This window comes from Bacillus sp. SIMBA_008 (assembly GCF_046535495.1).
Taxonomy (GTDB): Bacteria; Bacillota; Bacilli; order Bacillales; family Bacillaceae; genus Bacillus; species Bacillus subtilis.
Genome location: NZ_JAWRWL010000001.1, coordinates 1 through 57029, shown reverse-complemented (window position 1 = coordinate 57029; position 57029 = coordinate 1). Strand labels below are relative to the sequence as shown.

The following is a 57029-nucleotide window of genomic DNA, read 5'->3' as shown; positions in this document are numbered from 1 at the left end:
ATAATCGAAGGATTTAAAATCAACGCTCGAGCAATACTGACACGCTGCTGCTGGCCGCCTGACAGTTCATTCGGATAATGAGCGGCGTGGTTTTCCAGACCGACGCGTTTCAGCATGTCCTGCACCTTTTGCTTCCGCTCAGAGGGCTTGATTCCTTTTAACGCCAGCGGCATTTCCACATTCTCATACGTCGTTAAGCCCGGAATGAGCTGAAAGCTTTGGAAAATAAACCCGAAATGATCAAGCCGAAATTGCGCCCATTCCTTTTCATTAAACCCCGTAACATCAGTGCCATTAATGACAATCCGCCCTTTTGTCGGCGATATGTAGCCGGAAATCAAATTCAAAAGCGTTGATTTCCCTGAGCCACTTCGCCCGACAATACAGGCGATCTCACCTTTCGCCACACGTAATGAAACATCCTTCAATACTGGAACTTCATTCTCACGGCCCTTTTTTCCGATCGTGAAAGAATGGTCGATATGCTGAACATCTATCATATGTTCTCTCTCCCTTACAAAAGTTTCATTTTTTTATAAATCGCAAAATAACTAATCAAGAAACCGATTACCGCGCCGGCAGCCATGCCAATGAGATAGCCTGCAAAGCTTTCGCTGGCAGAAAATCCAAAGTAGCCGAAGCCCATGATTCCTATGATAATCACGATCATCTGCACCGGACGGTCAAGCGGCTTCCATAAGAAGAAGTACCCGTTTCTTTCATTAGATAGTTTGACAAAACTAATATAGCCGATGATGTAGAAGATGATAGTCATGATAGCCGGAATCACTAAATAATATGGTGAATTCTCAGCCCATTTCGAGTCTATATAAATTATCGGAATGAAATACTGCACCCATTTGGGTACTGGACCATGGATAAAATCGATTGATCCGCCAAAAAGGATCTCCAGGTTGATCGCAGGCAGGCTGATGAGTAAAAACGGCGAAATCGCTACGGTAAATGAGACTAGAAGCTGTGCGAAACTATTGCCTGTCAAAGCTCCTCCGGCCATAACCAAAGAATAAGCCAGCATGCTAACAATAATCATTCCCAAGCTGTAATTGTGAAAATAAACGGCCTGATCAGGCTTCAAAAACAAAATCAGTAAAACAGATAAAACATAACCGATGAGCTGCGGGATCACAATCACCATTCCGCTAGTAAAGAACTTCGCGTTAAATATCTGCCCTCGTGTATAAGGAAGGCTTAATGTAAAATCAAAAAAGCCCTTGCTTCGTTCAATCCCTAGCTGGCTGACCGCCAAAACGACTCCCCAAATCCAAAACAATGAGATAAATGAGCTGTTTAAATAATCAACGCTGAATACGCAGGGGCCGACCCAATTTTCTTTTCCAGTGACACAGCCTTGATAGATGAGATACATATTTAAAATTGATAATGGATTACCTAATATAAAAACCAAAATGGTGATAACTAAGGCGACTTTATTCTGCCGCCACTCTTTGTAAAGCAGTCCGGAATCCGGCAACTCACTTCCCTCCAAACCTAAGGCATTTCTTACACTTTTGTTTTCTTATAAATAGAGAAGTAGCTCACAAAGAATCCAGCCACTGCCCCAATGATCATACCCAAAATATAACCAATAATGGAATGTCCGGTATAGTATCCAAATAAACCAAATCCAAGGATGCCGAAAGCCATAACCAGAATTTGCACCGGACGGTCTAATCTGTTCCATAAGAAAAAGTGTCCGTTTCGTTCACTTGGATGCTTTTTGAAGCTTATCAAACCAATCAAGTAAAATAGAATGCTCATTACGGCTGGAATCAATAAAAGATATTTACTGTTAGTCATCCATTCATTTACAACGTAACTAATCGGTACTAGGTTCGATAAATTGCTTGCCAGAGAGAAATAACTCTCAGGGGAAGGGAACATTTCCCATATACTCACACCAAAAACAACTTCAAGGTTTCCAACCGGCAATGCAATAATTAAATACGGCAATATAGCTGCAGAAAACGCCGTTAACAGCTGGGCAAAAGCATTTCCAGTTAACGCTCCGGCGGCCATCACCAGTGAAAAAGCCATAAAACTAATCACAATTACTCCAACGCTGCTGTGCTCAAAAAAGTAGACGTGTTCAGGGTTATAGACAACAATCAGCAGCCATGCGAGTAAAAAGCCAATCAATTGCGACAGCACAATCACAAAACCGCCTAACCAAAATTTCGTCTGGAAAATTTGGCTTCTGTTATATGGAAGGCTTAATATAAAATCCATCGTGCCTTTCGAACGTTCCATTCCTAGGAAGCAGACCGCCAAAATGACACCCGGCACCCAGTTGAGATCTATCAGATTGCTTATGGAATAATTCACAATAAAATCACAATATTGCGGGTCTTGGCGATCAAGACATCCTTGATAAGACAAATACGTATTAACGATAGAAAGCGGATTTGCCAGCACTAAAAACGCGATACTTAACAAAATCACCACTTGATTCTGCTTCCACTCTCGATAGAGGAGACCTCGGTCTACCATCTCCGCTTCCCTCCAAACTTCGCAATGAACACTTCTTCCAGGTTGACAGGAAGCTCATTCCATACTTTTGGCTTCAGCTCTCTCAAAAAGCTCTTTTTCTCCTCATCGCTTTTCGGAATCAGCACTGTGTAAAACACGCCGGCCTGATCGAGCATCGGAATGTTTTGCTCTCTGATGGCCAGATTGACATCTGTGTCAAACGCCATTTGTATTTTGATGTATTCTTCTTTTAATTCATCAAGATCCATGACGTTGGTCAGCCTGTTATCTTCAAGAAAGCCAATTCGGTTGCACATCCGCTCTATGTCTTCAAGCCGGTGGGACGTAATCAGGATACTCGTATCACGCTCTGCCACTTCATCGACCATCAGCTGCAGCACATCATGTCTAGTTACCGCATCAATACCATCCGTCGGCTCATCAAGGAGGATCAGCGCCGGTCTCGCCGCAAACGACAGAACGAGCGATAGCTGCTTTTTTAAGCCTGTCGACAGCTCACGGTATTTTTTCGTTTCCGGAATTTCGTATCTGTTCATCAGCTCATTCGCGTACGTGACATCAAATTTCGGATATATTCTTCTCAAAATATCGACTAACTGCTTGTATGTATACTTATCGTAAAACGGATTTTGAACAGGCATGTAGATGATATTTTGTTTGACTTTCGGGTGCTTTTTGATTTCTACGCCGTCAAATAAAATCGTTCCGCTGTCAGCGAAAATGATTTGCTGGATTAAGCGAAGCATCGTCGTTTTGCCCGATCCATTGCGTCCAAGCAATCCAAAGATTTCTCCTTTTTCGATTGTTAATGAAACATCTTTTAATACTTGATTGCCGTCAATCGCTTTTGACAGCTGCCGCAGTTCAATCATTTTTTTTGCCTCCCTTCACATCAGCGCTGATTTCCTTTATCCATTCGTGCAGTTTTTCCAGCTCAACCCCTGCATAGTGTGCATCGATGATGAGCTGTTTGAGTTGCTCTTTAATCATCGTCATCTTCCCTTCAACCAGTGTCGTTTTTGCATTCTCCGATATATAGGTCCCTCTGCCCCGCAGCGTCTCAATAATCCCCTCTCGCTCAAGTTCTTTATACGCTTTGCTGACAGTGTTCGGATTCGCAATAATGATCGTTGCCAATTCTCTGACAGAAGGAAGCTTATCACCAGGCTTCATGATCCCTTTCAAACAAAGCTCTTTCATTTGCTGAATAATTTGTTCGTAAATGGGTGTTGAGCTTCTTGGATCGATTTGAATCATTTACTTCCCTACTTTCTATACGATCTGAACCTTTTATAGATAAAAATGATCAATTATACTTTTTTGCCATTCAAAACCGATCATCACGAGAACAAGAAAAAAAGAACAAGCGATCACAGATGCCGCAATCAGCATTGGCACGTTACGTTTGTTTCGTTTTTTATGTTTCATAACTGCCTCCCTTAATGTCAATATATAAATGATTTTATATTAGTGTCTACAGTGTATTACTTCAATTAGTACACTTAATACAATAAATACTTTGACTCACAAAGTCAATCCTTTTTTTACAAAAAAACGGACCCTTTTAAAAGGGTCCGTTTTCCTACACATCAAGAGGGTGCTGCAGGATCATATTATTTTGCAAAGATTGAAGCTGAAGTCTCATTCTGTACAGCTGTTCTCTCTGCTGATCATTTGACGACAGCCATAGTTTATTCAAGGCATTTACCGCATCTTCTAGCTGCATTTGTGCATCACTATATTCTTGATCGTTATAATGCTCTTGTTTAGAAGCGATTTTCAGCTGTTCTTCAGCATAATCATAGGCCTGCATACATTGCTGGAGATGTTCATCTACTGATTGTCTTGTTGCCACAGTAACCCCTCCTCTTGGTAATGGAATTCATCCATCATTCATATTGTAGCCTCATCTGACTTTATTCAATAAAGTAATTTATGGTCGATATTCATTTGTTCTCTTGTGAAATGCGTGCTACAATTTTAGGATGCAATCGTACGCAAGGAGGCACATGAATTGTGATGCAGAACAATCCTTTTCCTTATTCAAATACGGAAAAACGCTATCATACATTGAATTATCATCTCAGAGAACATTTCGGCCATAAGGTGTTTAAAGTAGCGCTTGACGGCGGTTTTGACTGTCCGAATCGGGACGGCACCGTAGCCCACGGAGGCTGTACGTTTTGCAGCGCAGCAGGCTCCGGCGATTTTGCCGGGAACCGGGCCGATGATTTAATTACGCAATTCCATGACATCAAAAACCGCATGCACGAAAAATGGAAGGACGGCAAGTACATCGCTTATTTTCAGGCTTTCACAAACACTCACGCCCCGGTTGAGGTGCTTCGTGAGAAATTCGAATCCGTCCTCGCTTTAGATGATGTGGTCGGCATTTCGATCGCCACACGCCCGGACTGTCTGCCTGATGATGTCGTTGATTACTTGGCAGAGCTGAATGAACGCACCTATTTGTGGGTGGAGCTTGGGCTTCAAACAGTTCATGAACGGACTGCACTTCTGATCAACCGCGCACATGATTTTAACTGCTATGTGGAAGGCGTCAATAAATTAAGAAAACACGGCATACGTGTCTGCTCGCATATTATCAATGGGCTGCCTTTGGAAGACCGGGACATGATGATGGAAACGGCAAAGGCCGTCGCAGATTTGGATGTCCAGGGCATTAAAATCCATCTGCTTCACCTACTGAAAGGCACGCCGATGGTCAAGCAATATGAAAAGGGAAAGCTGGAATTTCTTTCTCAAGATGATTATGTGCAGCTCGTGTGCGATCAGCTTGAGATCATTCCGCCTGAAATGATCGTCCACCGCATTACAGGTGACGGACCGATTGAGTTGATGATCGGGCCAATGTGGAGCGTCAACAAATGGGAAGTGCTTGGCGCCATTAATAAAGAGCTAGAAAACCGAGGCAGCTATCAAGGAAAGTTCTTTCAGCGGCTTGAGGAGGAATCAGCGCTATGATTTTGAAGAAAATTCTTCCTTACAGCAAAGAACTGCTGAAAATGGCCGCGGGAGAAGGAGATATTGTCGTAGATGCGACAATGGGCAACGGACATGATACACAGTTTTTAGCGGAGCTTGTTGGTGAAAACGGTCATGTGTACGCATTCGACATCCAAGAATCAGCCGTGGCCAATACAAAGGAACGGCTCGGTGACATGTATCAAGCGCGAACAACGTTATTTCACAAAAGCCATGACAAAATCGCTGAATCCCTTCCGCCTGAAACACATGGCAAAGTGGCGGCCGCGGTATTTAACCTCGGCTATTTGCCTGGCGGGGACAAATCAATTACGACAAACGGCAGTTCTACGATCAAAGCCATTGAACAGCTTCTCAGCATCATGAAAGACGAAGGTCTAATTGTTCTCGTCGTCTATCATGGCCACCCGGAAGGCAAAGCTGAAAAAAACGACGTGCTCGAGTTTTGCCGGGACTTGGACCAGCAAACAGCGCGTGTATTAACATACGGATTTATCAATCAGCAAAATGACCCGCCATTTATTGTCGCCATCGAGAAAAAAAGCTCAGATCAGCAAATGATTTGAGCTTTTTTCTTTGAGTTTTTCATCCAGGACATTTTTTGAAATTTCCGGTAGGCTCTGCCGTTGATATAAAAGAAAAGGGAGGTTTTTCCGCTGGCTTTGATCAGCTTCTTTGCGAGCCGGCCCATTTCCTTTTGGCCCGCCACTTTATCATCTGACAAATAAACGCCAAGCAAGCCGCGATTGATTAAACGATGGAAGTTTTCATGCGGAATGCCTTGTAAATGCTCGTCGGCTTTATGGATAAAGTGTTCAAGCCGGTCCATCATCTCTTCATGAGACTGATAATACGAGCAGAAATTCAAGTCTCCTTCCAGCAAGTCCTCCTCTTGATCAATCAAATAATCAAGAAGAATATGAAGGCCCTGTATGTAAGGAAAATAACTGTCGCGGATTTTTTTAGCGGTGCTTTCTGTGAAATCAGGCTGGAACGAATACGCAACCAGACAGAAAATGCCTAACGTTGAGCCTGCACAGGCTGAAAATTCATACCATTCCATCTCAGGCAGCTCTGATTCATATTGAGTAAACCACTTTTCAAGCCGCGGAACACGCTCATGCTCAATAACGTGCTTATGCACCTGCAAATCGCAATAATAGCCGCACAGTTCAAGCAGATAAGGTTTAATCATGTCATAGTGCTCAATGGAGCCGAGAACACGCTGGCACGTTTTGACCAGTTCATGCAAATATCCGCTGTCATCCTGTTCTTCCCTGAATTGATAATAGTTTTGCAGTTCCGCCCCAACTGTCAGTGCGTCCTGCATTGAGGCATGGAGCATCCGAAAATCCTGCGGGTCCAGCGAGGTGCTGCGGTCACACAGATTGTCCAAATAATCACTAATCGTTTGATACGCGATGATAAACTCGACACATTTCTGCTTTTGGCTGCCTGACAATAAGGCCAGTATGCCGCCGCCTTCACAGTGAAACGTTTTGTCCCGAATACTTGCGGTTGCCTGTGCTTTCAATTCACTGTTATGAATCGATTCTGATTTTTGCTTCCATATGTCCAGCTCTTGATGAACGAGCGGAAAAATATCTCGATATACCTTTGCCATCAATCCAAAAGGATGTTCCGGTACTGTCAACACATGCACCCCCTACTAGTTCAAATATATTGATCAGTAAACGCTCTTGCTGCTTTAAAAACATCTTCTCTCTCGGGTTCATTGAAGATCTCATGGTAAAGCCCTTCCCACTCTCTGTATGCTTTATTATGAGAAGCAACACCATTAAACCACTTGATGACCATCGTTTTGTCAACAAGCTTGTCATCACCGGCTTGCATCACAAGAAGCGGAACTTTCAAAAATGCCTCTGTCGGCACCATTGCCGATTCAATTGTCTTTAAAAGCTCTCTGTACCATCTGACAGAAACTTTCCTGACGTATAACGAATCATTTTGGTCAGCCTCGATGACGTCCTCATTGCGCGTCGCCATATCAATTGATAATCCCGAATCAACCTTAAGTGACGGAGCGATGACATTCAGGCCTTTTGATGCAAGATCAAGCGCTTTATTCACTTTAATTTGCAGTCCGAGACACGGTGATGATAAAATAATTCCCGTAATCTTGGGATTTCTTTGCTGTTTAATCCATTCAATCGCGACCAGACCGCCCATGCTGTGACCTAGAAGAAAAACCGGCAGATCAAAAGTTCGCGCTTTATCTATCCAAGCATCTACTTCATCAATGTATTCTTGAAACGAGCGAATATGCCCTCTCGCTCTTGTCGTTGTTCCCTGTCCAGGCAAATCGCCCATGACAACGTGATAACCCGAGGACCGCCACATTTCAATCAGCCATTTATATCGTCCGTGATATTCACTTGCCCCGTGAATAATTACAATCACGGCAACAGGTCTGTCTGCTTTCCAGGTCCACATGCTCTTCACCTCATACGAAATTTAAATAGAGAAAGAAGGATGAATCTTATGATCTACCCTTATAAGGAACACAAGCCAGATATCCACCCAACAGCCTTTATAGCTGATAATGCAACAATTACCGGTGATGTCGTGATCGGAGAACAGTCCAGCATTTGGTTTTCTGTTGTCATAAGGGGAGATGTTGCGCCGACCAGAATCGGAAACAGAGTCAATATCCAGGATTTAAGCTGCCTCCATCAAAGCCCGAACAAGACGCTGCTCATTGAAGATGACGCCACGATAGGCCATCAGGTTACACTTCATAGCGCTGTTATCCGCAAGAACGCCTTAATCGGCATGGGCTCAATCATTTTAGACGGAGCCGAAATTGGCGAAGGCGCTTTTATTGGTGCCGGCAGTCTTGTCCCGCCTGGAAAAACCATTCCGCCTGGCCATCTCGCCTTTGGCCGCCCTGCAAAAGTCATCCGCCCTTTGACGGAAGAAGACCGAAAAGATATGCAAAGAATACGGTCAGAATATGTAGAAAAGGGCCAATATTATAAATTTCTTCAACAAACATAAGACCTGCTTCGTCTTACTTTACCATTTTTCAAATTATATTTGAAAGCAATAACCATCGTTAACCCGGACGTCATCACAGTTCGGGTTTCAATTTTTCCATAAAACGTTCACATATAGCATGAAACGTATGACTTTTATCTTATCACAAAACTATAAACAGCCTCTGCAAACACACATACCTATTCTTTCCTGTTCTCTATTTTCTATGAGCACACACAAAAAGAGCCCACTGGGAGCTCTTTTTGTCAGCTGATATTTCGTTCGCTGGCAGCAGCCGCATTTTTTTTGTGAAACCCTTTTCCATAGTACACAGCCAGCAAGATGAGAAACCATATCGGCCCGATAATCACGGCTACTCTTGTATCAGGGCTGTAAGCCATAAGAATGACGACGAATGCTAGAAATGCCAATGACACATAAGACGTAAACGGAAATAAAGGCATTTTGTACTTTAATTGTTTCTTTTCTTCCGGCTTCAAACTTTTCCTGTATTTTATTTGAGAAAGCAAAATGATTGCCCACGTCCAAATCGCTCCGAACGTCGCAATACTTGTAACCCAAGTAAATACCTTCGCAGGGACAACATAGTTTAACAGCACTCCGACTAATAAAGCCCCCGCTGAAGCTAGAACAGCTTTACCCGGGATGCCGCCTTTCGTCAGCTGACCGTATGCTTGTGGCGCCTCTTTCTGTTCGGCCAAGTTAAACAGCATCCGTCCTGTGCTGAAAATACCGCTGTTGCATGAAGACAGCGCGGCAGTCAACACGACAAAGTTAATGATACCTGCCGCCGATGGAATGCCCACTTTTTGAAATGTGAGAACAAATGGGCTTCCTTGAGAGCCAATTTCCTGCCACGGATAAATAGACATAATGACAAATAAAGCGCCTACATAAAAAATCAAAATCCTCCAAAATACTGTATCGATTGCTTTGGCTAACGATTTTTGCGGGTTTTTTACTTCGCCAGCCGTCACCCCGATCATTTCAATCCCTAAATAGGCGAACATGACCATTTGAAGAGACAATAGAACCCCTTTTAAACCATGAGGGAAAAATCCTCCGTTGTTCCACAAATTGCTGATTCCAGTGGCAATGCCCCCATTGCCGACTCCTGCAATAATCATCAATAAACCGACAGCAATCATGGATAAGATCGCAACAATTTTAATCAATGCGAACCAAAATTCCAACTCACCGTAAGCTTTGACAGCCAGGAAATTAACACCCGTCATAATGACCAGTGCCGATAACGCCCAAATCCAGTTTGGCACGTCAGGAAACCAGAACCCCATATAGATACCGACAGCAGTAATTTCGGCCATACAGGTGACAACCCATAAAAACCAGTAGTTCCACCCTGTTAAATAGCCTGCAAGCGGTCCCAAATAATCACGCGCATACCTGCTGAAGGAGCCTGCGACCGGTTTTTGAATGGCCATTTCCCCAAGCGCTCTCATAATAAAAAACATGACCAGGCCGCTTGCGGCATACGCTACCAAAATACCAGGCCCTGCTAATTGAATAGCTGATGCGGAGCCGAGGAACAACCCTACTCCTATAGCAGCTCCTAAAGACATTAAAGAAATATGCCTTTCTTCGAGTCCGCGGTGCAGCTCTTGTTTTTGTTTTTGCATGCTTCTTCTCCCCTAGAAAAAAATATTATTATATCATTTTTCTGAATATTCCGTACGGATTGGGTAAATCAATGATGATGGAGAAATAAAAGGATAACAACAAGGCTTTCGACTACTCGAAAGCCTTGTTGTCTGTTACACAAAGATGACTTCTTTAGGCTGATGGCTCAGCTCTTCAGGCATATACCGTTTTTCAATATTGATGCTGTGCCAGATCATAAAGATCAGTACAGTCCAGATTTTACGGCTGTTATCAGCCTTGTCCGCACAATGGTCTTCGAGAAGCTGAAGGACATAATCCTTATGGATATAAGCATCCGTTTGGCTTTCCTGAATAATATTCCGCACCCATTCGTTCATTTCGTTTTTCAGCCAATGACGGATCGGTACAGGGAAACCGAGCTTTTTGCGGTTTAATACATGCTCAGGCACAATTCCTTCAGCGGCTTTGCGAAGAAGATACTTCGTCGTGCCGTTCTTCGTTTTCAGCTCATCAGGAATTTTTGAAGCGACGTCGAATACGACTTTATCCAAGAACGGCACACGCAGTTCCAAAGAATTCGCCATCGTCATTTTATCCGCCTTTAACAAAATGTCGCCGCGCATCCAAGTGTGGATATCGACATACTGCATTTTGTTGATATCGCTGTACGAGCTGCTTTCTGTAAAGTAAGTCTTCGTCACATCGCGATATGAAAGGTTCGGATTATAATGCTTCAACAGCTGCTTTTTGACAGACTCTTCAAAGATTTTCGCGTTACCGATATAACGATCTTGAAGCGGAGTACAGCCGCGCTCAAGCAGGCTCTTTCCTCTCATACCTTCAGGCATAACGGCAGCAACGTGCAGAAGCATCTTTTTCAAGCCGGACGGAATCCGTTCAAACGGTTTAAGCGAAAGCGGTTCACGGTAAATGTTATATCCGCCGAAGAGCTCATCCGCTCCTTCACCTGATAAAGCAACCGTAACATGTTTTTTCGCTTCTTTTGCAACAAAGTACAACGGAATCGCTGCCGGGTCAGCTAGCGGGTCATCAAAATGCCATACGATCTTCGGAAGCTCATTCATGTATTCCTCAGGCGAAATGACTTTGCTGATATTTTCGATGCCCAGCGCCGCTGCCGTTTCTTTCGCTACATCAACCTCACTGAAGCCCTGCTGTTCAAAGCCGACAGAGAATGTTTTTAAGCTTGGATGAAATTCCTTCGCAACAGACACAATAAAGGAAGAATCAATCCCGCCAGACAGGAACGAACCGACAGGAACGTCACTTCTCATATGAACGTTTACAGAGTCATAGATCGCGTCTCGGACTTCTTTCACAAGCTTGTCTTCTTCAGTCTGAACCGGCTTGAAGTTCGCTTTGAAATACGTTTTGAATGTGATATCGCCGTCCGGGCGGATTGTGAATTGTGAACCCGGCTCTACTTTTTTCACATGGGCATCAAGCGTGCTTGGTTCAGGAACAAATTGGAAAGACATGTACTGCTGCAATGCCTCTTTATCTATTTCAATATCATTCTGAGCAACCATTAAACTTTTTCTCTCTGAGGCAAAATAAACCTGATCATTGATCGTTGTGTAGTACAACGGTTTAATGCCGAATGGATCTCTTGCCCCATAAAGCACATGATCGTTTTTATTCCAAATCAGAAAGGCAAACATACCGCGCAGTTTGGACGCCGCTTCTTCTTTATAGTGACGGTAAGTCGCAAGAAGAACCTCTGTGTCCGAATCCGTGTTGAATGTGTACCCCTTTGCTTCAAGCTCTTCTCTCAGTTCAATATAGTTATAGATTTCTCCGTTAAAGATAATCCAATATGTTTCATCTTCATATGATAAAGGCTGTCCGCCATTTTCTACATCAATAATGCTGAGCCGTCTGAATCCGAAGCCGACGTGCTCATCATGGAAATATCCATCACTGTCAGGACCGCGGTGAACGATCATTTGGTTCATTTGTTTGATTAGTTCTTCTTGATCAGCGGTTTGAGCTAACGGATGCTTGTTAAAAACCCCGACAAATCCACACATAGTATTGCCTCCATAATTAAAATTGTCATCATTGAACCCCTATTTATAGACGCTGTGAATAGTATTTGGTTTCACAGTTATGTAAAAAAATAAACATGAATACAACGATAAAAAAGGGAAAGCCGCTTAACCAGTAAGCGGCTATAAAATTATTCTCCTAACGCTTCTTTACGCAGCTGCTCCGCTTTGTCTGTGCGCTCCCATGGAAGGTCAACATCGTGACGTCCAAAGTGGCCGTACGCAGCAGTTTGTTTGTAGATCGGACGGCGCAAATCAAGCATTTTGATAATGCCGGCAGGTCGTAAATCAAAGTTATTGCGAACAACTTCAATCAGTTTTTCCTCAGAAGCTTTTCCGGAACCGAATGTGTTGATTGAGATTGACACAGGCTGTGCAACACCGATCGCGTAAGCAAGCTGTACTTCGCAAGAATCAGCAAGCTCAGCCGCAACGATGTTTTTCGCAACGTATCTTGCCGCATAAGCTGCAGAACGGTCTACCTTCGTCGCATCCTTACCTGAGAACGCGCCTCCGCCGTGGCGTGCATAGCCGCCGTACGTATCAACGATGATTTTGCGTCCTGTAAGTCCCGCATCCCCTTGAGGGCCTCCGATTACGAAACGTCCTGTAGGGTTGATGAAATATTTTGTTTCTTCATCAATCAGCTCTTCAGGAACAACCGGATTGATGACATGTTCTTTAATGTTGCGCTGAATTTGCTCAAGTGTAATTTCAGGATGATGCTGAGTTGAAATAACAATCGCGTCAATGCGGACTGGTTTGTTATTTTCATCGTACTCAACCGTTACCTGTGTTTTGCCGTCAGGGCGAAGGTACGGAAGAATATCTTCTTTACGGACTTCACTTAGGCGGCGGGCTAATTTATGGGCAAGTGAAATTGGAAGAGGCATAAGCTCTTTCGTTTCGTTGCACGCATAACCGAACATTAATCCTTGGTCACCCGCACCAATCGCTTCAATTTCTTCGTCGCTCATTGTGCCTTCACGGGCTTCAAGCGCTTGATCTACGCCCATCGCGATATCAGCAGACTGCTCATCAATTGATGTTAAAACGGCACAAGTTTCCGCATCAAATCCGTATTTTGCACGTGTGTATCCGATTTCTTTAATGGTTTGGCGAACCGTTTTCGGAATGTCAACATACGTAGAAGTTGTGATCTCTCCGCTTACAAGAACCAAACCTGTTGTCACAGATGTTTCACAAGCAACACGCGCGTTAGGGTCTTTCTTTAAAATTTCATCTAAAATGCTGTCAGAAATCTGGTCACAGATTTTATCCGGATGCCCCTCCGTAACAGATTCTGATGTAAATAAACGACGATTTTTACTCATGATTTGCTTCCTCCTGCACAAGGCCTCCCGAAAGACCTTGTATATATGATACGGAACTCGCTCCCTCTTATACAATGTACAGTTATATTAGAGAATGTTAATTGGCATATTTATGAAATAAAAAAACCTTTTCCATCGAGGAAAGGGTTTGGTCTTTGTGCCTTTCACTCTTATCGCTCAAGGAATCATACAACCTTGCAACAGGTTAGCACCTTGGTTGTCTCACTCAGTTGAACATAATAAATAACAGAGAAACCGGTTGCTGGGCTTCATAGGGCCTGTCCCTCCGCCAGCTCGGGATAAGAGTATCCGCTCAATGAAATATCTTATCGTAAAAGGGTTTGCAATGTCAATATGATTCAGAAGAAATAGGCACCTATATTGAGGGAAAACAATGGAAATGCACACACAAAAAATAATAAATAGTATAGACTATTTGAAAATATATGTTATACTAATTCACAATTAGCAAAACACAAAAAACGATAAAGGAAGGTTTCATATGAACTCAGTTGATTTGACCGCTGATTTACAAGCCTTATTAACATGTCCAAATGTGCGTCATAATTTATCAGCAGCACAGCTAACAGAAAAAGTCCTCTCCCGAAACGAAGGCATTTTAACATCCACAGGTGCTGTTCGCGCGACTACAGGCGCTTACACAGGACGCTCACCTAAAGATAAATTCATCGTGGAGGAAGAAAGCACGAAAAATAAGATCGATTGGGGCCCGGTGAATCAGCCGATTTCAGAAGAAGCGTTTGAGCGGCTGTACACGAAAGTTGTCAGCTATTTAAAGGAGCGAGATGAGCTGTTTGTTTTCGAAGGATTTGCCGGAGCAGACGAGAAATACAGGCTGCCAATTACTGTCGTAAATGAATTCGCATGGCACAATTTATTTGCGCGGCAGCTGTTTATCCGTCCGGAAGGAAATGATAAGAAAACAGTTGAGCAGCCGTTCACCATTCTTTCTGCTCCGCATTTCAAAGCGGATCCAAAAACAGACGGCACTCATTCCGAAACGTTTATTATTGTCTCTTTCGAAAAGCGGACGATCTTAATCGGCGGAACTGAGTATGCCGGTGAAATGAAGAAGTCCATTTTCTCCATTATGAATTTCCTGCTGCCTGAAAGAGATATTTTATCTATGCACTGCTCCGCCAATGTCGGTGAAAAAGGCGATGTCGCCCTTTTCTTCGGACTGTCAGGAACAGGCAAGACCACCCTGTCGGCAGATGCTGACCGCAAGCTGATCGGTGACGATGAACATGGCTGGTCTGATACAGGCGTCTTTAATATTGAAGGCGGGTGCTACGCTAAGTGCATTCATTTAAGCGAGGAAAAGGAGCCGCAAATCTTTAACGCGATCCGTTTCGGGTCTGTTCTCGAAAATGTCGTTGTTGACGAAGATACACGCGAAGCCAATTATGATGATTCCTTCTATACTGAAAACACGCGGGCAGCTTACCCGATTCATATGATTGACAACATCGTGACTCCAAGCATGGCCGGCCATCCGTCAGCAATTGTATTTTTGACGGCTGATGCATTCGGAGTCCTGCCGCCGATCAGCAAACTAACGAAGGAGCAGGCCATGTACCATTTCTTGAGCGGTTACACGAGTAAGCTTGCCGGAACCGAACGTGGTGTAACGTCTCCTGAAACGACGTTCTCTACATGCTTCGGCTCACCGTTCCTGCCGCTTCCTGCTCACGTCTATGCTGAAATGCTCGGCAAAAAGATCGATGAACACGGCGCAGACGTTTTCTTAGTCAATACCGGCTGGACCGGGGGCGGCTACGGCACAGGCGAACGAATGAAGCTTTCTTACACTAGAGCAATGGTCAAAGCAGCGATTGAAGGTAAATTAGAGGATGCTGAAATGATAACTGACGATATTTTCGGCCTGCACATTCCAGCACATGTTCCTGGCGTTCCTGATCATATCCTTCAGCCTGAAAATACGTGGACCAACAAGGAAGAATACAAAGAAAAAGCAGTCTACCTTGCAAATGAATTCAAAGAGAACTTTAAAAAGTTCGCACATACCGATGCCATCGCCCAGGCAGGCGGCCCTCTCGTATAAAAAACAAAAGCCAAGAGCAATTATGCTCTTGGCTTGTTTTAATTGACGGAATGCAAAGAAGTCAGCTTGTATGTAATGATGGTCCGGCCTTCTTCCCATTGAAGCTTCTGCACTTCAGCTGTGCCTGACTTTTCGCCAAACTTTGTTTTGCGTACATCCATTGGAATCTCCATCGGATATACTCGGTATCCGTCCTTCTCTAACGTGAATATATTTTCATCTATGCGAACTTCTTTTCCTTTTGTCACAATCAGTGTATTAAATTCAACAGGCATTCCCAAAGTGAAATCCCCTTTCGTTCTCTTTTTTCTTTATCATAACATATTTCACTGTCAGCGGTTTTTCATCCATTGTGTGAGCTGCCGCACGATACGCCGGTTTTCTTTTGGCGGGAAATAATGTGTGAATGTACTGTAGTACCATGTCTCCACCGGCTTATGCAGTTGTTTTAGCTTCTCTTCAAATAAATAGGAATGCTGAATCGAAACATTTTGGTCTTTTTCTCCATGGATTAACAGCACGGGTGCCTGAATTTTGTTTACTTGGTCAAACGGTGTCCTCCATTGATATTCCTCAGGCACCTTTTTCGGTGTTCCGCCGATGACTCTTTTCATCATTCGCCGCAAATCCTGCCGCTCCTCATATGTAAGAATCATATCACTGACGCCTCCCCAGGAAACAAATGAAGCTGCCTGCCCGCCCATTTCGATCGCAGTGAGCATTCCCATAATTCCGCCGCGGGAAAAGCCGAAGATATGAATTCTGTCCTTCTTGACATTTGGGTGCTGCTGAAGCAGGCGAAAAGCAGAAAATGCATCCTCCCTGTCTTCTCCGGCAAAATCCTCATTGCCTTCTCCTCCTTGATTTCCTCTGTAAAAAGGAGCAAACACCACAAACCCTTGGGATGCAAACTGGATAATCCGGCCCGGCCGAACCATGCCCACGCTTTTAATCCCGCCGCGCAAATATAAAAATCCGTCATATTGTCCCGGTTCCGCCGGCTCAGCCAGAAGCCCCTTAACCCGTAATCCATTTGACAGATAGCAGATCGTATACAAACGCACATGCTGGCTTGGCGACGGAAATCTTCTTTTCTCTATAATCAAAACAGCCGCCTCCTTTTTTTCTATATGCTTTCCTTACTCCAAAATTACATCCGGAAAACCTGGTTAGGCATTCACACATTTTTATACCCATCATACGATATGTAAAGCAAAAAAGGATATTAACTTGATGCGAAATAAGGAGGTTGTCTATGTGAACAGATGGTTAAGGCTGGGCTTCGCCTGTGTCGGCAGTATCTTTCTGATGATCGCCCTGGCGGCTTGCAAGCAGGAAGAAACGCTCACCAAAGTCAAAGTAGCTGAAGTGACCCATTCAATTTTTTACGCACCTTTATATGTTGCTGAGTCTAAAGGTTTTTTTAAGGAAGAAGGGCTTGATGTCGATGTGAATACGACCTGGGGCGGAGATAAAACGATGACATCGCTTCTTTCCAACGGCTCCGACATCGCGCTTGTCGGGTCAGAAACATCTATTTATGTCGAAGCGCAAGGGGCTAAAGATCCCGTCATTAATTTCGCCCAGCTGACTCAGACAGACGGAACGTTTCTTGTCGCGAGAGAAGATGTTGAACACTTCGACTGGGATCAGCTGAAAGGAAAAACGTTTCTCGGTCAGCGAAAAGGCGGCATGCCGCAAATGGTCGGCGAGTATGTACTGAACAAACATAAGATTGACCCGCATAAGGATATAGACCTCATCCAGAACATAGACTTCGCCAATATTGCCAATGCGTTTGCTTCTGGAACCGGTGAGTATGTACAGCTCTTTGAACCGCAGGCTTCTCTCTTTGAGAAAAAAGGCATCGGCCATATCGTGGCTTCATTCGGAGAAGAATCAGGAGAGGTTCCTTATACGACTTTTATGGCGAAACAAAGCTATTTGAAGAAAAATGAAGACACAGCCGTCAAGTTTACAAAAGCCATTTATAAGGCGCAACAGTGGGTTGAAAACCATTCTGCGAAGGACATCACAGATGCCATTAAAGATGAATTTGATGATACCGACCCAGACGTCATCGAAACATCCATTGAACGCTATAAAAAACAGCATTCATATTCACCAGACCCTCTGCTTAACGAAAAAGAATGGGAGCTTCTCCAAACCATTATGGATCAATCGGGAGAACTGCCGAAGCACATTCCATACAATCAGCTTGTAAATAAAGAAATTGCTGAAAAAGTCACCTCGGAGAAATAGGAGGCGCCATCTATGTCTTTCTTACATGTCGACCATGTAACCCATACTTATTTTTCTATTAAAGAAAAAACAACGGCTGTGCAGGATATTCATTTCGATGCCGAAAAAGGCGATTTCATCTCATTTCTCGGCCCAAGCGGCTGCGGAAAAACAACACTGCTTTCCATTATTGCCGGTTTGATTGAGCCATCAGAAGGCAGAGTTCTGATTGAAGGCCGTGAGCCGAATCAAAAAGAACATAATATTGGCTATATGCTTCAGCAGGATTACTTATTTCCCTGGAAATCTATCGAGGAAAATGTGCTTCTCGGTTTAAAAATCGCCGACACGCTGACAGAAGAAAGCAAAGCCGCTGCACTCGGTCTATTGCCGGAGTTCGGCCTCATAGATGTGGAGAAAAAATATCCGAAAGAGCTGTCAGGCGGGATGCGCCAGCGGGCTGCGCTTGCAAGAACACTTGCGCCTAACCCTAGTCTGCTTTTGCTGGATGAGCCATTTTCCGCGCTTGATTTTCAGACAAAGCTGTCTTTGGAAAACCTGGTATTCCGCACATTAAAGGAATATCAAAAAACAGCAGTGCTTGTCACTCATGATATAGGGGAAGCGATAGCGATGAGCGATACGATCTTTTTATTTTCAAATCAGCCGGGCACCATCCATCAGATTTTTACCATTCCTAAGGAATTGGCCGCGATGTTGCCTTTTGACGCCCGTCAGGAACCTTCCTTCCAGACACTGTTTCAAACGATATGGAAGGAGCTGAATTCTCTTGAGAAACAGCAAAGAAACCATTGATCTGCTTCACGAGCAGTATCAATTCAAACAGAAAAAGGAAAAGTGGAAGGTCCATTCCTTTCAGCTTGCCATATTTATTCTCTTTTTCTCGGGCTGGGAAATCTCCAGCAGGCAGGGCTGGATCGATCCGCTGATCTTCAGCTCTCCATCAGCTGTGTGGCGATTATTGCTGGAGAAACTTGGTGACGGTTCTTTACTGTCACACATCGGCGTCACTTTATTTGAAACGGTGCTTGGCTTTTTGCTCGGGACGTTTATGGGCACGTGCCTAGCCGCTTTGTTATGGTGGTCTAACCGACTTGCCAGAATTTTAGATCCGTATCTTGTGATTTTGAACGCAATGCCGAAAGTGGCCCTGGGCCCGATCCTGATTGTCGCGCTCGGTCCCAGTTTTATCAGCATCATTGCGATGGGAGCCATCATCAGCGTCATTATCACAACCATCGTTGTCTACACCGCCTTCCAAGAGGTCGACGAAAACTATACGAAAGTCATGAAAACATTCGGCGCAAAAAAGTGGGTTATTTTTAAAGAAGTCATACTGCCTGCATCCTCCCCCGCGATTATTTCAACACTAAAAGTGAACGTCGGTTTATCATGGGTTGGCGTTATTGTAGGGGAATTCCTCGTTTCGAAGGTCGGATTAGGATATATGATTATTTACGGATTCCAAGTCTTCAATTTTACACTCGTCTTCTTAAGCCTGCTGATCATCGCCATCTTCGCCACTCTGATGTATCAGGGCGTCGAGCTGCTGGAAAAGAAATGGACGAAGGGGAGGACATAAAAAACCCGGCACATGTGCCGGGTTTTTTATTCAATCCATCCAGATTCTTTCAGTTTTTTCAAGCTGATCGGAAGAACGGAATCCTTCATAATAAAGCTGAATTTTTTATTGCGGGAAAGGTTCTCCGGCAGCTCGTGAAACAAAACCGGGCCTTTCGTTTCAAAGTAATCAGCCTGCTTTTCAAGCTTTTCTATATCTGCAAAATATATATTTTTTACAATCACTTTTTCTTTTCCGAGAACTTTATACTGTCCGAGATACTTGAGGCTTTTGACTCTCGCGCCCGTCTCTTCCTTTACTTCCCGGAGCGCAGCCTCTTCTGCGCACTCCATCGGCTCTACTTTCCCGCCTGGAAACTCATAGCCTCTGTCCTCATGTTCTGTTAAAAGCCATTTGCCGCCAAAACGGCAAATCACCCAGACATGCTTCGGGCTGTCCGAGAAAGGCTGATCGTCAAAGGAAAGCTGAACAGTATTCTGATAATAATCTTTAAACTCGTACATGTTTATCCCTCAAATCCGTTCCTAGCTATCTTCCATACATCATACCACAGTTACGTTTCTTCGGAAGCCTTTTATCAAAAAATAAGGGAAACCCAGCACGCCGTCAGGTTCTGCATGCAGACTAGCTCGTACAGTTTTTTGCGATAGCTTTTGCCGAAAAGTGCGACCGACGCTCTGGGCTTTATTATGACCCTCAAACAGGGAAAAGTTACGGTTTGCGCTTAAATTTATTTTTTAACGTTTCTAAAAGATCGACAAGCATCTGGGGAACCGGTATGCCAAGAGAGCTGGCTGTCACAACAATTTGCACAGATTCATAAAGAATATAAAACATAATAGCCAAGTCACGAATTGATCCCTGTGTATTCAGCAGCTGATCAAAAAAGTGGCATACAGAGATCAGAGCCAGCGTGACTAATTTTTTGACAAGCCGGGCAAATATCTTTTTAAATGACAGTTTGTGAATAATGGTTTCCTTCAAAGTCGTACTGATAAATTCAATTGCCATAAGAGAGAGCAAAATCAGAAATGAATACTGAAAACCTCCAAAGAAAAAACCCGCTGCTGAAACGCTGACTGCTAAAAACGAAAAGATGCCAAAGTCTCTATCCATTTATCCCAACATCCTTTCACAGAAACGGCCTTACGATATTCTATGGTAAACAAGCCGAACGGATTGGATTTTTCAGAAAAATGGACTGGTTGTCGCCTATTTTTAAGATACAAAAAGAAAAGCCGGACGTCTTTTTTAAGACATCCGGCCGTTCTATTTTTGAACTTAACCTAGGTAAGCTTTTAACATCCAGTTATGTTTTTCAATATTTTGATGGATCGCAAGAAGCATGTCCCCTGTTGTTTCGTCACCGACTTCATCAGCTAAATCCATGCCGTTTTTCAGCTCTTCCGCGATGACTGTGAAATCATCATATACGCTTTGAACCATTTGTTCAGCTGTTTCATTTCCAGCAGCTTCTTTGACAGAAGCCGTTTCTAAGGATTCCTTCATTGTTGCAATCGGTTTTCCGTTCAGCGCCAAAAGACGTTCTGCTAAGTCATCAATATAAGTTGCCGTTTCATTGTACAGCTCCTCAAACTTTTCATGAAGAGTGAAGAAATCTTTTCCTTTCACATACCAGTGATAATTATGTAGTTTCACATACATGACTGTCCAGTTGGCTACTTGTTTGTTCACTGCTTGAATCAATTGTTCTGACATGGTATCTCCTCCTTGTTATATGACTATGTATACCCTTAATATCGTACGCTAAAACCTCTTTTTTACCCTTATCTGTCACGATTTCTTCTATTATGCTACAATTGTTAAAAAACGGGAGGTGGAATGTCATGACGCTTCTCATTACGATAAGTATTTTGATTGTGCTGGCTGTTTTGCTTGTAACCATTTGGACGACTGTAAAAGCCTATAATGTAAAGCATACCATTGATCCACCACAAGAAAATCACTCTGATTCACACAATCAATGATGATGTGAATGCTCCTCTTCTGACTGATTGCTGGCAGCATCGGCGTCTCCGACTTGGACTTTTAAGGTCGGCATGCTATGCTGTTTTTTTGCTGTGACATGGGATTGGACAGTGTATACACCATCTTCCTTAAACGTCGTTTCCAATCGGTATACGCCTTTTTCTTGTTTCGCCTTAAACATTTGGCTTGCGTCTTTTTCCCCTTCTTTCCATACTTCAAACTCTACTTCATCGGCATCCGTCACAGCTTCATCACTATATGATACGGCTGCTTCATAAGCAGCGCTTTCTCCGGGATTTACTTTTTCAGGCCCGGTCAGCTTGACATCCAAAACCTCGGGCGTCTCAGCTGTATTTGCTTTGCTTTCACCAGATCCGCATCCATTAAGCAATAAAGCAGAAAAAAGCAGAACAACCAACATCTTTTTCATGCCATCACCCTTTCATCGTTTACCTAAATAGTAGCAAACGCTTACAGCAAATGGTACATAAAATATGAGACGTCACAAAAAAGACCTTTTTGCTTATGCGCAAAAAGGTCCTTTCTATTTTAGCCAAATACTTTTAGCAATTCTTCTTTATCCTGTGAAAGCCAGAAACGCATTAAACGTTTAGCGCCTTCCAGATCATGAAGCTTCGCTTGGCCGCACTGCTTTTCATTCGCAGCTGGTATTTCTGTAATCTCTACCGCTTCCTTCATTGTGTCTTCAAGCAGATCAACGATTTCCGCTGATGTCGGCTCTCCGCTCACAACTAGATAATAGCCTGTCTGGCAGCCCATTGGAGAAATATCAATGATATCAAAATGATCGTATTTCTCAGCGTGAGAACGAATCGTAAAAGCGAGCAAATGCTCGAGTGTGTGAATGGTGTCAGGCTTCATCGCCTGTTTATTTGGCTGGCAAAAACGAATGTCAAATTTATTTACAACGCCGTCTGTTCCCACTTTATGCACGCCGCAATGTCTTACATATGGAGCAACAACCGAATTATGATCAAGCTCAAAACTTTCTACTGAAGGCATAATGGCACTCTCCCCTTTTTTAAAAATGTAATTTCATTATAACATACTTTTCCGATAAGAATTATTGATTAACTTTTCAATCTGTGTTTTTTTTCTTATACTTGCATCAGAAAGGTTGCTGAAGAAACATGAAAACCCTATTCATCGCTCTGATCAGAGGATATCAAAAATTCATCTCACCCCTGACACCGCCAACGTGCCGCTTTTATCCGACCTGTTCCCAATATGGAATCGAAGCGATTAAAACACATGGCGCTTTAAAAGGCGGATGGCTGACAATCAAACGGATTTTGAAATGCCACCCGTTCCATCCGGGAGGAGTCGATCCCGTTCCTGAAAAGAAACAAAAACATTAATTGTTATAACCGTTTACGATAAGATCCAGTTTTCCGGTTTTAGGATCAATGACTAAGCCATGGACCGGAACGTTTTCAGGGAACAGCGGGTGATGTTTAATAACGTCTACGCTGTCTTTCACACTCGCTTCCACTGAATCAAAGCTTTTAAACCATTGATCAAAGTCTACACCGGAGTACTTTATTGTTTCGATGCGTTCTTCCGGAATCCCTCTTGCTTTGATTTTTTCAAGCATGCTTTTGCTGCTGATTTTGCTCATGCCGCAATCGTGATGCCCGATCACACACACCTCATCTGCATTCAGCTCGTACACTGCGACGAGTAAACTTCTCATGATGCTTCCGAATGGGTGTGTCACAAGCGCACCGGCACTTTTAATGATTTTCACATCACCGTTTCGCAAATTCATCGCATGCGGCAGCAGTTCAACCAGACGAGTGTCCATGCAAGAAAGAATCGCCATTTTTTTATCTGGAAATTTTGATGTTTGATACTTTTCATACTCTCTTTGTTCAGTAAATGTCTTGTTAAATTCGAGAATATCATTTAGAAGACTCATGTTCGTTGTCCCTTTCTATTCTTTTTACTCTTCAATATATCACAACCCTTGTTTATTCGTCATAATAAAAAAAGACAAACCCTCTGGTCTGCCTTATTTCCCCATGTTATAGCGTTTTTTGAACTGCTCAACTCGTCCGCCTTTTTCATTGAATTTCTGGCGGCCAGTATAAAACGGATGCGTGTCAGAGCTTACTTCTACTTTAATGACAGGATATGTGTTTCCGTCTTCCCACTCTGCTGTTTCATCAGATGTTTTCGTAGAGGTGCTGAGAAAACGGTAGCCGCTGTTGACATCCTGAAATATCACTTTGTGGTTCTTCGGATGAATTCCTTCTTTCATGTGAATCTCCTTTCAATAAATCGTAATAATTACGTTTTATTTTATAACCTTACAAACGTTTTGTCAATCTTCTTATATCCTTCCCTCTGTTTTCACATCGTAAACTTCATGGCATTTAAGAATAGGAAGAATAATCTAACCGAGGAAGCAAATAATAAACCCAAAATACATACAGAACGTCTTTTTAGAAAGGTGGTTTACGATTGTGGATGATTTAGTTTTGGCCAGAAGCCTCTTTGGCACGACAATGGGCTTTCATATCATTTTCGCAACGCTTGGAGTCGGTCTCCCGCTCATGATTTTAGTGGCGGAATTGATCTATCAAAAAACGAAAGATGACCATTATGCGATCATGGCGAAAAGATGGACGAAAGCACAAGCCGTTTTGCTGGGGGTCGCCATACCGACCGGAACGATCGCGGGCACTCAGCTCGCGCTTTTATGGCCGGGATTTATGGAAGTCATCGGCCGGGTGATGTCCCTGCCATTTCAAATTGAAATCTATGCTTTTTTTGTTGAAGCCCTATTCATGTCGATTTATGTATACGCTGCAGACCGTTTGTCACCTGCAATGAGGATTGTTGCTGTTTTCTTTGTGTTAGTCGGGGCAGCAGCATCAGCTGTTCTGATTACGAATGTTCACGCTTTTGAAGGTACACCCGCCGGTTTTAAAATTTTAAACGGAAAAATTACAGATGTTGACCCGTGGGCTGCGTTTTTTAATCCTAGCTTTTTTATCACTGCCGGCCATGTCGTGCTGTCCGCGTTTATGACCGGTGCGTTTATCGTGGCTTCTGTTGCGGCGTATAAAATGATCCGGACGAGGAAAAAGGAAAAGGTCTATCGCTTTCACCGGAAAGCCCTTTTGCTCGCACTGACGATCGGCGGTATTTTTTCATTGCTGACCGCTTTAAACGGACACGAATCTGCACAAATGCTGTACGAATACCAGCCCGAAAAATTAGCCGGTGCGGAAGGCCTGTTTGAAACAAGATCCCACGCCCCGCTCGCTATCGGCGGTTTTACCGACCCGAATGAAGAAAAAGTAAAATGGGCAATCGAGATTCCATGGGCTTTAAGCTTTTTGGCAGCGAACCGTTTTGACACTGTTGTAAAGGGATTAAATGCATTTCCGAGAGATGAATGGCCGCCGCTTTTCATTCACACGCTGTTTAATGCGATGGTCGGTGTAGGCATGCTGCTTATTCTTTATTCCATTATCGGTGTGGTCTGGAGAAAGGTGCTTAAGAAAGACCGTTTCCCAACGTGGCTTTTGGTCATTTTCATGACAGCAGGCCCTTTTAGTCTCATCGGCATTGAATTCGGCTGGATTTTCGCATGTACGGGGAGGCAGCCTTGGGTCATCTATCATCTGCTGAAAACGTCAGATGTCGTAACAACGACTGGCTCGATCGGGGTGCTGTTCTTATTTTTCACATTTGTTTATGCCGTGTTAGGCGCAGCTGTCGTCTACGTGCTGCTGTATTATTTCCGCAAGCACCCGGTTGACGAAGATTTAAATACAGCGGAGTCGTAATGGCTCCGCAAACAGGAAACCAAATGGAAGGAAGATCGACAAATGGAGATTTCAACTGACGCTCTGATCGCCATCTCAATTATCTGGGGCTTTGTGTTTATTTACGCCGTCATGGCGACAATGGATTTTGGAGCGGGATTTTGGTCTATGATCTATTTAAATAAGGAGCATATGAAGGCCACCGATATTGCGAATCGCTTTTTGTCCCCGACTTGGGAGGTCACAAACGTCTTTATTGTGGCCATCGTCGTGGCGCTTTTCAGTTTTTTCCCCGGCGCGACATTTGTGCTCGGAACCGTTTTATTAATTCCCGGAAGCATGATTTTGCTGCTTTTAGCGATTCGAAGCGGATTTCTCGTTTTTTCAAATACAGCAAAGGAGCGGAAAACGCTAAGATATATTTCCGGCATCTCCGGCTTTATCATTCCTGCTATTTTAATTTTGGTGCTTCCTGTGACACACGGAGGGTTTATAGAAAAAACGGATGGAATCTATAACTTAAATATGTCTAAAATCTTTTCAAGCCCCAACGCCTATTCATTTATCGGGTTTGCGATTTTAAGCACCTTATTTTTGTCCTCGCTGCTGCTTGCAGATGTTTCAAATGTGGCAGAGGAACAGGATGCGTACCGAGCCTACAGAAAAAGCGCCCTGATTACCGGCCCGATTTCACTGTTGTTTGCTGTTTGCATCATGGTGACAATGCGGAATGAAGCAAACTGGCTGTTCAGCGGAATGCTGAATGATTTCACTTGGATTATTGCATCGTTCATTACATTTGTCATTGCTGGAATCGCCCTTTTTCTGCCTAATAAGAGCTTTGGGCAAAACATCGGAAAACCGCGGCTTGCACTTGTCGCGATTGGGATACAGTATTTTCTCGCAAGCTACGCGTACGGGCGGGCGCATCTTCCGTATATGATTTATCCTGATGTGACAGTCATGTCAGGCTTCACAGAGCCAGCAACGTTCAGGGCGCTGTTTGCGACTTATATCGTTGCATTTATCATTCTATTTCCGGGCTTTTATTTCTTCTGGAAAATGTTTATGCGAGATAAACGCTATATCCGCCAGGAGGAATAGAGGGCAAGCCAGCCGGCTATACTAATCCAGAACCTTTATAAGGAGGGGATGGCATGGAGCAGAAAATTCTATGTGAGGTCAACAACTGTTCTTATTGGGGCAAAGGTAACAAATGCACCGCTGATGCCATTTATGTTGTCAGCCATACTGGTGAAACGGCTGAAAACAGCCGGGAAACAGACTGCAAAACGTTTAAGCCGCATGATTTGTAATTAAAAGAAAGAGCTGCATCAGCCAGCTCTTTCTTTTTGCATGTTGAGTGTTCTTAACTTTTTAGTCATGACCCCGTTTGCAGGTGAAAACAAAAAGGCGCTTGCATAACATACACCTGTCATGGCCGCCATCGCTCCTGAAATCGAAACATTAAGCCATGTTGCGAAGAAATAGCCCATGACCGCCGACAGCCCGCCAATCAACGCGCTGAGAATCAGCATATAAAGAAGCCGGTCTGTCAGCAAATGTGCCGCAGCAGGCGGAACAATCAACATAGCCACAACCAATACAGCACCCACCGAATCAAAGGAAGCAACAGTCGTCAGAGACAGCATGCCCATTTGCACGTAATGAATGAGCAAAACCGGTATTCCCAAGGCTAAGGCCATTTGAGGATCAAACGAAGCGATTTTAAACTCCTTATAGCACACACTGATCAACACTACGTTTAAAACCAGAATAGATGTCAGCATCCAAAACGCTTTCGGCCCAATATCAACCCCGAATACCGTCACCGTATTCCACGGCACAAAAGCGATTTCTCCCATTAACGAGTGCTCAATATCGAGATGGACATTCGCTCCATATACAGAAAGCAAAATAACCCCGATTGCAAATAAAGATGTAAACACAACTCCTATGGCAGCATCTGATTGAACCCCCTTGCTATGAAGAAGCTGAACCAAGAAAGCCGTTAACAGACCGGTTGCGGCTGCGCCAATAAACATAGAAATCCCATCGAGACTTCCCGTCACTAGAAAAGCGCCGACAATGCCAAGCAACACTGTATGACTGATTGCGTCGGCCAGCATCGCCATGCTTCTCAGCACAAGAAATGTGCCGATCAATCCGCAGCTTACACCGACTAATACACCGGTAGCTATAATCCATGCTTCAAAACTCATTTACGATCTGTCCCTTCTCGGCATCATGAGACGCTTTTCGACGCTCAGGCATCCGTCCATACAGCTTTAAGAGTGAATAAAGCCGCTCTCTCGTTTCTCTCGGTAAACGGTTCGGGTCAAAGCAGTCCTGATCGGATTCTATATTGGCAAGTTCCATTTCATGCATGAGATACACTTCATACATCCGCTGCTTCAAAGCTGTGTGATAGCCTTTTTCTATCCCTTTGCTTGTGATTTGCCAAATCCCATTTTCGATACGCTCAATGCACCTCTCTTGTTCCAAGTCATTTAATGCCTTAAGGCATAATGAAGGGGATAGGCGTCTTTTCTTTCTTACACTTTCAACAGTTACACAAAGATTATTCTTTTCATACTGTTCATAAATCTCCAAAAGCACTTGCTCCCTGCTTGTTCTGCGCCGCAGCCTCATCAGCCTTATGGCTTTAGCAGCCAATCCCCGCTTAGGCGCGCAAATCATTGAAAAAAGAAAGAGCAGCGTTGCAGATAAGATCATTAATGGCCCTGTCGCCATTCCCTTCATCGTGGTGCTAAGCAGGGTTCCGGCCACGCCGCTGACCCCGCCTGTAATCCCGGCAATGACGATCATCCCGGTTAATCGTTCGGTCCAATATCTCGCAGCTATGGCAGGTGTAATCAGCATAGCCGCCATTAATATCACACCAACAGTCTGAAGCCCAATGACGACAGCACAGACAATCAGACAAGCCAAAAGCCCGTTTAAAAAACGCACCGGGATTCCTAATCCCTTTGCAAACGCGAGATCAAAAGTAATCAATGTAAATTCCTTAAAGAAAACAATACATAGGAGCAGTAGAACAGCGGATATTCCTGCAATAAGGATGATATCCTGCCTGACCAATGAAGCAGCCTGGCCGAATAAAAAAGAATCAAGCCCGCTTTGGCTTCCCGCCCCCTGTTGCTGAATATATGTCAGCAGAATGATCCCGACGCCAAAAAACACAGAAAGAACAATCCCGATCGCCGAGTCCCCCTTTGTTTTTGAAAGCCGCGGAATCAGCTGAATACAAAACGTTCCGAGCAGCCCGGCGAGCGCCGCCCCCAGCAAAAAGAAAGGCAGTGATTTTTGCCCGGTGAACAGAAAAGCGAGACACACTCCCGGCAGAGCTGAATGGGCCATCGCATCGCCAATTAAACTTTGCTTTCTCAGCAGCACAAAGCTGCCCAAAACACCGCTTGCCATCCCGAGCAAAAGCGTACCGGCCAGCACCCACTGTGTATTCGGATGCTGAAGCTGCAGCCACAAACTTTCAAACATTGCGCTCACTCCTTATGTCCTTCTGCCAGCACTTTATCTTTTAAAAACGTAAGCCTTCCTCCATATGTTTTTTGCAGGTTTTCGATCGTAAAAACGTTTTCCGCCGGTCCGAAAGCGATTTTCCTTAAATGAAGAAGTAAAATCCAATCGAAATAATCCTCGGCGGTCTGCAGGTCATGATGGACGACAAGCACGGTTTTTCCTTTTTCTTTGAGTTCTGCCAACAGTGTCATAATCGCCCGCTCCGTCGCTGCATCGACACCTGCAAACGGTTCATCCATAAAATAAATGTCAGCGTTCTGGCAGAGTGCCCGGGCAAGAAACACCCGCTGCTGCTGGCCGCCTGACAGCTGGCTGATCTGCCTCTTCGCATAATCAAGCATCCCGACTTTTGCTAATGCGGCCTTCGCCATCTCCACATCCGCTTTCTTTGGCCTCTTTAATAAACCGATTCTCCCGTATCTTCCCATTAGGACGACATCGAGCGCGCTTGTGGGGAAATCCCAGTCAACCGAGCCGCGCTGCGGAACATATCCGATTCTGGTCCGCTGATCCTTATAGTCTTTGCCGTAAATAGAGATGTCTCCGGAAGCCCGGGGCACAAGACCGAGAATCGTTTTGATCAAGGTTGATTTTCCCGCGCCGTTTGGGCCGATAATGCCAATAAGTTTTCCTTCCGGTACCTGCAGCGAAATGTCCTGCAGTACAGGCTTTTTATGATAAGCAACCGTCACATTATCAAGCTCAACAGGGAACATATCCTCCACCTCTTTTCTTTATTTAAGCGCTTTAGTAATCGTGTTGATATTGTGGCGGAACATTCCTTCGTATGTGCCTTCTTTTGTGCCCTTTTCACCCATGGCATCCGAATAAAGCTGACCGCCGATTGTGACTGTATGGCCTTTTTCTTTAGCGCCTTCCACCACTGCATTGATTGATTTTTCAGATACACTGCTTTCTACGAACACAGCTTTTATTTGTTTTTCTGTCAGAAGATCAACCAGCTCCTGAACATCCCTTAATCCATAGTCCGAATCTGTGCTGAGTCCCTGCAGGCCTTTTACCTTAAATCCATACTCATTCCCAAAGTACGCAAACGCATCATGAGCAGTCACAAGCACACGGCTTTTCTCCGGAATATGTGCGATCTCTTTACGCGACCACTTATCTAAATATTGCAAATCTTCTTTGTACTCTTTGGCATTTTTCCGAAAGGCATCTGCGTGCTGAGGCATTGCTTTGCTGAATTGCGCTTCAATTTCATCCACCGCATAGATCCATAACGGAATGCTGAACCAGACGTGGGGATCAAACGTCTTGCCTTCCCCCGCGGGAATAAGCTTATTTTTCGGAATGGCCTCAGCTACTGCCGTCGCTTGTTTTTGTTCGCCGATTTTTTGGAGGACATCCTCCATTTTCCCTTCCAAATGCAACCCGCTGTACAGAACAACATCGGCAGACATTAATTTTTTCGTATCACCTTGGGAAGCTTTGTAGAGGTGCGGATCAACCCCCGGTCCCATTAAAGAGGTGACTTTTACATGCTTACCTCCGATGTTTTCTGCTGCATCGGCAATTTGAGATGTTGTCGCTGTCACTTGTAATTGCTGATCAGCGCTTTTTCCGGCTGAATCCGTTCCGCATCCCGTTAACGCAAAGGTCGCAAAAAGCACTGCTGCCATCAGCCCTCGTCTCATATTTCTCCTCCTCTTTGCCATCAATGTCCGATTGTTTTATCTTATGTTGTCAGTTCTTAGACATGTGACATTAAATTAGCCAAAAGCATGTTTTATTTACACAGGACAAAAAGTTTCCTTTGTGCAAAATTATCGCGTTTGACCATTTTTGTCAAGCTGATTTACATAAAAAAACCGGCTGGGTCAGCAGCCGGTCCAAACGAGAAGGGATGTATTCAACGAACACTTTTACTGTAACAGCACAGTGTCATTTATTCAAAATAGCAAAATTCTTTTTTCTTACCCATGCTGTGTGAAAACATCCATTTTGGTCACATATTTTCGCATAATGTCTTGATTCACCTCAACCCCTAAACCAGGCTGTTTTGACACAGAAATAAATCCATTATCAATACGAATATCAGGGGTTACAATATCTTCATCCCAATATCGTGAGGATGAAGATATATCGCCAGGTATTGTGAATTGAGGCAGTGAAGCAAGCGCCACGTTCTGCGCTCTTGATATGCCTGTTTCCAGCATTCCGCCGCACCAAACCTGCATATGATGCTCTTTGCATAAATCATGAATTTTTAAGGCTTCTGTTAAGCCGCCGACACGAGAAGGTTTTATATTAATAATTTTGCAGCTTCCTAGCTCAATCGCCCGTCTCGCATCATCAACTGAACAAATGCTCTCATCAAGGCAAATGGCCGTTTTCAAATGTTTCTGCAGGTGGCGGTGATCAACGATGTCGTCGGATTGAAGGGGCTGCTCAATCATCATTAAATGGTACTCATCAAGCTCCTTTAAACGGCTGATATCCTTCAATTCGTACGAGGAATTGGCATCGGCCATAAGCGGGATGGTTGGGAATCGGCTGCGGATGGCCTTGACCAATTCCACATCCTGCCCAGGCTGAATTTTAATTTTTATTCTTTGATAGCCTTCTTTTTGATAGCTCTCAATTTCCTTCAGCATATCGTCAAGAGGCGCCAGGCCGACTACCACCCCGGCAGGGACTTTATCCCTTGTTCCGCCCAATGCCTCAGCAAGGGATAAGCCCTTCTTTTTGGCATAGATATCCCATATAGCCGATTCAAGTCCCGCTTTTGCCATCCGGTTTCCTTTATAACGCGCCAGGCTGTCCGGCACTTCTGAAGGGTGATTGAATTCACGGCCGACGACATTTGGGATAAAAAAATCTTTTAGCATATGCAAACATGTTCCAATGGTTTCCTCGGTGTACCAAGGCGAAGAGAAAGCGGAAACTTCTCCCCAGCCTGTGACACCTGTTGTATCAATGGCTTCCACGATCAGAAATTTACGCTCTTGAAGCGTTTCGATACTGTTTTTAAACGGTTTCTTTAAGTTCATGCTCAAATGGTAAAGCGTGATTTTTTCTATTTCGATCATAGCAGTTCTCCTTTACGCGCATCCTTCAGCTGATTTCGCAAGAGCTTATTAGACGCATTGCGCGGCAGGCGGTCAAGCACATAGAATTTTGCCGGAATTTTATACTTCGCCAAGCGTTCTTTGCAGTAGTCAGTCAATTCTTCTGCGCTCACAGGCGTGTGAAGGACAAGATAGGCGTGAGGCACTTTCCCCCATTTTTTGTCCTCAGCCCCTGAAACCCCGGCTTCGGCCACAGCGGGGTGTGAAAGCAGCACTGACTCCACTTCGGCCGGATAAATGTTTTCTCCGCCAGAAATGATCAGATCTGAACGTCTGTCTAATACATATAAAAAGCCTTCATTGTCCAAATAACCAAGATCACCTGTTTTCAGCCAGCCATTTTGAAAAGAGGCTTCGTTTGCGCTCTCCCGGTTAAAATAGCTTTTCATGACATTCGGGCCTTTGACCATAATTTCACCGTGTTCAAACGGTTCACATACCTGTCCGTCCCGCTCTATTTTGATTTCACACGAAAACAGCGGTTTCCCCGCAGATCCGAGCTTTTCCATACTGAATTCCGGCGACAGGGTAACAATTTGCGAGCATGTTTCTGTCATTCCATATGACTGAAAGACAGGGAATCCTTTCTCACGGCATTCCTCAAGCAATGGCAGCGGTGCAGGACCGCCGCCGAGAAGAATGCATCTGATGGATTCAGGGCAGCGGTTTGTTTCTTCCAAAAGACTGGCCAGCATAGTCTGCACCGCAGATATCATTGTCACTTCATGCCTGTTGATAGAATCCAGCACATCGCTTACGGAAAAACGCTGGTGAAGCACGACAGTCATTCCATAGATCACAGATTTAAATAATGCGGACAAGCCGCTGATGTGAAAGAGCGGCAATGCGATAAGCCAGCGGTCTTGTTCTGTTATACCCAAATTAAGAGCGGACGACACCGCACTGAAATAATGGTTTCCGAACGTTTGCTGAACTCCCTTGGGCTTTCCTGTCGTACCCGACGTATACATCAGCGTTGCCGTTGCATCCATTTGCATATAAGCCTGGATCTCAATTTCCTCTGCTGCTTCTTTCATCAGTTCATCCACATCAATCGTTTGAACGATGTGTTCATATTCTTTCTTCTCAAAGCTTGAATCTGTCAATAAAAAGCCGGATCCCGAATCCTCCAGCTGAAACAGCCTTTCATGTGTTGACAGCTTCGTATTCAAAAGCACCGCCTTAACACCAAGCAAAAAACAAGCGTGAACAGCGTATACCATTTCTGCACGGTTTTGGAGCAAAATAGCTGCAGTATCCCCTTTCCGAACCGAATGAGCGGCAAGCTGTTCCGCCATTCGTTTAGACGCGGCAAACAATTCTGCAAATGTCACGGTTTGGTCTCTATAAATGAGAGCGATTCTCTCAGGTGTCAGCTGTGCCCGCTGCATGAGCCAGTTGGGCTGTTCTGTCAGCATGTCATCATCTCCGAGGTAAAATGTCTGTATTGAAAAGAAAACAGCTTGGACCGCAAAGTCTCAAGCTGTTGGTTTACTAGGTATTGCTGATCACGGAAAACGAGGGAACTGTCCGAAATCAGGTTTGCGTTTTTCCTTAAAGGAATCACGGCCTTCTTTTGCTTCATCTGTTGTGTAGTAAAGAAGGGTAGCATCCCCTGCAAACTGCTGAATTCCAGCAAGTCCGTCTGTGTCCGCGTTAAACGCAGCTTTAAGAAAGCGCAGTGCGGTCGGGCTTTTTTCAAGCATTTCTTCACACCATTTAATCGTTTCTTCTTCAAGCTGTTCCAAAGGAACGACTGTGTTGACAAGACCCATGTCCAGTGCTTCCTGTGCGTTGTACTGACGGCATAGGTACCAGATTTCACGTGCTTTTTTATGTCCTACAATTCGAGCCAGGTAGCCAGAACCGTAACCTGCATCGAAGCTTCCCACTTTAGGGCCTGTTTGTCCGAAAATTGCGTTGTCCGCAGCAATTGTCAAGTCACATACGATGTGAAGCACATGGCCTCCGCCGATCGCATATCCGGACACCATCGCAACAACCGGTTTCGGGATGACGCGGATTAAACGCTGAAGATCCAATACGTTAAGACGCGGGATCTGGTCGTCTCCTACATATCCACCGTGGCCGCGCACTTTTTGGTCTCCGCCAGAACAAAATGCCTTGTCCCCTGCACCGGCAAGCACGATAACCCCAACGTTTTGGTCGTCTCTTGCGTCAGCAAACGCATCAATCATTTCAGCAACCGTTTTAGGGGTAAACGCATTATGTACCTCAGGTCGGTTGATTGTTATTTTTGCAATGCCATTATACGTTTCATACAATATCTCATCGTATGTCCGTTTTGTTTTCCATTCAGCCATATGATGACCTCCTTTTATTCTCTATGTGAATGAGTCAGATGCTTGTCAAAAACTCACTCACTATTTTACCAAACAATCGCGGCTGTTCCACATGGACCGTATGTCCTGCTTTTGGAACAATCTCTATTCTACTAGAAGGAAGCATCTTATGCACCTCTTGATTGATGGCGCAAAATTTTTCGTCCCACTCCCCGCAGATAAGAAGCACAGGAACATCTATTTCCTCTACACGGCTCCACAAGGAAGGCTGTGAACCGGTGCCCATGCCGGTTAAACTGTTCGCAAGCCCAATCTTATTGTTCCGCAGACGGCCCGATCGTATCCTGTGCCGAATATCTTCAGCCAGCCTCTGCTGAGATGAAAACAAAGGGATATTCTCCCAATACGCAACAAACGCTTTGAGCCCGTCTCGTAAAATAAAATCAGCAAGCTTCCGGTCCCGCATGATTCGTTCCCGCCGTTCCCCAAGTGTTTTGAGCCCCGGCGTCGTGCTTTCAAGCACAAGTGCCGATACCCGCTCGGGATATGTCATCGCGAAAGAGTAAGCAAGCCTTCCTCCCATAGAATACCCAATCAATTTCACTTTGTGAAGTTTTAATTGATCAAAAATCTCGGCAAGGTCAGAAACTTGCCGGCTTGTGCTGTATCTTTTCCCATTCAGCGGGGCATCGGTTTCCCCATGCCCTAAACAATCAATTTTGATCAAACGGGAATCAGGCAGCATTTCATCAAGAAAAGTCCATGATTGTTTGCTGCCGGTAAACCCGTGCAGACAGACGACGGCTTCGGAAGCATTCGGTCCCTCGTCTGCCACTGCATATCGGACACCATCTGATACCGTTATGTTTACAGTTCCCATTGTTTTTTCACTTCCCGCACAGCCTCATTCAGCATATCGCGATGAAGCCGGACTCTTGATTGGCGATCCGTTTTGATTTCAATCAAATGGAGTCCGGGCTTGTCTGCCTGCGGCGCGTAAGCTGTTTTGAATTCATCCCAAGAAGCCGGGCATGAATACGTTCCGCCGTAAAGTGCAGCCGCATGCTTGAAATCGAGCCCTGTCGGTGTGCCGAACAAATCTTCAAAGTGTGTCTTCTCAGAAGCCTGCGGCAAAAAGGAGAAAATCCCTCCTCCGTCATTATTGACAAGAATCACAGTAAGAGGAATACCCAGCTTTTTGGCCGCCAGCAGGCCGTTTAAATCGTGATAAAAAGATAAATCTCCAATCACAAGGGTAACAGGCGCTTTTGTTCCTTCACATACCCCCATGGCAGAGGAGACGACACCGTCTATCCCGTTTGCTCCCCGGTTTGAATAAATCCGGAAAGGGCGGTCCTGCTTTTCAAAAAACGTATCAACATCCCTGATCGGCATGCTGTTTCCCACAAACAGCGAGCTGTTTTCAGGCACAAGATGCTGAAGGATTCGATAGAGATTGCCTTCAAACGAAACATCTTCACTGCTGATTGTTTGCAGATGCTCGCGGAACCGCCTATTGACAAACTGCCACTTTTCCAGCCACTCTGAGGATCTGGCAGCAGCAGTAAGGCCTGCCATGATCTCCTCAGCAAAAACAGACGCATTACAATGAATCATATGCGCGCTTGCCTGTGTCGGGTCTCTCCACCCTCCATCCTCGTCAATCACGATTTGCTGAATCGCCGGATCATCCTTAAGCCATAAGAAAACCGGTTTTGAAACAGGCATCGGTCCAAACCGAATGACAACATCAGGACGGAGTTTCCGCTTCAGCTCATCATCTTTTAAAAACGAATCATACGCATCAATAACAGTGCTTTTATCATGAACACCATTCCGCAGATTAGACAGCGGATCCGCTAAAATTGGATACTGAAGCGCTTTTGAAAGCGCAATAATGTTTTCCTTATCCGCATCACTATGGAGCTCTCCGCAGACGATCATTCCTTTTTCAGCCTCTGCGAGCATCTCAGCCACATCAGACAGGGACTCGCGGTCAACAGACTGCGTACCCGTTTTCACAGACACATGACGCCCTGTTCTCATTCTTCCAAACGGCTCATCTGAAAGATCCGGCATCAGCGGTTCGCGCAGCGGCACATTCACATGGACAGGCCCCATTGGGCGCTTTTGTGCTTCTCCGGCAGCGCGGCTTGCCAGCGTTCGGATGTATCTCAACATTTGCGGAGACTCTTCAGGAAGAGCAGAGTCTGTGAAAAACTTAACAAAGTTACCGAATAAGAAGTGCTGATTAATAGCCTGCGGTGCGCCTACTTCGCGCAGCTCATGAGGCCGATCAGCAGTTAACACAATAATAGGCACCCTTGAATAATGGGCTTCAACCACAGCCGGATAAAAGTTGGCCGCGGCTGTTCCAGATGTACAGATCAATAGTACGGGACGCTGCTTCGCTTTTGCCAAACCTAAGGCAAAAAATCCGGCAGATCTTTCATCAATTTGGACATGGACGCTGATATCGGGATGCGCAGCACAAAGAACAGCCAGCGGTGTAGATCTTGAGCCCGGACAAACGACGGCGTCCGTAATTCCGGAAAGGGCGAATTCATCAATAAAACTTCCGATGTAATGAGTAATCGGGTTGACTGTCAACGCCTCTCACCTCCTAATGCAGAGATCATCGGCTTTAATTTAATCTGTGTTTCTTCATATTCCGAGATTGGTTCCGAGTCTTCCACAATACCGCACCCGGCAAACAGCCTTGCTGTGCTTCCTTCGATGAGCCCTGAACGAATGGCTACCGCGAATTCCCCGTTATCCTGGCTGTCAATCCAGCCGATAGGGGCCGCATACCAGCCGCGAGACATCGGTTCAATCTCTCTGATCACGTCAACAGCTTTTTCCTGAGGTGATCCCCCAAGCGCCGGAGTGGGGTGCAGCTTCTCAATTAAGTCAAAAATCGAAGCAGACTCGCGCAGCTGTCCGACAATCGGCGTAAACAGGTGCTGAACGCTTTTTGTTTTGTACAAAACAGGTCCATCAGGCTTTTCAACCTCTGAACAGCTTGATACAAAAGCATTATGAATCATACCTACCACAATATCATGCTCAAGCAGGTTTTTCTCATCGTTTAATAATTCAAGGCCTATCCGGCAGTCGTCTTCTTCATTCACGCCTCGTTTAATGGAGCCTGCCAGACAGGAAGACATGACAGTGCCGCCGTCTCTTTTGATCAGTCTTTCCGGAGACGCGCCGACAAAAGTTTTGCCTTCTTGTTCAATTGCAAAAACATAGCTTGTCTGCTGATCGTCCAGAAGGGTTTTAAGCACCGGTTCTATTTGGATTGGACCGTCAAACGTGAGCAGCAGCTCTCGGGCAAGAACAACCTTATCATATTGTTTCCCTTTAATTTGGCTTGTGGCTGTTTCGATTGCTTTCAGCCAATCATCCTTATCCAGCTCTTCGGCTGCTGCAATCACAGCCTGATCTTCTTGCTTGAAATCGGGAACCATAAATTCCGCCGCAAAAGCTTTTAAGCCTTCTAAAACAGCTTCTGCGTCTTCTCCTCCGCTTACCCATCTGTTAACTGTTAAGAACGGGCCTTCAGCAGTCATCGTCAGCATAAGCGCAGGCACAAAGAAATCCCCTTCCGAGAAATGGTCCCATTGTGAACCTCTTTCTTCGCAAGGGTCAAAAGAAAATCCTCCGAATAACACAGGTCCCACTGCAGAATGCTGCAGCTTTTCTTCTTCATAAATATGAAAAGCCGTCTTTTTAAAGCGCTCCCATTGTTCAAAAACCTCACGATACCGCTCGCTGTTTTTTTGATTTGTCTGGAAAACCGCTTCTTTGCCAAGACCGACTATTGTCAATTCACTTTCAGGATCTGACCAAAAAAATCGATTGCCTGTATATTTTTTTGCTCCGTAATTGAAAAATGATAGAGGGTCAAGAGACTCGATTTGTCTCGAATAGCTTATTAAGACAGCATGGTTGACTTCTTTGGCTTTATGTAATGCATGTAGAACTTCCTTTCGGAACGTACGCTGCACCGTTGTCACCATGAGACATTCCTCCATAATCCTTAAAATGCTTTTAATACCATACACCTGTGTCTCCTTTGTGTCAAACACAGATCATGCAGTCCAAATGGCCTGCCTTACCTATTATAAACCTAATTTCAGAAATGAAAAAGAAACAAAGCTTAAATTTCTTTCTCCACTGATAGCAAAGGTTGTATCCGCTTACCATAAAAGGAAAACCTCCTATATTCCTCCACCCGCCATTTATGAAAGTTCTCAGGCGATCTGTTCATACTAAAGGTATGCATCACAGAGAAACGAGGCGATCACATTGCTTACGAAAGAACAGCTTCAGCATTTAAAAAATGAACTGGAACAAACGAAAAAAGATATCTTAAACCGTTTCAAAGACAATGACCATTTTCAGCTTAACTCAGCCTTTCCTTATGATTCGTGGGGTGAGCTTTCGGCATACGACAACCATCCCGGCGATCAGGCGACAGAACTTTACGAGCGTGAGAAAGACATCGCTCTAGACTTGCATGAGCGAGAGCACCTTCGGGACATTGAGCATTCATTGAAGGCGATAGAAAATGGTACGTATGGCATTTGTGAAGTCAGCGGAAAGGAAATCCCTTTCGAACGACTTGAAGCGCTTCCGACTGCCACAACCCTCGCGGAGTATTCTTCACAGGACGTGGTTTCCAAAGACCGTCCGATTGAAGAAGAAACACCATTCGGGCAATTTGAATTTGATGATGATGAAGAAATCAGAGCGCCATATGACAGTGAGGATTCCTATCAGGATGTCGAAAAATATGGTAACTCACAAACGCCGCAGGATATGGAAAACCCTCCGCTCAGCTATGATGATATGACGATGAATGCCGAAGAGAATATCGGCAATACGGAGTCTTACGAAAATTTCATCGCTACAGATATCACTGGAAAAGAAATTACCGTTTATCAAAGCAGAGCCCATGAGCGCTATGAAGAAGAACTTGACGAAGAGGGAATCATGACCACATTCGGCGATCTCCACGCTGATTGAACCCCCGATTATTGGGGGTTCTTTTCCGTTTTCAGCATATCGTAAATCAGCTTCAGATAATCCTTTTGCAGGCCGATGTCATACCGCTCGCCCTCTAGCAATTTCCCGTATACGGTACATGCCCCGAGCGAAGCTTTTATCGCATCCGTTACCTGCACTTCTCCTCCGCTATCAGCTTCTAATGCCTCCAGCTCATTAAAAATATCCGGTGTGAAAATATAACGCCCTGCTGCGGCAAAATGAGACGGAGGGTTTTGTTTAGGCTTTTCCACAATATCCTGTATGCGATAAAGCCCTTTTTCAACAGGCTCCCCTTTTATCACCCCGTAATGATGTAAATCCTCCGTTTTTGTTTCTTTTAAGCCGATCACACTGGACTGATATTTCGTATACGCTTCAATCAGCTGCCCCAAAGCCGGCTGATTGGCGGAAAAAATCAGATCATCAGGCAAAACGACGGCAAAAGGCTCTTTGCCTGCAAATTGCTTTCCGAAAGAAATGGCGTCGCCAAGACCCTTTGCATAAGGCTGGCGCACATAGTGAATCCGTATATCCGGAATGGGATGCTCACTAAGCAAATGCAGTTTATTCTTAGAGGCCAAAAAAGCCTCAAGTGCCAAAGAGGAATCAAAATAGTCGACAATCAGATTTTTATAGCTCGATACAACCATCAAAATGTCCTCAATGCCTGACTCCTTTAATTCTTCAACAAGATAATGAATCACAGGCTTAGATCCTACCGGAAACATTTCTTTCGGAATCACCTTCGTCACCGGCAGATTTCTCGTGCCGAATCCGCCTGCAGGAATGATCGCTTTTTTTATCATGTTATTTTCCCCTCAGCTCATGTTTATTACATGATATTCCAAGAGCGCATCCCGATGTTTGTACATCTGAAATTAGGCGGAAGCAACTGGGCAGAAAGCGGAATCACGAACCAGCCCTTTTTTAATAGGATATTGATATATGACCAGTAATCTTGTAAAGGAGCTCAGGTGATGAAAATTTGTGTGGTTGGCGCCGGGTATGTCGGTTTAACCCTATCAGCGGCACTGGCATCCATCGGACATGACATGATATGCACAGACAAAGACGTCAAAAAAATCGGGCAGCTGAAAAAAGGAGTCATTCCCTTTTACGAGCCTGGGCTTTCAGATGCAATACTTCGTTGCGGCAATCTCTCGTTTTCTTCTGAAGTGAAATCGAGCATGGAGGAATGTCCCGTTATTTTTATCGCAGTCGGAACCCCGCCGCGTTCGGACGGATCAGCTGATACGAAAGCCCTGCAGTCCGTCATCGGTGATTTAAGAGAGGCAATCCGATCGTATAAAACCATCATTACGAAAAGCACTGTTCCGCCCGGGACAAATGAAAACATAGCAAAACAGCTGATTGCCTCCGGAGTGTCTAAAAACCTCTTTAATATCGTATCCAATCCTGAGTTTCTGCGGGAAGGCAATGCCTTATATGACATGCTGCATCCTGACAAAACAGTCATCGGTGTTCAGGAAGAAGATCACGTATCGGCAGCCATCGTCAAATCCATTTACAAACACATTGATACCCCTTTTATCGTTACAAGCTTAGCGGGAGCGGAGCTGATCAAATATGCCAACAATTTCTTTTTAGCAGCCAAAATTTCGTTCATTAACGAAATGGCCCGCATATGTGAAGCCTATCAATCAGATATCTCAGATATTTCCCGCGCTATCGGTCTAGACCCAAGGATCGGGGAGCACTTTTTGCAGGCAGGCATCGGATACGGAGGCTCTTGTTTTCCAAAGGATCTGCAGGCGCTGCAATTTGCTGCCCAGAAAAAAAACACGGAGACCTTCCTGCTCCGGGCCGTGCAGCACATTAATGACACCCAGCTCGGCCTGTATATCAAAAAAATACAGTCATTCTTCGAAACACTTCAAGGCAAGAAAGCGGCTGTACTCGGCATTTCCTTCAAACCGAATACCGATGACATCAGGAATTCTCAGGCTGTCAGACTGATGGAAAGGCTGACGGAGCTGGGATGTGATGTTCATGCATATGATCCTGAAGCTGTACTTCCAGAACATTTGCGGCAGCATGTAACTCAGCATTCTCAAGCTTTTGATGCGATCGAAGAAAGCGACTTTTTATTTTTGGCGACAGAATGGCCCGAGTTTTTAGCGTTTGATTGGAAAAAGGCTGCAGGCATCATGAAAGGGCGTCTTGTGATTGACGGACGCAACGTATTAAAAAAAGAACTGATCGAGGCTTGCGGCCTGATCTGTACGGGAGTTGGCCGTCCATGAAAATACTAGTCACAGGAGCAGCGGGCTTTATCGGCTCCCACCTCTGCGAAGAATTACTAAAAGATAAGAAACATAACGTTATCGGAATCGATGACTTTATCGGTCCTACTCCATTTTCCTTGAAATTAAAAAACCTTAAAAACCTGCTGCCGGAAAAGCGATTTACGTTCATAAAGGAAAATCTGCTGACAGCGGATCTTGCTCCCTTACTGGAAGGAGTGGACGTCATCTTTCATTTGGCGGCCATACCGGGTGTCCGCTCAAGCTGGGGCAGTCATTTTCACCCATATGCCGCACATAATATCCAAGCGCTCCAAAGGCTCCTCGAGGCGTGCCGGGAACATTCTATTCAAACGTTCGTCTTTGCATCCACCTCTTCCGTCTATGGTGAAAAACAAGGAAAAGTCAGCGAAAACACGTCGCTTTCTCCTTTATCTCCGTACGGGGTAACAAAGCTTACGGGAGAAAAGCTTTGCCATGTGTATCAACAAAGCTTTGGCATTCCAATTGTGATTCTCCGTTTTTTTACCGTATACGGGCCAAGACAGCGGCCGGATATGGCTTTTCACCGGCTCATTAAGCAGCACCTTCAGCAAAAGCCGCTTACCATCTTCGGTGATGGGCAGCAGTCAAGAGATTTCACTTATATCGGCGACTGTGTCAAAGGCATCACCGCTGTTCTTGGGAAACCCCACCTTATTGGTGAAACAGTAAATATCGGCGGTGCTGAGCGTGCCTCAGTCTTAAAGGTTGTCTCCCTCATTGAGGATATTTCCAGTAGAAAAGCAACACTGCACTTTTCGGACAAAATAGCAGGGGAACCGAGCAACACGTGGGCGGATATTTCAAAAGCAAAGCAGCTCTTGCATTATGATCCCGCCACATCCTTAAAGGATGGCTTGACCAACGAAATCGCCTATTTATCGTCGCTGTATCAGGGGGAATAAAAATGAAGCTTGCCTTTATCTGTACAGAAAAGCTGCCGGCGCCCGCAGTACGCGGCGGCGCTATTCAAATGATGATTGACGGTGTCACGCCCTATTTCAGCAGCAGGTACGACCTGACCATTTTTTCAATTGAAGATCCATCGCTTCCAAAAAGAGAAACAAAAGACGGCGTACATTATATCCATCTGCCAAAAGAACATTACCGCGAGGCGGTAGCCGAAGAGCTGCGAGCCTCTTCCTTTGACCTCATTCATGTGTTCAACAGGCCTTTAAATGTCTCTTTATATAAAAAAGCCTCACCAAACAGCAAGATCGTTCTGAGCCTGCATAACGAAATGTTTTCTGAAAAAAAGATGACCTTCGCGCAAGGAAAAGAAGTACTCGACAATGTCTCCATGATCACAACTGTGAGCGAATTTATTAAACAAACCGTCATTGAACGTTTCCCTGAAGCAGAGGACATCACAAAAGTTGTGTATTCCGGCGTTGATTTAAACTCTTATCCGCCCGTCTGGACGATGAAAGGCTCGGCTGTCAGAAAAACATACCGGAAAAAATACGGTATTGAAGATAAAAAAGTTATTTTATTCGCCGGCCGCTTAAGCCCGACAAAAGGACCTCACCTTCTCATTCACAGCATGAGACGGATTTTGCAGCAGCACCCTGATGCTGTACTGGTCATAGCAGGCGGGAAGTGGTTCAGCGATGACAGCGAAAACCAATATGTAACCTATCTGCGTACGCTGGCGCTGCCATACAGAGACCACATAATTTTTACAAAATTCATTCCCGCTGACGACATCCCAAACCTTTTTCTGATGGCAGATGTATTTGTGTGCAGCTCTCAGTGGAACGAACCCCTCGCCCGTGTGAATTATGAAGCAATGGCGGCCGGCACGCCCTTAATTACCACAAACCGGGGCGGAAACGGAGAAGTCGTAAAAGACGAAGTCACCGGCCTTGTCATCGACAGATACAACAAACCTTCTTCATTTGCAAAAGCAATTGACAGAGCCTTTACAGATCAAGAATTAATGAGCAAAATGACAAAAAACGCCCGACAGCATGTAGAAGCTTTATTTACCTTTACCCATGCGGCCAAAAGGCTCAATACTGTTTACCAATCCGTTCTCACTCCGAAAAACAAACAATTTCCGCCGCCTTTTCTGACGCAAAATTTTGATTTATCATCTATCAATCAGCTTTTTGTGAAAGCAAAAACATAAAACCTACAGCTCGTGTTGCAAAACGGGCTGTTTTTTTGCTGCAGAGAACATGAAAAAAGGCATAAATATGACTTTATGCCTTGCGCTTTACGGTTTGAGAAAACCATGGAGCTGGTTTAGATTCACTTGGAAGAATGATGATTTCCACTCTAGCTTCCTCCGCTAAGTCTGGTTCTTCATCTTCATCCTCTTCTTCATATGGGGGCACTGAGCGTTTCGAATCACGTTCCTCCTCAGGCTCTAGAATGGTTTCGAATTTCGTTTCTTCTTCATCATCGACGATTTTGTGATCTGTTTCCTTTTCCTTCGTTTCTTCTTGATATTCTTTCGGTGCATTGATGTGAGGGAGCTCTCGAATGCTGCCCACATCTAAATGCTTCTCCTCTTCTTCCTTCTCAGCTGAGATTGAGTCATGAGCCTGCCATCCCATCGGTCCAGGCGGTGTAAATACGAATTGGTCGAGATCCAGTTTAGAAATAGAGGCTTTTTGTCTCGATGACCTCATGTCAATTCGCCTCCCGATACGCTTTTATCTTTTTATACAGTTCCGGCAGTTTATCCAAAAACGAATCTTTAGATTCTTCAACAGAAATCATGTTTTGCAGCGCCCAGTTATACTTCTCATCTGACCACGTTTTCTTTTGCTTCAAATAATATTTGTGCCCGATTGCACAGAACAAATGCGGAAACGCGAGATCAATCCAAAGTACCTCGTACTGTTTTTCTGTGAGTGGATACACTGCGTCGTAGGACGCAAGCAGTGCAACCATGAAATCAGTATCCCATACAGAAAGCTTAACCATCACTTTATTCAGCAGAATACGAAGGTCTCTTGACGGCAAATCGTAGGTAATCGAGTGAAGCTCCTTTAAAAAAGGCTCCCCTTCGATCTCTGTCAAACGTGCCAATGTAAAATCCTGAAAACAGAATCCGCCATGCTCGAGCGTTTCTTTTGTCCAGGTTTCGTATTCTGAGTCATCAAGCGCTTGCAGAGCTTCTTTTCCTCTTGCCAGCATTTTATCAGCATGTTTTAAGAAAGTTTGCGAAAATACGTCATCAGGATAGGATGCCGCGATCTGCATATTCCCTTCAAGTTCCTGCAGCTTCCATCGGTACAATTTGTGCCATTTTCCCAGCCTGCTTCTCTTCTTGCTTTCATCTGTGCAAACATATCCTTTTGAGGCATGATGAAAATGGCCGGCAAATGACATGACTTTTTTCATTTGCTCTGCATCATAGTAAATCATTTCTTTTCCTGTCACTTTGTCATATAAGCTGTAAGAAACCTGATCCGTGCCCAAGCAGCTCCCGCCATTTTTTGTTTGATGAATCGGCGCTATCGGCAGCCCTTTCTCTTGTAAATGGGCGTGTGCCTGAGTGATAAAAAGCATCCGCTCCGGTTTCATTTGCGCTTCTTTTAGCAGCTTTGGGCCATGATCAGTTTCGACTTCCCAGATTTTGCGTCCGCTTTTGTTCGATTTCAGCGCCACATTGTCAATATGAAAAGGATAATAGCTGAGAATTTCGGACACAATCTGTTCTTCATGCTCTTTTTGGTACACTCTGTTCACCCCTTCTATCTGTTCTTTTCATAGACGCTGAGCAGATTTTCAGCCACCCTCTGCCAGCCGAAATTGCTTTCTGCCTCACGGCGGCTGTATTTCCCAAGCCGTTCCCGCTTTTCTGAGCTGCTCAGCAAATCATTGATATGTTCGGCATATTGTTTAGGATTTTCAAAGTCATGAATGATGTAGCCGTTTTTCCCTTCCTCTATGACCTCTGGATTGCCTCCCCGATTGCTTGTAATAATAGGAAGTCCCGCAGCCATCGCTTCATAATGCACCCTTGCTAAAGGCTCCTGCCATTGCGAAGAGCATACAAATACATCTGACATGGTATAAAGGCGCGGAATGTCCTTTGGCTTCACAAATTGAATAAATGTGACATGATCCTTTTGCATCGCACCAAGGGTATGAAGATGTTTGACATAGTTATTTAATTCATTATCTCCGAACCATTTTGACCCGATAAACACCATCATGACATCGGGGTGCTCCTCAATGATGTCCGGCAAAGCCTGCAATAATATGTGCGGGCCTTTGACTTTGCTAAGCCGGCCGACAAACAAGACGATTTTTTTGCCGTGAAGCCCCAGCTCGCTTCGCATCTCTTCGCGAGCTCGCTGCCCTTCATTCGTCCAGCGAGGGTGGTACGTTTTTAAATCCACACCGGAATACACCGTTTTTGTTTTTGATCGTGCTGACGGAAAACGGCTTGTGATCGTCTGTCCGATATAATCGCTGACCGTAACAATCTGCGCTACGGAGTCGATGCAAATCTCGCCTTCCGCCTGGCTGATTTTATCGTAAGCGAACATTTCATTGTGAACGCTTAAAATAAAAACAGCATCCGGCGCCTGTTTCTTCAATTTCGGAACCCAGCTTGGGCGATTACAAACATGCACAAGATCAAAACGGCTCTTTTTCAGCTCTGCTCCAACGGCTTCTTCATAACGGTCTTCATCCAAATGCACATAATGGACACCGTCTACCTTCTCTCTATCAGCGAGATTCGGATCTTTAATAGAAAACACAGTCACCTCATGTTTTTTTGCAATTAAAGGGGCAACCGCTTCGAGGTAGATTTGAATGGCGCCTCCTCGAACCGATGGGACAGGAAGCTTCTCTGTGGCGATCAGTGCTATTTTCATACATAGCCTCCATTCCTGCATGATTTTTAACTAGTTAGAATCATGATACGGCTGAACAACCAACTTGTGCGGAATGGGACTGCCCTAAAAACAAAACGGGTAAACAACCAGATTCATCTATTAAATATAGTCAAATAACTCAATCATTTTTTCCTTTTGATTCATAAGGTAGGAGTAAAACAGGTAAGGATGTGTCCTTTAATGGCAGAAAACCATGAAGTCATTGAGGAGGGGAATTCATCAGAGCTTCCTTTATCAGCAGAAGATGCAAAAAAATTAACGGAGCTGGCTGAAAATGTGCTTCAAGGATGGGATGTGCAGGCTGAAAAAATAGACGTCATTCAGGGAAACCAGATGGCGCTTGTCTGGAAGGTCCACACAGACTCCGGCGCGGTTTGTCTAAAACGAATACACAGGCCAGAAAAGAAAGCGTTGTTTTCCATTTTCGCGCAGGACTATTTAGCAAAAAAAGGCATGAATGTTCCTGGCATACTCCCAAACAAAAAAGGTAGCCTATATTCTAAGCACGGCTCATTTCTATTTGTCGTATATGACTGGATCGAAGGAAGACCGTTTGAGCTGACTGTAAAGCAGGACTTGGAGTTTATCATGAAAGGCCTTGCTGATTTTCATACAGCTTCCGTCGGATATCAGCCGCCAAATGGCGTTCCCATATTTACCAAATTAGGTCGCTGGCCGAATCACTACACGAAACGATGCAAACAGATGGAAACGTGGAAGCTGATGGCGGAGGCGGAAAAAGAAGATCCTTTCTCACAGCTTTATCTTCAGGAGATAGATGGCTTTATTGAAGACGGGCTGCGCATCAAAGACCGGCTTTTGCAATCGACCTATGTTCCATGGACTGAACAGCTGAAAAAAAGCCCTAACCTTTGCCACCAGGATTACGGAACCGGGAATACACTCTTAGGAGAAAATGAACAGATTTGGGTCATCGACTTAGATACCGTATCATTTGATCTGCCTATTCGCGATTTGCGCAAAATGATTATTCCGCTTTTGGATACGACGGGTGTTTGGGATGACGAGACATTTCATGTCATGCTGAACGCATACGAATCCAGAGCCCCATTAACTGAAGAACAAAAACAAGTCATGTTTATAGATATGCTGTTTCCTTATGAGCTTTACGATGTCATTCGCGAAAAATACGTCCGCAAGTCTGCTTTACCGAAGGAAGAATTAGAATCAGCTTTTGAATATGAACGCATTAAATCAAACGCATTGCAGCAGCTGATTTAAACCCATCATTTCCCCCGCATATCGGGGGTTTGATCTTTATAAGATAAAGGGTAAATAAATACATACGGAGGGTACAAACATGAAAAAGATTTTCGGCGCCATAGCGGTTTTTGTGATTACATATGCGCTGTTTTCAGCCGCAGGCTACCTGTTTCCTGTGGACCAAGAATGGTACAATTCATTGAAAAAACCGGACTGGACGCCAAGCGGAAATGCGATCGGCATCATTTGGGCCATCCTGTTTGCCCTGATCTCCCTTTCAGCAGCCATTGTATATGCTGCGTTTTCATTTAAAGGTGCGAAAAGCTTTTGGTTTACACTTTTGATAAATTACGTGCTCAATCAAGCCTTCAGCTATTTCCAGTTTACGCAAAAAAATCTGCTGGCTGCATCGCTTGACTGCCTGCTTGTCGCCATCACAGCAATCGTATTACTGATCATTGCCAAAAAATACAGCAGAATTGCAAGCTATCTTCTTTTGCCTTATTTTTTATGGAGTGCATTTGCGACGTTCTTATCCTTTACAATCAATTCAATGAATCTGTGAACAAAAAAAGCCGCTTATACAGCGGCTTTTTCACATCATCGGCTTGATGCCCCAAATGTCCTTCGCATATTCCCGGATCGTGCGGTCGCTGGAGAAATATCCTGAATGAGCAATGTTTACAATCGAACGCTCAGACCATTTCCTTCGCTCTCGATAATCAGCTTGAATTCGCTCCTGCGCATCTGCATATGAGCTGAAATCCTTCAGCACAAAATACTCATCATTATGCGGAAGCAGCGAGTCAAAGATCGATTCAAATTCATCTGCTTCTCCTTCAAAAAAACCATTGATCAGCTGATCCGCTACCTGCCTGATTCTTCTGTCATGCTGATAATATTCCCTCGATCTATAGCCGCCGTTTTCCTGATACGATAGAACCTCATCCGCCTTTAAGCCGAACGTGTAAATACAGTCAGGGCCCACCCGCTCAAGGATCTCGATATTTGCTCCGTCATGCGTGCCGATCGTCAAAGCCCCATTCATCATAAACTTCATATTCCCTGTACCAGACGCTTCCTTGCTTGCGGTTGAAATTTGCTCACTTACGTCTGATGCCGGAAAAATTCGCTCAGCCATAGAAACTCTATAATTTTCTAAAAAAACAACTTTGATCAGCTGTTTGACCGCCGGATCATAATTGACTTTTTCTGCGACAGAATGGATCAGCTTAATGATTTTCTTGGCATAATAATAGCTTGGTGAAGCCTTTGCCCCGAAAATAAAGGTTTGCGGGTAGATTGAAAACCCCGAATCCTCCTTGAGGCGGTTATACAAATACATAATGTGAAGAACATTCAGCAGCTGCCGTTTATATGCATGAAGTCGTTTCACCTGTACGTCGAATATGCTCTCAGGGTTCACAACCACCCCGGCCGTGCAAAAAATCAAATCGGCAAGCTCTTGTTTTTTCTTGCTTTTGTTGTTTTGAAACTGTTCAATAAATGCAGGATCAGTGGCGTACGGTTCTAAACGGATCAGTGATTCCGGCTGTTTGACCCATTCATCGCCGATCGCCTCTGTAATGATGGCAGACAAGCCTGGATTCGCTTTTAACAGCCAGCGCCTGTGGGCAATTCCATTCGTCTTATTGTTAAAACGATTCGGAAACAGCAAGTGAAAGTCGCGCATCTCCCTTTCCTTTAATATATCGGAATGTATTTTTGCAACGCCATTTACACTGTAGCTGCCTACTATGGCCAGATGAGCCATTTTGACAACACCATGCGCTGTAATCGCCATGTTCTCTATCCTTTTCCAGTCTCCCGGATACTTTTCCCAAACTGCGCGGCAAAACCTCTCATTGATCTCTTCAATAATCATGTACATTCGCGGGAGCAGCGGCTTAAACAAATGAATCGGCCATTTCTCGAGCGCTTCTGACAATGTTGTATGATTTGTATAAGAAATCGTATGTACAGTGATATGCCAAGCTTCTTCCCAGCCCATGTTCTCTTCATCGAGCAAAATCCGCATCAGCTCAGGCACCGCAAGCGCAGGGTGAGTGTCATTAATATGAATGCTCACTTTTTTATGCAGGCCGGATAAAGATTTATGTGTTTTTCGGTAATTGTTCACAATGCTTTTTAAGCTTGCGCATACTAAAAAATACTGCTGCTTCAGCCGTAAAATTTTCCCCTCATCATGGGTGTCATCGGGATATAAGAATTCAGAAACCGCTTCTGTTTCTCGCTTATAAGACAAAATATTACCGCCGTGATAATGGGCATAGGGCTCGGCGTTCCAAAGCCTTAACGTGTTGACAGTGCCCGTTTCATAGCCGATGATTGGTATATCATAAGGAACAGCGGTAACAATTGTCGCTTGTTCGTGGCGAAAATGCAGGCGCCCGCTTTTTTCTGTCATATGGACTTCGCCCCAAAACGGCACGTCCACTGCTTGATCCGCATTCCTTACTTCCCATACGTTCCCGTTTTTCAGCCATTGCTCAGGCAGCTCCACCTGATGTCCGTCTACAATTTTTTGCTCAAACAAGCCATGCTTATAACGTATGCCCATCCCGTGCCCTGGCAGGTTCAACGAAGCAAGAGAATCTAAAAAGCAAGCGGCCAAGCGGCCAAGCCCGCCGTTGCCGAGACCTGCATCGTTCTCTATCTGAAGGATTTCGTCTAAATTGATGCCGATTTCCTTTAAACCAGCTTCTACAACATCACGAACACCAAGATTCATTAAGTTTTGCTCAAGGAGCTGACCGAGCAGAAATTCGATTGATAAATAATATGTCTGCTTCCCGGAATTTGATCTGCTTTTTTCATTCGTTTCGATCCAATCAGCGCTGATATACTCTCTGACCATATTGCCCAACGTTTTATATTGATCCAGCTTGGCAGAATCTTTAAAGCTTTTTCCGCACGTCATTTCCAGACGCTTTAAAAATAAGTCTGCAAAGCGTTCTTTACTCGAGAACATCCCGTCCACTCCTTGTCACCTGCTCGAAAATACGCTGATACTCTTTAGCCGACTTCCCCCAGCTGTAATCTGCATTCATAGCGGTCTTCACGATGCTCTTCCATACATCCTGTTGGCGATAAAACGACAGCGCCCTTTCTATCGTAAATTTCAGATCATGCGCATTAAAGGCGGAAAACGTAAAGCCATTGCCCGTTCCCTCTTCCTCCTGATAGGCACGGACAGTGTCGTAAAGACCGCCCGTTTCCCTGACAATCGGAATGGCGCCATATTGAAGAGCAATGAGCTGCCCCAAACCGCACGGCTCAAATTTCGACGGCATCAAAAACATATCAGAGCCCGCATAAATTTGATGGGCTAGCGGCTCATCAAACCCGATATAAGCCCGGCACTTCTCATGATAAGCAAATTCTGCATACCGGAAATAATCTTCAAATTCACGTTCTCCTGTGCCCAGCACAACCAGCTGTATGTCTTGCTCCTCAAGAAGTTCGTGCATAATTCTGCGGACAAGATCAAGCCCCTTTTGTTTAGTGAGCCTTGTCACCATACTGATCAGCGGAATATCGTTTTTCTCTGGAAGCCCCATCCGCCGCCGAAGCTTCGTTTTGTTTTCCAACTTGCATGCAAGATCCCCTGAATCGTATTGCGCCTCTATATAAGGATCGCTTTTCGGCTGATAGAACGTATCATCAATGCCATTTAATATGCCGGTTACATCATCTTCCCTATATTGCAAAACCTGTTCCAACTGCTCACCATAATACGGCGTCATGATTTCATTTCTGTAAGTGGGGCTCACAGTTGTCACATGATCAGCCGCAATGATGCCCGCCTTCATAAAATTAACAAATCCGTTGCATTCTAACCTTTCATAATGAAAATGATCCATCTCAAGACCCAGCAAGTCATGTGTGACATCAGGAGGGAATATGCCTTGAAACTGCAGGTTGTGGATCGTGAGCACGCTTTTCATCCGTTCATAAAAAGGATGTTTTCTGTACTCCTCTTTCAGCAAATAATTGACCATCGCTGTATGCCAATCGTGAGTATGAACAATATCGGCTTGAACATTCACAACTTTGGCAGCCTCCAGCACAGCTCTTGAAAAAAAGGCAAACCGCTCACCGTCATCATAATGCCCGTACAACGAATCCCTGTTGAAATAGTACTCATTGTCGATGAAGTAATAATTCACATCATCTTCGTCCATATGTTCAATTCCGCAATATTGCTGCCGCCAGCCGACAGCTACGGTGCACTCAGCCTTTTTCTTCATACGCTTTTTCCACGGCTCAGGTATTTGGCTGTACTTCGGCAGCATCACATATACTTCATTGCCTAATCGCGCAAGCGCCTTCGGAAGAGCGCCTGCTACATCGGCAAGACCTCCTGATTTAACAAATGGGGTGCATTCAGACACAGCAAATAATATCTTCAAGAATTCATCAGCTCTCCTTGCACCAAACCTTTTCTTAATACAAGCGGCTGGTCAGCTGTTCCAGCAGCTTCCGTCGCCTTGCCGATTTTAACGTCCTTATCAGAAATGACCTGCTCAAGAAGGCAATCCTCGCCAATCTGCGTTTTTTGCATAATAATGCAGTTTTTCAGCTTCGTCCCCTTTCCGACATGGACCGCCCTGAACAAAATGCAGTTTTCAACCTCTCCTTCAAGCACACAGCCGTTTGCCACCAAAGAATTTTTGACAGTGCTGTGTTTTCCGTATTTCGTCGGCGGTTCATCCTTCACTTTTGTGTAGATAGGCTGCTGCGGCAAAAACACCTGCTGCCAAAAACGGGGCTGAATGAGTTCCATACTGTGGGTATAATATTTTTCCACCGAATCAATAACTGCGGCATAACCTGAATATTCATAAGGGCAAATGGTCAAGGCGGAAGATTCCTTTTCAACAGCCTCCTGAATGGTTTTATAGCCTTTTTCGCTATGTCCGTAGATCAGATCCTTTAAAAGCGTTGTTGACATGATATAGATTTGCAGCGACTGGCCGTCCTGAAATACCTCGGTGACGTCGCAGCCAACCTCCTGGTGGCGTTTCAGCACATATTGAAATTGAATGTTGCATACGGTATGGCTGTTGGAGATAACAGCATATTGCTGAGTGCTTCTGTGGAAGTAATCTAGATGGTCCGAAAACTGGCGAAAGGAACCGAATTCATCGTATTCGTGATGAAGATGGGGAGACGGGAAAAAAAAGAGGCCGTCCTTTTTCCGGTGCAAATCCCATTCCTTACCCGCCCCAAGGTGATCCATGAGCGAACGGTAACGATACTTCGGAAAAATTGCAACACTCCTAATATCCGCATTCACCATGTTGGAAAGCATAAAATCAATCAGTCGGTACCTGCCGGCAAAAGGGATCGCCCCGAGCGACCGCTGTGCTGTTAAATCCTGAAGAGAATGCTTATATGTGGTTTCATCTATAACACCTAACATTTGATTATTGAACACTGACTCTGCCCCCTCTTCAGTAATTAAATCAATTCTTTTTCTACAAATTCCTCTGAAACGAGCAGCACCTCTTCAATGTCTTTTTCGGAGCGAATCACTGCGCCATCCGGCAGCACCATCCCATTAGGAACAATGGCATTTTCAATGACTACATGCTCCCCAATCGTCACATCCGGCATTATGACGGATGATGTAACAGTCGTATGCTTACCGACAGTCACACCTTGAAAAAGAACGGAGTGAGACACATTTCCATATACAACACAACCTTCGTTCACAAGCGAATCTTGAACCTGCGCATCAGATGAAATAAATTGCGGAGGCTGATTTGGATTGACGGAGTAAATTTTCCATTTGCGTTCAAACAGCTTCAGCTCCGAGTCCTCTTTTAACAAATCCATATTGGCTTCCCACAAGCTCTGCACCGTTCCGACATCCTTCCAATATCCCTTGAACGGATAAGCAGAAAGCTTCTTTTTCTCCTCCAAAAGCAGAGGAATAATGTCTTTGCCGAAGTCGTGGCTAGAATAAGGGTTTTGATCGTCCATCTCAAGATACTGTTTCAAAAGCGGCCAATTGAATATATAAATTCCCATTGAGGCAAGATTGCTCTTAGGGAATTTGGGCTTTTCATCAAAATGTGTGATCGTCCCATCTGGATTGGCCTTCATGATGCCGAATCGGCTTGCTTCCTCCCAGCCCACTTCGATGACAGAGATGGTCACATCTGCTTTCTTTTCAATGTGATAATCAAGCATTTTGCCGTAGTCCATTTTGTATATGTGATCTCCTGATAAAATCAGTACATACTCAGGATCATACTGATTCAAATAATTGAGATTTTCATAAATGGCGCTTGCCGTCCCTTTATACCATTTGACTTCTGATGACTCGGCATAAGGGGGTAAAACCGTCACGCCGCCATTATATCTATCCAGGTCCCATGCACTGCCGATCCCAATATAGGAATTCAGCTCAAGCGGCTGATATTGCGTTAAAATCCCGACTGTGTCTATGCCTGAATTAGAACAGTTGCTTAGGGTAAAATCAATAATCCTGTATTTTCCCCCGAAAGATACAGCCGGTTTGGCCATATTTTTTGTTAATCCGCTGAGACGGCTGCCCTTCCCGCCGGCAAGGAGCATGGCTACACATTGTTTTTTCATCTTTTTATCTCTCCTCTTTTTTTAACCGCCCGTAAAATCGAGATGCCGTAAGGGGGGATGGTCATCGTGATATAACACGGTTTATGATGAAGTGCTCCCTTTTTGGCCGATAACGGCTTTTTGTTGATTTGCCCTGAGCCTCCATATGTTTCACTGTCACTGTTAAGCACTTCAATGTATTGAGTAAAAAAAGGAACTCCAACATCATATTGATGATAGACCACGGGTGTAAAATTACAAATGATGACAAGCGCCTCACCGTGCTTTTTGCCATAACGAATAAAAGAAAAGATTGATTGTTCGTCATTATGGACATCAATCCATTCAAACGATTGTGCACGATGGTCATGCTCATAAAGGATTTTGCTTTTTTGGTAAAAGCGGAGAAGATCTTGCGTAAAAACGCTGGCTTTCTGATGCATGGGGAAGGAGTCCAAAAACCAATCAAGCTGTTCTGTATCTTTCCATTCATCAAATTGGGCAAACTCTGATCCCATAAAGATCAATTTCTTTCCGGGATGCACTGTCATATAGCCCAGCAAAAGCCGATACTGGGCAAATTTCTGCCAGTAGTCGCCAGGCATTTTATTAAGAAGTGATTTTTTTCCGTATACGACTTCATCATGAGAAAACGGCAATACAAAATGTTCACTAAACGCATATAGTAATGAAAAAGAGATAAGCTGATGACAATGCCGCCTTTCTTCGGGCGGCGTCTCCATGTATTTCAGTACGTCATTCATCCATCCCATATTCCATTTATAATGAAAACCAAGCCCCCCTTCCTCAACGGCACCTGTCACTTGAGGCCATTCTGTAGAATCTTCCGCAATCATTATCACATGTGGATATGCCTCTCTCATGGTTTGATTGAGTTTTTTTAAAAAATCAACAGCATATGGATTCGTGTGGCGTTCATCCTGATTTGGCCAATACAGGATATTAGCCACTGCATCAACCCTAAATCCATCTATATGATAGAATTCCGCCCAGTACAACGCATTCGAAATTAAAAAACTATGAACTTCCGGTTTCCCCAGGTCAAAGTTTGCCGTGCCCCATAACCAGTTCTCCCGATCACGTTCTTCTTTGTATTCATAAAGCGGCTCTCCATCAAACATATAGAGTCCATGTGCATCTTTACAAAAATGTCCGGGGACCCAATCCAAAATGACTCCGATATTTTGCTGATGACATTCATCAACAAACTTCATCAGATCATGCGGCGTGCCAAACCTGCTTGTCGGGCTGTAATACCCCGTTCCTTGGTACCCCCATGAACGATCATATGGATGCTCATACACCGGAAGCAGTTCAATATGGGTAAACCCCTGCTCCTTGATATAAGGGATAAGCGTCTGACTTAATTCTTTATAGGAATAATGCCTGCCATCAGAATGCTTCTTCCAAGACCCAAGATGCAGTTCATAAATGAAAACAGGTTTTTCATACAGCGTCTTAGCCTTCTGTTTCTTTTGCCATTTTTGATCTTGCCAGCTGTACCCTTCCAAATCGTAAGTAAGTGACGCTGTGTTTGGTCTGACTTCTGAATAAATAGCGTATGGATCTGCCTTCAGCCTGATCTCACCGTTATTCGTCACGATTTCATATTTATATCGTTCCTTTTCTCCTATACCTGGAATAAATAACGTCCAAATGCCATTATCATTCACTCTGTGCATCACATGCTCTTCTCCAGACCAGCTGTTAAAATCTCCAGCCACTCGTACTTCCGACGCATGAGGCGCCCACACACAGAATTCATATCCGCTTTTGCCATTCAGCTCGCGGTAATGCGAGCCAAACAGCTGATAGCTTTTAAACAGACTGCCTTCGTGAAAAAGATAAACATCATGTGCTGTCGGGCTGGCAGCGGCCATGTAATCATCCTTTCTGACATCATAGTTTTCATTTATAGTATTTATTCGAAGAAATAAAAAAAAGCCCTTTCCTGAAAGCGCTTATACTTATAGACAATTAACTTCATTTTCTGAAGAAAAACGAAATATATGGAGATTTTTGTAGTCTGTTTTTAAAATAAAGAACAAAATCAAAGACATATCATGATTTATAAAAACAAAAAAACCTTGCAGGATATGCAAGGCTTCTGGATGACCCGTACGGGATTCGAACCCGTGTTACCGCCGTGAAAGGGCGGTGTCTTAACCGCTTGACCAACGGGCCGATAATTATGATATCTGTAATCATATGGCGGAGAAGGAGGGATTTGAACCCTCGCGCCGCTTACACGACCTACACCCTTAGCAGGGGCGCCTCTTCAGCCACTTGAGTACTTCTCCATTTGGCTCCACAGGCAGGATTCGAACCTGCGACCGATCGGTTAACAGCCGATAGCTCTACCACTGAGCTACTGTGGAACAAAAGTCATGGTGGGCCTGAATGGACTCGAACCATCGACCTCACGCTTATCAGGCGTGCGCTCTAACCAGCTGAGCTACAGGCCCATGACGACATAGAAATGGAGCGGGTGATGGGAATCGAACCCACGACATCAGCTTGGAAGGCTGAGGTTTTACCACTAAACTACACCCGCAATTTTTATTTGGGGCGATTGATGGGAATCGAACCCACGAATGCCAGAGCCACAATCTGGTGCGTTAACCACTTCGCCACAACCGCCAAAATATATTGATAAATGGTGGCTCGGGACGGAATCGAACCGCCGACACACGGATTTTCAGTCCGTTGCTCTACCAACTGAGCTACCGAGCCT

At 44.6% G+C, this 57029-nt stretch carries 58 protein-coding genes, 7 tRNA genes and 1 riboswitch (1 of these 66 running past the window's edge); of the genes, 18 read left to right on the top strand and 47 right to left on the bottom strand.

The genetic code is table 11. From position 1 onward, the window contains the following. The 7 genes from ytrE to SB658_RS00295 all read right to left on the bottom strand — a co-directional run. Positions 1-500: the 5' portion of an ABC transporter ATP-binding protein YtrE gene (gene ytrE, locus SB658_RS00325; protein WP_144500632.1), read on the bottom strand. 196 nt of this gene lie to the left of the window's left edge; the window shows 500 of its 696 coding nt (coding positions 1-500); it begins with the start codon at positions 498-500; the stop codon falls past the left edge of the window. 14 nt (positions 501-514) lie between these two features. Continuing rightward, positions 515-1492 carry an ABC transporter permease YtrD gene (ytrD, locus tag SB658_RS00320; protein ID WP_041851122.1) on the bottom strand — a complete coding sequence of 326 codons (978 nt, stop codon included), beginning with the start codon at positions 1490-1492 and terminating at the stop codon, positions 515-517. Between the two features lie 29 nt (positions 1493-1521). Next, complete coding sequence (ytrC, locus tag SB658_RS00315) at positions 1522-2508, bottom strand: ABC transporter permease YtrC (RefSeq protein WP_015483589.1); 987 nt, start codon at positions 2506-2508, stop codon at positions 1522-1524. After that, positions 2502-3380: an ABC transporter ATP-binding protein YtrB gene (ytrB, locus tag SB658_RS00310; RefSeq protein WP_003229123.1), complete on the bottom strand. Its 879-nt coding sequence runs from the start codon at positions 3378-3380 to the stop codon at positions 2502-2504. The genes ytrC and ytrB overlap by 7 nt, the downstream gene beginning before the upstream one ends. Further along, positions 3373-3765, bottom strand: a complete 393-nt coding sequence (gene ytrA / locus SB658_RS00305; RefSeq protein ID WP_003229121.1) for a GntR family transcriptional regulator YtrA — start codon at positions 3763-3765, stop codon at positions 3373-3375. Before ytrA ends, ytrB begins: the two co-directional genes overlap by 8 nt. A gap of 33 nt (positions 3766-3798) precedes the next feature. Continuing rightward, positions 3799-3936 carry a hypothetical protein gene (locus SB658_RS00300; RefSeq protein WP_003229119.1) on the bottom strand — a complete coding sequence of 46 codons (138 nt, stop codon included), beginning with the start codon at positions 3934-3936 and terminating at the stop codon, positions 3799-3801. A 154-nt stretch (positions 3937-4090) separates the two neighbouring features. Continuing rightward, positions 4091-4363 (bottom strand): YtzC family protein, encoded by a 273-nt coding sequence (locus tag SB658_RS00295; protein ID WP_003229117.1) that lies wholly within the window; start codon positions 4361-4363, stop codon positions 4091-4093. Between the two features lie 161 nt (positions 4364-4524). On the opposite strand from SB658_RS00295, the gene mnmL reads away from it, so the two are divergent. Together mnmL and mnmM are read left to right on the top strand one after the other, a co-directional pair. Beyond that, entirely contained in the window at positions 4525-5493 is a 969-nt protein-coding gene (gene mnmL, locus SB658_RS00290; RefSeq protein ID WP_024572829.1) for a tRNA modification radical SAM protein MnmL/YtqA, read from the top strand. After that, positions 5490-6080, top strand: a complete 591-nt coding sequence (mnmM, locus tag SB658_RS00285; protein WP_041851123.1) for a tRNA 5-(aminomethyl)-2-thiouridylate-methyltransferase MnmM — start codon at positions 5490-5492, stop codon at positions 6078-6080. Before mnmL ends, mnmM begins: the two co-directional genes overlap by 4 nt. Here the strand turns inward: mnmM and tbcS are convergent. Next, the gene (tbcS, locus tag SB658_RS00280) at positions 6065-7168 is read right to left on the bottom strand and encodes a tetraprenyl-beta-curcumene synthase (RefSeq protein WP_004399076.1); all 1104 of its coding nucleotides are present in this window, start codon (positions 7166-7168) and stop codon (positions 6065-6067) included. The genes mnmM and tbcS overlap by 16 nt on opposite strands. Positions 7169-7188: 20 nt before the next feature. Beyond that, positions 7189-7968, bottom strand: a complete 780-nt coding sequence (ytpA, locus tag SB658_RS00275) for a phospholipase YtpA (RefSeq protein WP_003229109.1) — start codon at positions 7966-7968, stop codon at positions 7189-7191. A gap of 48 nt (positions 7969-8016) precedes the next feature. Here ytpA and SB658_RS00270 point away from each other — a divergent pair, with 48 nt between their 5' ends. Next, positions 8017-8532, top strand: a complete 516-nt coding sequence (locus tag SB658_RS00270) for a gamma carbonic anhydrase (protein WP_014477735.1) — start codon at positions 8017-8019, stop codon at positions 8530-8532. Positions 8533-8777: 245 nt separating this feature from the next. Here SB658_RS00270 and alaP read toward each other — a convergent pair whose 3' ends face one another. The 3 genes from alaP to metK form a co-directional block, all read right to left on the bottom strand. Continuing rightward, positions 8778-10169 (bottom strand): alanine permease AlaP, encoded by a 1392-nt coding sequence (alaP, locus tag SB658_RS00265; protein ID WP_003229105.1) that lies wholly within the window; start codon positions 10167-10169, stop codon positions 8778-8780. Positions 10170-10304: 135 nt separating this feature from the next. After that, positions 10305-12203, bottom strand: coding sequence for an asparagine synthase (glutamine-hydrolyzing) (gene asnB, locus SB658_RS00260; RefSeq protein ID WP_004398625.1), 1899 nt, complete (start codon positions 12201-12203; stop codon positions 10305-10307). 149 nt (positions 12204-12352) lie between these two features. Then, a complete protein-coding gene (gene metK / locus SB658_RS00255) occupies positions 12353-13555 on the bottom strand; it encodes a methionine adenosyltransferase (RefSeq protein WP_003229102.1) in 1203 nt (400 codons plus the stop codon). 167 nt (positions 13556-13722) lie between these two features. Further along, positions 13723-13861, bottom strand: a riboswitch (SAM riboswitch). A 196-nt stretch (positions 13862-14057) separates the two neighbouring features. Here metK and pckA point away from each other — a divergent pair. Then, positions 14058-15641, top strand: a complete 1584-nt coding sequence (pckA, locus tag SB658_RS00250) for a phosphoenolpyruvate carboxykinase (ATP) (protein ID WP_014480627.1) — start codon at positions 14058-14060, stop codon at positions 15639-15641. Positions 15642-15679: 38 nt separating this feature from the next. On the opposite strand, the gene SB658_RS00245 is transcribed toward pckA, so the two are convergent. Beyond that, a complete protein-coding gene (locus SB658_RS00245) occupies positions 15680-15922 on the bottom strand; it encodes a DUF2584 domain-containing protein (RefSeq protein ID WP_004398611.1) in 243 nt (80 codons plus the stop codon). Between the two features lie 51 nt (positions 15923-15973). Next, positions 15974-16747, bottom strand: a complete 774-nt coding sequence (locus SB658_RS00240; RefSeq protein WP_021480356.1) for an alpha/beta hydrolase family protein — start codon at positions 16745-16747, stop codon at positions 15974-15976. A 151-nt stretch (positions 16748-16898) separates the two neighbouring features. Between SB658_RS00240 and SB658_RS00235 the strand changes: the two genes are divergently transcribed. The 3 genes from SB658_RS00235 to SB658_RS00225 are packed head-to-tail and all read left to right on the top strand — an operon-like array spanning position 16899 to position 19485. Next, entirely contained in the window at positions 16899-17903 is a 1005-nt protein-coding gene (locus tag SB658_RS00235) for an ABC transporter substrate-binding protein (protein ID WP_015483593.1), read from the top strand. A 12-nt stretch (positions 17904-17915) separates the two neighbouring features. Beyond that, a complete protein-coding gene (locus SB658_RS00230; protein ID WP_042977546.1) occupies positions 17916-18698 on the top strand; it encodes an ABC transporter ATP-binding protein in 783 nt (260 codons plus the stop codon). Further along, positions 18673-19485 carry an ABC transporter permease gene (locus tag SB658_RS00225; protein WP_003229090.1) on the top strand — a complete coding sequence of 271 codons (813 nt, stop codon included), beginning with the start codon at positions 18673-18675 and terminating at the stop codon, positions 19483-19485. The genes SB658_RS00230 and SB658_RS00225 overlap by 26 nt, the downstream gene beginning before the upstream one ends. Positions 19486-19511: 26 nt before the next feature. Here SB658_RS00225 and ytkD read toward each other — a convergent pair whose 3' ends face one another. From ytkD to SB658_RS00210, 3 genes are all read right to left on the bottom strand, one after another. Next, the gene (gene ytkD / locus SB658_RS00220) at positions 19512-19988 is read right to left on the bottom strand and encodes an RNA deprotection pyrophosphohydrolase (RefSeq protein WP_003229087.1); all 477 of its coding nucleotides are present in this window, start codon (positions 19986-19988) and stop codon (positions 19512-19514) included. Positions 19989-20196: 208 nt separating this feature from the next. Then, positions 20197-20601, bottom strand: a complete 405-nt coding sequence (locus SB658_RS00215; RefSeq protein ID WP_021480358.1) for a phage holin family protein — start codon at positions 20599-20601, stop codon at positions 20197-20199. Positions 20602-20766: 165 nt separating this feature from the next. Then, positions 20767-21204 carry a Dps family protein gene (locus SB658_RS00210; protein WP_003229083.1) on the bottom strand — a complete coding sequence of 146 codons (438 nt, stop codon included), beginning with the start codon at positions 21202-21204 and terminating at the stop codon, positions 20767-20769. Positions 21205-21332: 128 nt separating this feature from the next. Here SB658_RS00210 and ytzI point away from each other — a divergent pair, with 128 nt between their 5' ends. Next, positions 21333-21473, top strand: coding sequence for a YtzI protein (ytzI, locus tag SB658_RS00205; RefSeq protein WP_003229081.1), 141 nt, complete (start codon positions 21333-21335; stop codon positions 21471-21473). Here ytzI and SB658_RS00200 read toward each other — a convergent pair. Continuing rightward, entirely contained in the window at positions 21467-21904 is a 438-nt protein-coding gene (locus SB658_RS00200; RefSeq protein WP_038427857.1) for a FixH family protein, read from the bottom strand. The two genes, ytzI and SB658_RS00200, sit on opposite strands and share 7 nt — an antisense overlap. Positions 21905-22023: 119 nt before the next feature. Beyond that, positions 22024-22497 carry an S-ribosylhomocysteine lyase gene (locus tag SB658_RS00195; protein ID WP_410600961.1) on the bottom strand — a complete coding sequence of 158 codons (474 nt, stop codon included), beginning with the start codon at positions 22495-22497 and terminating at the stop codon, positions 22024-22026. Between the two features lie 128 nt (positions 22498-22625). Here SB658_RS00195 and yidD point away from each other — a divergent pair, with 128 nt between their 5' ends. After that, on the top strand, positions 22626-22853 hold the full coding sequence (gene yidD, locus SB658_RS00190; RefSeq protein WP_003229076.1) for a membrane protein insertion efficiency factor YidD: 228 nt from the start codon (positions 22626-22628) through the stop codon (positions 22851-22853). Here yidD and SB658_RS00185 read toward each other — a convergent pair. Both SB658_RS00185 and SB658_RS00180 read right to left on the bottom strand, forming a co-directional pair. Next, the gene (locus tag SB658_RS00185; protein WP_014477744.1) at positions 22850-23413 is read right to left on the bottom strand and encodes a beta-class carbonic anhydrase; all 564 of its coding nucleotides are present in this window, start codon (positions 23411-23413) and stop codon (positions 22850-22852) included. The two genes, yidD and SB658_RS00185, sit on opposite strands and share 4 nt — an antisense overlap. Before the next feature lie 93 nt (positions 23414-23506). Further along, positions 23507-23755 carry a type B 50S ribosomal protein L31 gene (locus SB658_RS00180; protein WP_144500631.1) on the bottom strand — a complete coding sequence of 83 codons (249 nt, stop codon included), beginning with the start codon at positions 23753-23755 and terminating at the stop codon, positions 23507-23509. Positions 23756-23960: 205 nt separating this feature from the next. Here SB658_RS00180 and SB658_RS00175 point away from each other — a divergent pair, with 205 nt between their 5' ends. Genes SB658_RS00175 through SB658_RS00165 form a run of 3 tightly spaced genes read left to right on the top strand, consistent with a single transcriptional unit; the run spans position 23961 to position 26587 of the window. Continuing rightward, positions 23961-25292: a cytochrome ubiquinol oxidase subunit I gene (locus SB658_RS00175; protein ID WP_003229073.1), complete on the top strand. Its 1332-nt coding sequence runs from the start codon at positions 23961-23963 to the stop codon at positions 25290-25292. A gap of 42 nt (positions 25293-25334) precedes the next feature. Next, the gene (locus SB658_RS00170) at positions 25335-26375 is read left to right on the top strand and encodes a cytochrome d ubiquinol oxidase subunit II (RefSeq protein WP_038829939.1); all 1041 of its coding nucleotides are present in this window, start codon (positions 25335-25337) and stop codon (positions 26373-26375) included. Between the two features lie 53 nt (positions 26376-26428). Further along, a complete protein-coding gene (locus SB658_RS00165; protein WP_003229069.1) occupies positions 26429-26587 on the top strand; it encodes a DUF1540 domain-containing protein in 159 nt (52 codons plus the stop codon). An 18-nt stretch (positions 26588-26605) separates the two neighbouring features. Here SB658_RS00165 and mntD read toward each other — a convergent pair whose 3' ends face one another. The 10 genes from mntD to SB658_RS00115 form a co-directional block, all read right to left on the bottom strand. Continuing rightward, complete coding sequence (gene mntD, locus SB658_RS00160; protein WP_113712813.1) at positions 26606-27493, bottom strand: manganese ABC transporter permease MntD; 888 nt, start codon at positions 27491-27493, stop codon at positions 26606-26608. Then, on the bottom strand, positions 27483-28790 hold the full coding sequence (gene mntC / locus SB658_RS00155) for a manganese ABC transporter permease MntC (RefSeq protein WP_113712812.1): 1308 nt from the start codon (positions 28788-28790) through the stop codon (positions 27483-27485). Before mntC ends, mntD begins: the two co-directional genes overlap by 11 nt. A gap of 5 nt (positions 28791-28795) precedes the next feature. Next, positions 28796-29548: a manganese ABC transporter ATP-binding protein MntB gene (gene mntB, locus SB658_RS00150; protein ID WP_014480635.1), complete on the bottom strand. Its 753-nt coding sequence runs from the start codon at positions 29546-29548 to the stop codon at positions 28796-28798. 18 nt (positions 29549-29566) lie between these two features. After that, positions 29567-30487 (bottom strand): manganese ABC transporter substrate-binding protein/adhesin MntA, encoded by a 921-nt coding sequence (gene mntA, locus SB658_RS00145; protein WP_113712811.1) that lies wholly within the window; start codon positions 30485-30487, stop codon positions 29567-29569. 279 nt (positions 30488-30766) lie between these two features. Further along, on the bottom strand, positions 30767-31882 hold the full coding sequence (menC, locus tag SB658_RS00140; RefSeq protein ID WP_049140989.1) for an o-succinylbenzoate synthase: 1116 nt from the start codon (positions 31880-31882) through the stop codon (positions 30767-30769). Further along, positions 31879-33339 (bottom strand): o-succinylbenzoate--CoA ligase, encoded by a 1461-nt coding sequence (locus tag SB658_RS00135; protein ID WP_113712810.1) that lies wholly within the window; start codon positions 33337-33339, stop codon positions 31879-31881. Before SB658_RS00135 ends, menC begins: the two co-directional genes overlap by 4 nt. 90 nt (positions 33340-33429) lie before the next feature. Then, positions 33430-34245 (bottom strand): 1,4-dihydroxy-2-naphthoyl-CoA synthase, encoded by an 816-nt coding sequence (gene menB, locus SB658_RS00130; RefSeq protein ID WP_003229054.1) that lies wholly within the window; start codon positions 34243-34245, stop codon positions 33430-33432. Positions 34246-34279: 34 nt separating this feature from the next. After that, positions 34280-35104: a 2-succinyl-6-hydroxy-2,4-cyclohexadiene-1-carboxylate synthase gene (gene menH / locus SB658_RS00125; protein WP_015714575.1), complete on the bottom strand. Its 825-nt coding sequence runs from the start codon at positions 35102-35104 to the stop codon at positions 34280-34282. Next, the gene (gene menD / locus SB658_RS00120) at positions 35092-36834 is read right to left on the bottom strand and encodes a 2-succinyl-5-enolpyruvyl-6-hydroxy-3-cyclohexene-1-carboxylic-acid synthase (protein WP_072175882.1); all 1743 of its coding nucleotides are present in this window, start codon (positions 36832-36834) and stop codon (positions 35092-35094) included. Before menD ends, menH begins: the two co-directional genes overlap by 13 nt. Continuing rightward, positions 36831-38246, bottom strand: coding sequence for an isochorismate synthase (locus tag SB658_RS00115; RefSeq protein ID WP_015714577.1), 1416 nt, complete (start codon positions 38244-38246; stop codon positions 36831-36833). The genes menD and SB658_RS00115 overlap by 4 nt, the downstream gene beginning before the upstream one ends. 289 nt (positions 38247-38535) lie before the next feature. Here SB658_RS00115 and SB658_RS00110 point away from each other — a divergent pair, with 289 nt between their 5' ends. Continuing rightward, the gene (locus tag SB658_RS00110; protein ID WP_003229046.1) at positions 38536-39255 is read left to right on the top strand and encodes a yteA family sporulation protein; all 720 of its coding nucleotides are present in this window, start codon (positions 38536-38538) and stop codon (positions 39253-39255) included. A gap of 8 nt (positions 39256-39263) precedes the next feature. Here SB658_RS00110 and SB658_RS00105 read toward each other — a convergent pair whose 3' ends face one another. Further along, the gene (locus SB658_RS00105; protein ID WP_046663909.1) at positions 39264-40082 is read right to left on the bottom strand and encodes a UTP--glucose-1-phosphate uridylyltransferase; all 819 of its coding nucleotides are present in this window, start codon (positions 40080-40082) and stop codon (positions 39264-39266) included. A gap of 171 nt (positions 40083-40253) precedes the next feature. Here SB658_RS00105 and SB658_RS00100 point away from each other — a divergent pair, with 171 nt between their 5' ends. From SB658_RS00100 to SB658_RS00090, 3 genes are read left to right on the top strand one after another with little or no spacing between them, the layout of a single operon-like run. Continuing rightward, the gene (locus tag SB658_RS00100; protein ID WP_015714579.1) at positions 40254-41540 is read left to right on the top strand and encodes a UDP-glucose dehydrogenase family protein; all 1287 of its coding nucleotides are present in this window, start codon (positions 40254-40256) and stop codon (positions 41538-41540) included. Further along, positions 41537-42487 carry an NAD-dependent epimerase/dehydratase family protein gene (locus tag SB658_RS00095; RefSeq protein WP_015714580.1) on the top strand — a complete coding sequence of 317 codons (951 nt, stop codon included), beginning with the start codon at positions 41537-41539 and terminating at the stop codon, positions 42485-42487. The genes SB658_RS00100 and SB658_RS00095 overlap by 4 nt, the downstream gene beginning before the upstream one ends. A gap of 2 nt (positions 42488-42489) precedes the next feature. Beyond that, positions 42490-43713: a glycosyltransferase family 4 protein gene (locus SB658_RS00090; protein ID WP_015714581.1), complete on the top strand. Its 1224-nt coding sequence runs from the start codon at positions 42490-42492 to the stop codon at positions 43711-43713. A gap of 73 nt (positions 43714-43786) precedes the next feature. On the opposite strand, the gene SB658_RS00085 is transcribed toward SB658_RS00090, so the two are convergent. Genes SB658_RS00085 through cotSA form a run of 3 tightly spaced genes read right to left on the bottom strand, consistent with a single transcriptional unit; the run spans position 43787 to position 46423 of the window. Continuing rightward, a complete protein-coding gene (locus tag SB658_RS00085; protein WP_015714582.1) occupies positions 43787-44218 on the bottom strand; it encodes a hypothetical protein in 432 nt (143 codons plus the stop codon). 1 nt (position 44219) lies between these two features. Then, complete coding sequence (gene cotS, locus SB658_RS00080; RefSeq protein ID WP_015714583.1) at positions 44220-45275, bottom strand: spore coat putative kinase CotS; 1056 nt, start codon at positions 45273-45275, stop codon at positions 44220-44222. A gap of 14 nt (positions 45276-45289) precedes the next feature. Beyond that, a complete protein-coding gene (gene cotSA / locus SB658_RS00075) occupies positions 45290-46423 on the bottom strand; it encodes a spore coat protein CotSA (RefSeq protein WP_015714584.1) in 1134 nt (377 codons plus the stop codon). Positions 46424-46612: 189 nt separating this feature from the next. On the opposite strand from cotSA, the gene cotI reads away from it, so the two are divergent. Together cotI and SB658_RS00065 are read left to right on the top strand one after the other, a co-directional pair. Further along, entirely contained in the window at positions 46613-47686 is a 1074-nt protein-coding gene (cotI, locus tag SB658_RS00070) for a spore coat kinase CotI (protein WP_072175886.1), read from the top strand. A gap of 79 nt (positions 47687-47765) precedes the next feature. Continuing rightward, complete coding sequence (locus SB658_RS00065; protein WP_015714586.1) at positions 47766-48233, top strand: TspO/MBR family protein; 468 nt, start codon at positions 47766-47768, stop codon at positions 48231-48233. Between the two features lie 30 nt (positions 48234-48263). Here the strand turns inward: SB658_RS00065 and glgP are convergent, their stop codons facing one another. The 12 genes from glgP to SB658_RS00005 all read right to left on the bottom strand — a co-directional run bounded on the left by glgP (position 48264) and on the right by SB658_RS00005 (position 57028). Next, positions 48264-50660: a glycogen phosphorylase GlgP gene (gene glgP, locus SB658_RS00060; RefSeq protein ID WP_144500629.1), complete on the bottom strand. Its 2397-nt coding sequence runs from the start codon at positions 50658-50660 to the stop codon at positions 48264-48266. Further along, positions 50647-52101, bottom strand: coding sequence for a glycogen synthase GlgA (gene glgA / locus SB658_RS00055; RefSeq protein WP_144500628.1), 1455 nt, complete (start codon positions 52099-52101; stop codon positions 50647-50649). The genes glgP and glgA overlap by 14 nt, the downstream gene beginning before the upstream one ends. Further along, the gene (gene glgD, locus SB658_RS00050) at positions 52098-53129 is read right to left on the bottom strand and encodes a glucose-1-phosphate adenylyltransferase subunit GlgD (RefSeq protein WP_080286227.1); all 1032 of its coding nucleotides are present in this window, start codon (positions 53127-53129) and stop codon (positions 52098-52100) included. The genes glgA and glgD overlap by 4 nt, the downstream gene beginning before the upstream one ends. Positions 53130-53152: 23 nt before the next feature. Then, positions 53153-54295: a glucose-1-phosphate adenylyltransferase gene (locus tag SB658_RS00045; protein WP_003229018.1), complete on the bottom strand. Its 1143-nt coding sequence runs from the start codon at positions 54293-54295 to the stop codon at positions 53153-53155. Continuing rightward, positions 54292-56175, bottom strand: coding sequence for a 1,4-alpha-glucan branching enzyme (gene glgB, locus SB658_RS00040; protein WP_069703812.1), 1884 nt, complete (start codon positions 56173-56175; stop codon positions 54292-54294). Before glgB ends, SB658_RS00045 begins: the two co-directional genes overlap by 4 nt. 232 nt (positions 56176-56407) lie before the next feature. Further along, positions 56408-56479: transfer RNA gene (locus SB658_RS00035), tRNA-Glu, on the bottom strand. Positions 56480-56504: 25 nt separating this feature from the next. Beyond that, positions 56505-56595: transfer RNA gene (locus SB658_RS00030), tRNA-Ser, on the bottom strand. Positions 56596-56598: 3 nt separating this feature from the next. After that, a tRNA-Asn gene (locus SB658_RS00025) sits at positions 56599-56673 on the bottom strand. A gap of 10 nt (positions 56674-56683) precedes the next feature. Then, positions 56684-56760: transfer RNA gene (locus SB658_RS00020), tRNA-Ile, on the bottom strand. A 15-nt stretch (positions 56761-56775) separates the two neighbouring features. Beyond that, a tRNA-Gly gene (locus SB658_RS00015) sits at positions 56776-56849 on the bottom strand. 10 nt (positions 56850-56859) lie between these two features. Further along, positions 56860-56935, bottom strand: a tRNA-His gene (locus tag SB658_RS00010). A gap of 17 nt (positions 56936-56952) precedes the next feature. Continuing rightward, positions 56953-57028: transfer RNA gene (locus SB658_RS00005), tRNA-Phe, on the bottom strand. Between the last annotated feature and the right edge of the window lies 1 nt (position 57029).

What these genes read in the sequence shown, in the direction of transcription:
- mntC (WP_113712812.1), bottom strand. Translation starts at nt 28,790, where the DNA reads ATGTTTGAAAGTTTGTGGCTGCAGCTTCAGCATCCGAATACACAGTGG.
- SB658_RS00115 (WP_015714577.1), bottom strand. Translation starts at nt 38,246, where the DNA reads ATGGTGACAACGGTGCAGCGTACGTTCCGAAAGGAAGTTCTACATGCA.
- pckA (WP_014480627.1), top strand. Translation starts at nt 14,058, where the DNA reads ATGAACTCAGTTGATTTGACCGCTGATTTACAAGCCTTATTAACATGT.
- SB658_RS00165 (WP_003229069.1), top strand. Translation starts at nt 26,429, where the DNA reads ATGGAGCAGAAAATTCTATGTGAGGTCAACAACTGTTCTTATTGGGGC.
- ytrC (WP_015483589.1), bottom strand. Translation starts at nt 2,508, where the DNA reads ATGGTAGACCGAGGTCTCCTCTATCGAGAGTGGAAGCAGAATCAAGTG.
- mnmM (WP_041851123.1), top strand. Translation starts at nt 5,490, where the DNA reads ATGATTTTGAAGAAAATTCTTCCTTACAGCAAAGAACTGCTGAAAATG.
- SB658_RS00300 (WP_003229119.1), bottom strand. Translation starts at nt 3,936, where the DNA reads ATGAAACATAAAAAACGAAACAAACGTAACGTGCCAATGCTGATTGCG.
- ytzI (WP_003229081.1), top strand. Translation starts at nt 21,333, where the DNA reads ATGACGCTTCTCATTACGATAAGTATTTTGATTGTGCTGGCTGTTTTG.
- mntD (WP_113712813.1), bottom strand. Translation starts at nt 27,493, where the DNA reads ATGAGTTTTGAAGCATGGATTATAGCTACCGGTGTATTAGTCGGTGTA.
- SB658_RS00135 (WP_113712810.1), bottom strand. Translation starts at nt 33,339, where the DNA reads ATGCTGACAGAACAGCCCAACTGGCTCATGCAGCGGGCACAGCTGACA.
- menC (WP_049140989.1), bottom strand. Translation starts at nt 31,882, where the DNA reads ATGATCGAAATAGAAAAAATCACGCTTTACCATTTGAGCATGAACTTA.
- ytrB (WP_003229123.1), bottom strand. Translation starts at nt 3,380, where the DNA reads ATGATTGAACTGCGGCAGCTGTCAAAAGCGATTGACGGCAATCAAGTA.
- cotI (WP_072175886.1), top strand. Translation starts at nt 46,613, where the DNA reads ATGTGTCCTTTAATGGCAGAAAACCATGAAGTCATTGAGGAGGGGAAT.
- SB658_RS00210 (WP_003229083.1), bottom strand. Translation starts at nt 21,204, where the DNA reads ATGTCAGAACAATTGATTCAAGCAGTGAACAAACAAGTAGCCAACTGG.
- SB658_RS00270 (WP_014477735.1), top strand. Translation starts at nt 8,017, where the DNA reads ATGATCTACCCTTATAAGGAACACAAGCCAGATATCCACCCAACAGCC.
- SB658_RS00195 (WP_410600961.1), bottom strand. Translation starts at nt 22,497, where the DNA reads ATGCCTTCAGTAGAAAGTTTTGAGCTTGATCATAATTCGGTTGTTGCT.
- SB658_RS00090 (WP_015714581.1), top strand. Translation starts at nt 42,490, where the DNA reads ATGAAGCTTGCCTTTATCTGTACAGAAAAGCTGCCGGCGCCCGCAGTA.
- SB658_RS00215 (WP_021480358.1), bottom strand. Translation starts at nt 20,601, where the DNA reads ATGGATAGAGACTTTGGCATCTTTTCGTTTTTAGCAGTCAGCGTTTCA.
- mntB (WP_014480635.1), bottom strand. Translation starts at nt 29,548, where the DNA reads ATGTTCCCTGTTGAGCTTGATAATGTGACGGTTGCTTATCATAAAAAG.
- SB658_RS00045 (WP_003229018.1), bottom strand. Translation starts at nt 54,295, where the DNA reads ATGAAAAAACAATGTGTAGCCATGCTCCTTGCCGGCGGGAAGGGCAGC.
- menH (WP_015714575.1), bottom strand. Translation starts at nt 35,104, where the DNA reads ATGGGAACTGTAAACATAACGGTATCAGATGGTGTCCGATATGCAGTG.
- metK (WP_003229102.1), bottom strand. Translation starts at nt 13,555, where the DNA reads ATGAGTAAAAATCGTCGTTTATTTACATCAGAATCTGTTACGGAGGGG.
- SB658_RS00185 (WP_014477744.1), bottom strand. Translation starts at nt 23,413, where the DNA reads ATGAGTCTTCTAAATGATATTCTCGAATTTAACAAGACATTTACTGAA.
- SB658_RS00200 (WP_038427857.1), bottom strand. Translation starts at nt 21,904, where the DNA reads ATGAAAAAGATGTTGGTTGTTCTGCTTTTTTCTGCTTTATTGCTTAAT.
- glgP (WP_144500629.1), bottom strand. Translation starts at nt 50,660, where the DNA reads ATGTTCTCGAGTAAAGAACGCTTTGCAGACTTATTTTTAAAGCGTCTG.
- SB658_RS00170 (WP_038829939.1), top strand. Translation starts at nt 25,335, where the DNA reads ATGGAGATTTCAACTGACGCTCTGATCGCCATCTCAATTATCTGGGGC.
- asnB (WP_004398625.1), bottom strand. Translation starts at nt 12,203, where the DNA reads ATGTGTGGATTTGTCGGGGTTTTTAACAAGCATCCGTTAGCTCAAACC.
- alaP (WP_003229105.1), bottom strand. Translation starts at nt 10,169, where the DNA reads ATGCAAAAACAAAAACAAGAGCTGCACCGCGGACTCGAAGAAAGGCAT.
- SB658_RS00095 (WP_015714580.1), top strand. Translation starts at nt 41,537, where the DNA reads ATGAAAATACTAGTCACAGGAGCAGCGGGCTTTATCGGCTCCCACCTC.
- ytrA (WP_003229121.1), bottom strand. Translation starts at nt 3,765, where the DNA reads ATGATTCAAATCGATCCAAGAAGCTCAACACCCATTTACGAACAAATT.
- SB658_RS00085 (WP_015714582.1), bottom strand. Translation starts at nt 44,218, where the DNA reads ATGAGGTCATCGAGACAAAAAGCCTCTATTTCTAAACTGGATCTCGAC.
- menB (WP_003229054.1), bottom strand. Translation starts at nt 34,245, where the DNA reads ATGGCTGAATGGAAAACAAAACGGACATACGATGAGATATTGTATGAA.
- SB658_RS00230 (WP_042977546.1), top strand. Translation starts at nt 17,916, where the DNA reads ATGTCTTTCTTACATGTCGACCATGTAACCCATACTTATTTTTCTATT.
- SB658_RS00065 (WP_015714586.1), top strand. Translation starts at nt 47,766, where the DNA reads ATGAAAAAGATTTTCGGCGCCATAGCGGTTTTTGTGATTACATATGCG.
- SB658_RS00105 (WP_046663909.1), bottom strand. Translation starts at nt 40,082, where the DNA reads ATGATAAAAAAAGCGATCATTCCTGCAGGCGGATTCGGCACGAGAAAT.
- mntA (WP_113712811.1), bottom strand. Translation starts at nt 30,487, where the DNA reads ATGAGACGAGGGCTGATGGCAGCAGTGCTTTTTGCGACCTTTGCGTTA.
- cotSA (WP_015714584.1), bottom strand. Translation starts at nt 46,423, where the DNA reads ATGAAAATAGCACTGATCGCCACAGAGAAGCTTCCTGTCCCATCGGTT.
- ytkD (WP_003229087.1), bottom strand. Translation starts at nt 19,988, where the DNA reads ATGTACGAGTTTAAAGATTATTATCAGAATACTGTTCAGCTTTCCTTT.
- yidD (WP_003229076.1), top strand. Translation starts at nt 22,626, where the DNA reads ATGAAAACCCTATTCATCGCTCTGATCAGAGGATATCAAAAATTCATC.
- SB658_RS00100 (WP_015714579.1), top strand. Translation starts at nt 40,254, where the DNA reads ATGAAAATTTGTGTGGTTGGCGCCGGGTATGTCGGTTTAACCCTATCA.
- ytpA (WP_003229109.1), bottom strand. Translation starts at nt 7,968, where the DNA reads ATGTGGACCTGGAAAGCAGACAGACCTGTTGCCGTGATTGTAATTATT.
- SB658_RS00180 (WP_144500631.1), bottom strand. Translation starts at nt 23,755, where the DNA reads ATGAAAGAAGGAATTCATCCGAAGAACCACAAAGTGATATTTCAGGAT.
- glgB (WP_069703812.1), bottom strand. Translation starts at nt 56,175, where the DNA reads ATGGCCGCTGCCAGCCCGACAGCACATGATGTTTATCTTTTTCACGAA.